Raw genomic sequence first — 57671 nt, 5'->3', positions numbered from 1 at the left:
AACCTGGTGATTGTGCCACCGGAACCGCAGTTAACCGATATGGATAATATTGTGGGCCAGGATCCGCGCAAGCTGGGCATTGGCATGGTGGATCTGAAAATCGTGCCCCAACCCCAGGGGTAATTCACCCTGAGCCATCCTCGCTACGGGGATGGCTCAGGCGTTGCGGTACAGGACTTCTTACGGCGCTGACCAGATGTTCTCAGCACAGCCATTTAATGACATTCTGTGAATGGTTCACCTGGCGGTTTTGAGCATTAAAACTCGCGCGATACTGTCAGGTAACCTTTGAAATTGACTGAACACTCATAATCATCCACCAGCGCGGACCCGATATAAACATTCTTTTTTCCTTGTTTATTGAAGTAAATATACCGGACAATAAGATTCCGCGTATTATTTGAGGAGTAAGCCGTCAGCATACCTTTATAAAGACCCTGTTTTGATTCCTCTGGTTCAGATGCAGCATCCTCCTGCGCCAGTTGTTCTGCAAACAGGCCAGATACCGGGGCATTTTCAATCAGTTCAAGCCGGGAAGCCGCGCGATCCCAGTTTTTCTCATCAAAACCACTGTCCTGCTCTAATGCCTGACGCAATGCAATATCTACCGCAGAACCGGGAATAACGCACGGATGTTTTTCAACAGCACAGACCGGTAAAACAAAGAAAAGCCCTGCCATCGCGATAGATCTTTTCATTCTACGATTAACTCCCTGTCATTACTTTCCCATATTTTTTCACGTACATGTTTGCTGGCGATAATACATCCTTGTGAAGCCGTTCCTGGATTACTAACGCTGTCGCCATGGATTAAAAATGAGCTACGCCCGCACATGCTGTTATTCTTTTCTGGTGTCAGAGGCAGTGTGAAAGCGCCTGTTTTTGCTGAGTTATAAGGTGTTCCAATGGTATATGTACCACGCGGTAAAGGCCCCTTATTTTTGACACATTCTTTAGAAGAATCATTATAATGCCCTACTGCACCAGCATATGTAGCTTTAAACCTGAAAACTTCATTTTGATAAAAACAGCCTCTTTAACTTTATATCTCCATGTCATAACAATTCCTTTTTCAACATAAAATTAATTAAAAAACAAAAAATAGCAACTTCTCTTATTATCACCAAAAATATAAATTCAATTTAAATATTTACCAATCTATTACAATATTAATATTTAATACATCTGTAGACACTGAAAAATCTAACGCCAACAGGATAAAAATATAATAAAATAAAAAGAAAATCCATAACTAAAATTTATTTAAAAGCCAGTTTAAATTAGCACATTAATTATTATCATTGCTCAGCGCCAGAATAATGCGTTCCGCATTTACTCTGGGGTAGCGCCGGTTATCCGGCGCGCATGTTTTCCAGCTTTTCCCGCTGTTCACCATTTTCCGTGAAATTCTCCGGTGCCAGCCAGCGTTCAAAGCCCTGCTTCAGCTGCGGCCACTCACCATCAATCACGGAAAACCAGCAGGTATCCCGGCTGCGGCCTTTGTACACGATTGCCTGTCGGAATGTACCTTCAAACTTAAACCCAAGGCGCAGCGCTGCCCGTCGTGAAGGCTGGTTGCAGCTGTCGCATTTCCACTCATAGCGGCGATAGCCCAGGGTATCGAAGGCGTAACGCATCAGCAGATAGTGCGCTTCGGTCGCCATCACAGTACGTTGTAATGCTGGCGAGAAAGTCACATGCCCGACTTCCATCGCGCCATGTTCGGGCACAATGCGCATCAGCGCCAGCGTACCCACCGGCGCGTTATGCCGTTCATCAATCACCGTAAAGTGGAGCGGATCGCGGCTCTGCATCATCTGCTGAGCCTGGGTCAGATACGCAGCTTCGCTCGGGTAAGGCCCGACGGAGAGATAGGTCCAGTCGCGTTCGTCAGCGGCCTGCGCATAAGCCCGCCAGAGCGCCGCGGCGTGTGCGTCAGCATCAAAGGGTTCCAGCCGACAGGTACGGCCCTGTAAACGTAGGGGTTGAGGAAAAGGGCGTGGCTGCCAGTCATCCATCGCACATCCCACCGGCTGACCAAAACGGTTCGTATTGCCTGTCATAACCATCTCCAGTTGCGCTGCCAGAAGCACAGCATGCCTGAATACGCGGCCAGACGCATCCCTTCCCCGTCCGCGCTGTTAAGCGCAGCAGAATCTTAACGCGTCGCGGGTGGCGCAATGGAACGACGTGCCACCAGCCAGGCGTGAAAACTTTGCAGCGGACCAGCGTCTTCCTGGCGGATTTCCGCAATCAGGCGCCGCGCCGCTTCCCGTCCCATCTCATAGACCGGTTGCGCCACCACCGTCAGCGGCGGCATCACCAGTTCGCTCCAGGGAAAGTCATCGTACATCACAAATGACATCGCCTGCGGAATGCGCACGCCGCGCCGCGTCAGTTCCCGTAACAGGGACATGGCTATCAGGCTGTCGGAGGCAATCAGTGCGCTGGGCGGCTGCGGCAGTTGCAACAGCTCAGAGACAATACGCTGAATGGCCTTGTCGTCGCTGGCGTTCACCTTGATCAGCCCGGGGTCGAAAGCAATACCGGCTTCGGCAAACGCCTGTTCCATGCCGCTGACGCGCTGGGCCACCGGCGTCAGCCCCAGGTCGTCGGGATGACGATACCCACCGACACAGCGCATGCTGGTGATATAGGCGATACGACGATGCCCTGCCTGCAGCAGCTGGTGCGTCACTTCGCGCGCCGGTGCCGTAAAATCGACGCAAATAGCTTCCACATCCAGCCCGGCTACCGCACGGTCGAAAAGTTTAAGCGCGCGTCCGTCGGCAATAATCTGGGCAAGATGCGCATTGTCTGCCGCCAGTGAGCTGCTGGGGGCGACGATAATACCGTCGACACGTTTTTCCAGCATCACCCGCACCGCCTCCTGCTCGGCAGACAGCTTCTCATCGCTGTTACTCAGCAGCAGATGATAGCCCGCCTGACGCGCCACATCGGCCATACCGCGCAGCGCCAGACCGAAATGGGGGTTTTCGATATCGCCAACAATCACGCCGATGGTATTGGAACGCCCGGTATTCATGCTGCGCGCCAGTTCGTTAGGCCGGTAGCCCAGCTGCGCGGCGGCGGCATTTACCCGGTTCTGTACCTCTTCGCTGACGGCGCCGTAGCCGCCCAGGGCGCGTGCCGCCTGGGCTTTCGAGACGCTGGCAGCCCTGGCCACATCTGCAACGGTTGGAGCTTTGGTACGTGGGATCAGGTTCGTCATAATTAATTCGAATCACAAGTTGATAACAGGATGATTGACGCTGCAAAAAGGGTGTGCTTATTATCATTGTAACTGTTTGAGACCGGTCTCACAATGACGATACCGGCAAACAGTCACCTGCGTTGAGACCGGTCTCACATTATCATAAACCGCCGGTTCAACAGTCTCTGATGTTGAAACCTGATAAAACGGATGAGCTATGAAATCGCACAAACACCTGCATCACCTGGCCGCGGCGCTGTTTGCTTCGGTGTCTCTCTGCACTTTTTCTCTGGGCGCGCATGCCGCCAGCGACAACAATCCTTATGGCCTGATTGAGCCCGGCCATTTGCGGGTTGCCAGCCTCGGCGATGCCAAACCCTATACCTTCACCGACCAGAACGGTCATTTCACCGGCTTCGATGTGGAGTTTTTCAAAAATGTCGCCCGGCGCATCGGCATTGATCAGGTTGATTTTATCGGGCAGGACTTCTCCGCCATTCTGCCTGCGGTAGCCAACGGCCAGTATGACGCGGGCGTTGCCGCCATCGGCATCACCCCGGCGCGTCAGAAAACGGTCGATTTTTCCACCGGCTATCTGGCGGGCTACCTTACCGTGCTGACCCGCAGCGACTCCGGCGTGAAGAACGTGGAGACCCTGGCGAAACGTCGCCTCGGCGTGGTACAGGGCACCCTGCAGGAACATTATGCAGTGCAGCATTTTACTCAGACTGACGTGGTGCGCTTCCCGGACAACAACGCCGCCATCTCCGGCCTGAACAACGGCACGCTGGACGCCGTGTTCCTCGATTACGAAGCGGCGAAAAGCTATGCCGAACGCTTCAAACTGGTCAGCGCGGCGGATATCCCCTCTTTTGATGCCCCGGCCGGTGTGGCCATCGCCAAAAACAAGCCTGAGTTCAAAGCGGCGCTGGATAAGGCGATCAAGGCAGCGATGCAGGATGGCACCTGGAAACAGCTGTACGAGAAATGGTTTCCGGGTTCGCCGATGCCGAAGCAATACCTGCCTGATGGCCAGTAACTCCGCGCGAACGCTCCGCGTTCAGACAGCTCAACCGGTGATGAGCGCGTCTCGTCACCCGCTACACATGAGACACGGCTATGGATCTGTTAACTCTTCTCTCGCGCACCTTCTTTGACATCCCCTCGATGCTGCAGGTGCTGCCGCAGCTGCTGGGCACCGGTCTGGTCAACACGGTGATTATCTCAGTGGCGGCAACGATTCTCGGCACGCTGTTTGGCTTGATTCTGGCGCTGATGGGCATTTCGCCGTCACGCTGGCTGCGGGTACCGGCACGCATCTACACCGACCTGTTTCGCGGCCTGCCCTCGATTCTCACCATTTTATTGATTGGGCAGGGCCTGGCGCGCTTCAGCTACCAGCTGTTCGGCCCTACCCCCTACCCACTGGGCATCTTCGCCCTGAGCCTGATCGCCAGCGCCTATATGGGGGAAATTTTTCGCTCCGGCATTCAGAGCGTAGAGAAAGGCCAGATGGAAGCCTGCCGTGCGCTCGGCATGAGCTACAGCCGCGCCATGCGGCTGGTAATTATTCCGCAGGGGATTCGCCGCGTGCTGCCCGCCATCGTCAATCAGTTTATCGCCATCATTAAGGACTCCTCACTGGTTTACCTGCTGGGTCTGATGACGAATCAGCGCGAACTGTTCCGCGTCGGCCAGGATGCCGCCGTGCTGACCGGCAACCTGTCGCCGCTGATGCTGGCCGGCCTCTTCTACCTGGCGATCACCGTGCCGCTGACCCATGCCGTCAACTACATTGACGTGCGCTACCGCACCGGACGCCGCCGCATGACCGCCCCACAAAGTGGCCTGAAGGAAGTGGAAGAGGTAAAGCAGACCTCCCCCACCCTGACCAGCGGTGCCGTCAATCCGCTGATTACCGAACGAGGGCAGTAAACATGAGCCAACAAGCCACTCTGGCGGAACGCGCCGAAACCCAGGCCTATCAGGGTGCCAGTCTGGAACTGCGCAACTTAACGCTGGCCTATGGCCCCATTGAAGTGCTGCGCAACGTCTCGCTGCACATTGCGCCGGGATCGACCACCTGCATTATCGGGCCATCCGGCTCAGGGAAATCTACACTGCTGCGCGGCATTAACCGGCTGCATGAACCGAAATCAGGTGATGTGCTGCTGGCAGGAAAATCAGTGCTGCGTGACAAGCCCGACGCGCTGCGGCTGCGCATCGGCATGGTGTTTCAGCATTTCAATCTGTTTCCCGATCACAGCGCGCTGGAGAATGTCGCGCTGGCCCCGTGGAAGGTAAAAGGCTTACCGAAAGCGCAGGCGATGGCGATTGCGCAACAGCGGCTGAATGAGGTGGGTCTCAGTCAGCGCGCCGATCACCGTCCCCGGGATCTCTCTGGCGGGCAGCAGCAGCGCGTGGCCATCGCCCGGGCGCTGGCGATGGCTCCGGAGGTGATGCTGTTTGACGAAGCGACCTCGGCGCTCGATCCCGAACTGGTAAAAGGGGTGCTGACGCTGATGGCGGACCTTTGTCGCCGGGGTATGACGATGGTGGTGGTGACCCATGAAATGGGCTTTGCCCGTCGGGTCGCCGACCAGGTGGTATTTATGGATGAGGGTGAAATTGTCGAGGTCGGGCCGCCGGATGCCATTTTCGACCGCCCGCAATCGCCGCGTCTGCAACGTTTTCTTTCGGAGGTACTCTGATGGCCCATAGCGTCCTCACTTCAGGACCGATTCGCACCGCGCTGGTCGGTTTTGGTATCGCTGGTCAGGTCTTTCACGCACCGCTGATCGCCCATGACGCGCACTATCAGCTGGCGGTCATAGTGACCGGCAATGCAGCACGTGTGCAGGCCGCACAACAGCGCTATCCGCAGACTCGCATCCTGCCCGACTGGGAGAGTCTGCTGCAGCAGATCGACAGCGGTGACCTGCAAATCGATTTGATCGTACTGGGTACGCCTCCCGATCAGCATGCGCGCCAGGCCCATGACGCCAGCGCCCGTGGGATTCACCTGGTCGTAGATAAGCCCTTCGCCGCGAATGCCGTTCAGGCGGCGCAGATGATGGCCGAAGCGCAGCAGGCCAACACGCTGCTGACGGTGTTTCATAATCGCCGCTGGGATGGCGACTTCCTGACGCTGAAACGTCTGCTGGCTGATGAGGCGCTGGGCAAAGTGCGTACCTTCGAGTCGCGCTTTGAGTGGTGGCGACCAGAGGGATTTGGCAACTGGCGCGATCGCGTCACCCTGGCACAAGGAGGCGGTCTGCTGCTTGATCTCGGCAGCCATTTAATCGATCAGGCGATCCAGCTTTTTGGCCCGGTGCGCGAGGCGTCGGCAGAGCTGGCGCGTTATTCAGCCGCCTCGCTCTCCGACAGCGACGAAGCGAGTTTTGTCTCGCTGCTGCATGAAAATGGCGTGCGCTCCCGTCTGTGGATGAACGGGCTGGCGGCCCGCCCGGCACCGCGTTTCCATCTGCTCGGCAGTCGCGCCGCCTTTACCAGCTGGGGGCTGGATAATCAGGAGCCTGCGCTGGCGGCGGGCATGCTACCCGGCGATACGGATTACGGCGTGACGCCAGCCGCACAGTGGGGAATGCTCGGCCAGGGCGACGAGGTTCAGGCCGTGCCCGCTGAACGCGGCAACTATCCTGCGTTTTATGCCCTGCTGGCTCAGGCGCTGCTGACCGGCAGCGCACCGCCGGTAGATGCCCATGAGGCGCTGACCGTGCTGCGCCTGATTGACGATCTCCATGCGCGCTTTACGGTGCGCAACGCCTGAACGGCGTTCCCTTTCCCCTGAGTGCAAGGAAGAGAATGATGTCTGTAAAACCTGAAAGCAAAACGGTTGTGGTATTGGGCGGCGGCGTGCTGGGTGTTTCCACAGCGTTGCAGCTGGTCAAACAGGGCGCGACGGTGACGCTGGTTACCGAAGCTGAACTCTGTTCCGGTGCGTCCGGGCGATCCCTGTCATGGCTCAACTCCGCGGGCGAACGTTCGCTGGAGTATCATGCGCTGCGTATGGCGGGGATCGATCGCTATCGCACCCTGTTCGCCCAGGATCCAGGCCGCGACTGGCTACGCTTTGATGGCGGTCTGTTCTGGTCCGCCAGTGACAGCGCCGGTACGCGCGCACGTCATGCTTACGAACAAGCGCACGGTTACGACTCGCGGCTGGTTAATCCCCTCAGGGTGGCAACCGTTGATGCGCACGTGAACGCGGATGCCGTGGCAGATGATGCCATCTTCAACCCCGGCGAGGGCTGGGTCAGCCTGCCGCATCTGATTGACTTTCTGGCGCAGCAGTTGCGGGCGCAAGGGGGGAAAATCGTCGAGCATGCGGGGAAAGCCAGTGTTATAACCGAAGGTCAGCGCGCCTGCGGCATTCGCAGCGCAAAAGCAGGCGAGTTCCGCGCCGATGCCGTGCTGGTTGCCTGTGGCCCCTGGACGCCAGAGGTGGTTGCGCCGCTGGGGGTAAACATCCCTAACGGCTCACCAGTTTCCATGCTGGTCACCACACAACCGGGTGCCCACGGCCTGAAAGTGGTAATGAATACCCCGCGTGCTGCCATTCGTCCCAATCCCGGTAACACCCTGGCGGTGGATCACGACTGGTACGAAGAGGAGATCGTGAAACAGGCGGACGGCAGCTACACCATTGCAGAAAGCGTGGTACAGACGCTGATGCAGGAAGCAGGCAAGCTGCTCGCCAGCGAGGAGCCTGTACGGGCACAGGGCTGGAAGCTGGGACCGAAGCCGATTCCGGGTGACGGCAATCCGGTGCTGGGCGAACTGGAAAAAGTACCGGGCTGCTTTGTGGCTTTTACCCACTCTGGTGCCACCCTGGCGTTGATTGTAGGCGAGTTGCTGGCCGGCGAGATCCTGAGCGGCGAGAAACATCCGATGCTGGCAACCTTCCGCGCCGAGCGCTTTGGTTAACACGCGCTTATTTGTAAATTATGCAGCCGACTGCCGGGTCGGCTGCTTCGGCCAGATGATGGCTTTTATTTGAAAAACGTTGAATCTTTTTTTAACCGTTCAAAGCCATTTTTGGTCTGGCGATAAGTAGCACCTTTAACATCGATATAAACTTTTCCTTCCCGGTTTTGACTAATGTCCATTAACCAGTTCTCTTTATCAGTACAATTTTCCTTCACCTTCATATCATCGAAACAAAGCAGCCAGGAAAGATCATGGTTAGGTAAAAGAGTATTTTCTTTGCGCTTTAATTCCTGATATCCTGCACCCATATCCCACAAGGTAATGCTATACTTACCATCATGAGAGGGCCGGAGTATATTATAATTGGTTTTTAATTTCTCTCTATTGCCGAGCCACCGCTTTATTTTTCCTTTATCAGTTACGCGGAAATATTTTACAAGCACATGGCTTTTATATTTGCCAGGGTGAACGTCAATGATTAAAGTGGGCTGTAATAGTAGCCAGTTCTTTAAGCTTTTTTTCATCCAGATCGCCACATCTCATATCACTGGCGCTGTCATCGTTAAAGAGGTGTGTAGTCTTCCATATTATGTACGGCAGGCTCAGGGCTTCAGACACAACTGATGAATTTTCCATAGTGTTCCCTTTAATAAAACATCCTTTAATTAAAAATTCCGGCACCCGATGACAATGCTAATAAAATCGCCATAAGAAACCTTCTCTTATTTACACGCCTTATTTTTTACCAAAAAAACTGAGAAAGGCAAGCAGAATCCCATGGTTTGTTATTACTGCCGAAATGAGAAAACTAAGCCGCCAAATATTTAATTAATGAATTAATAATAACTTTATTACCGATTAAACCTTAATGAATATCTCCGTCTTGTTTACGTGGTGCCAGAGTATTATTAGCTGTCCCAACCGTACGCGGTCTGGTCGCCAGACAGGTGTCAGAAATAACCACTCCCCTATCCAGGCCCATCAGGCGAGACATTATCAGGCAGCGGCGTTGACCGACTTAAACACCACCGCTGCCGGATTTACTCAATAACCACGCCGACGTATCACAGCGCGTGGTACTTTCCTGGCACCGGGAGCATCAGCCATCAGTGCTGGAAAAAGATATCGCCCGATTTTGCCTGCAGGATTTTACCTGTGTCGTTAGTAATCAACAGATAGTTGCCGCTAACATAGGTCCAGTGGCTGTTTTCCTCCGGGGCTGGCAGGTTACGTTTTTTCCACTCGGTGATTTCATAGGGTTTGGTGAGATATTCCGGCGGTACCACATCGCCAATCTGATGTTCTTTGTAATCAATGATGACAGTGGTGAGATCGTGATCCGCAGGCGTTGCAGGCGCGGCCTGCGGCGCTGTGGCAGTCGCTGGCGGGGACTCCGGCGCGGCATCGGCGGGCGGTAAGGTTTCGGGTTGAGAGGCAGGCTGTTCAATCTGCGGCGGCTGCGGCACTCCGTCCGGTTCGCCTTCTGCCTGCGCCTGAGGAACAAGATAAAACGCGCCCATCAGCCAGCCTGCGGATAAGAGTAACTTCTTGCTTTTGCGCATAGTATTTCCTGTTTGTATGTTTTTTTCACAAGCGTCCAGTTTACAGACAATCTTAGCAGGTCGGTTGTTCCACATGTGCGCCGCGATTTTTGACTGTCGGGGTATGTTCCAGATTCAGGCATTTCAGGCCAGAATTCCGGCGTCTGGTCGACGTTCCTGCCGCTCGAAACCAGCTGCCACGGCATTTTGTCGTGGATGGCTGCCAGATCGGGCTCGCATCAGCGCAGAGAATCGCTGACACTATCATCATTGTGCTGCAACCCGATTTGAAACTATCGCTGCAGTTATTACCGGTTATACCGGATAACCTGCCTGTGCCTGAGGAGGCAAAACATGCAACAAGGCCCACTGACTGAAAAAGAGCTGGAATGGCTGGAAGAGACGCTGATTAAGTATGGCAATGATAACTCGGTAGTCGATGTGGCCGAACTGGATGGCATGCTGACCGCCCTGCTTTCCGGCCCCACCCAGGTGGAACCCAGTGAATGGCTGGTTGCGCTCTGGGGCGGGCAGCAACATATTCCCAAATGGGCGTCTGAACGCGAAAGGGATCGCTTTATTAACCTCACTTTCCAGCATATGAACGATATTGCCGACAGGCTGAGCGATTATCCGGATCAGTTTGAACCGGTATTCGGTATACGTGAGCTGGAAGGCCAGGAATTTACCGTGGTAGAAGAGTGGTGCTTCGGCTATATGCGCGGCGTGGCACTGAGCGACTGGTCAGCACTACCTGCCGATGTGCAACCGGCACTGGAGGCCATTGCGCTGCACGGTAAAGAAGAGAATTTTGCGGCGCTGGATCAATTGTCGCCGGAAGCGTTTGAAGAGAGCATTGAAGCAATACGCCCCGCCGCGCTTCAACTGTATGACTACTGGTCAGCGCAGCCGCAAGTGGTGCCGCAGCCTCAGCAGCCGGTTATTGCTGAGCCGAAGACCGGCAGAAATGATCCCTGCCCCTGCGGTAGTGGAAAGAAGTTTAAGCAGTGCTGTTTGCACTGATCGTTATCCCGTAATCAATCAGGGTCATATCATATAATTTCTCATTTGCCGGGCAGTGATGACCGGCAAATGACCAGATAAGGCTCTGCGTTATCGCTTGTTTTCAGATGTCATCAGTCCATGCCTGCCGCATATTAACATTTCAGCTTCAAAAACCGCTTCCTGCATCCCCACATTATCAACCTGCTTGCTATTAATAATGACGATTAGATATTTAAAATAAAGTAATTTACATTGAATTATTTAAATTAAAATAATATACAAGCGCACTTTTTTATAATTTTCTGTTGAAACTAAACCACCTCGCAGTATAATAAATTTCACCACCTAACTTAAAAGAGCACCGGAAGCCGACAGCAATATCTTTTTTAATATTCATATAATTTTATAAGCTAACTCATTGTTTCTTGAAATATTATTAACCGCGCTATAAACAGAGATTTTTCGTACAGGCATCTGTTTATATAAGGTTCATATTTAACAAGGATGAAGCATGTTAGAACCACAGGACGGTCTTTTAACATTCAGAGCAGAAGGAAATAATATTCCTGGCAGCCCCTGGTATTCCCGAAAAATTCACTGGCCCGGCAATATGGCGAAATGTAACAGTCATGGTTCTGGTGTGACCATTGGGCGAGGCTATGATTTAGGGAAACGCACCCGAAACGAGGTCATGCGTACCCTTATCATGGCAGGTATTACACAGTTGCAGGCAGAAAAAATAGCTGAAGGGGTAAAGTTAACCCATTGTCAGGCAGGAGAATTTGTTCGAAAAAACAAAGATAAAATTGGTGAGATAACCGAAATGCAGCAGTTAAAATTATTTCAAATCATTTATCCTGATTACGTTGATCGCACAGCCAGATTTTACAATACTTATAAAAAAGCAGGTGCTATCCCTTGGGGAAAAATGAATACATTCTTAAAAGAAGTTTTAATTGACATGAACTTTCAGGGGATATTTCGTAAAAAATCAGTTCCTGTAGCTGAAAAAAATGACCCCTTGCAATTAATTATGCATATAAAGAACGAACCTTATCTACTCCAGCATGAAGAAAACAGGAAAAGAATCCCTCACTTAATGAAAGGAATGGAAAATGCTTAAAAGATTAGTGTTAATATGTTTAATTATGACATATAACCGTTTCGCCTGGTCACAACAGGATATTGATTTCTCCTTCAATGGCGAACGTTACTCAATCAACATCATTTCCAACTGTGAAATATATTTTGATTGCGAAAATGTCACCGGTCACTTCCTCGATAAAAAAAGCAATAATAAATTCCAGTCAGACCATGGTGAGACAATCAATATCGGGTATGGCAGGAACCTGAGGGGTTTTATTTTTACGCGAGGTGAATTGACGTATACCTTAAGACAGCCTAATGATGGTAATGGTGAAAATTTAGACCGTTGGTCTCTTATTATCACAGAGAAAAACAAACAAGGTGGAGAAAAGGTTATTTTTCAGGAAAGGGGCGATATAGATTTTTTGTAACGTAAAGTTATTTGCAGCGGTTCTGTGATGTAGGTAAACCTCAGCCGCTTATTCGTCAAAACAGAAGACCGGTAATCAACTGAGGCTGAGGTTCTCCTCCATTCATTCCGGAACAAAATCGGAACGATGATTTACGTGCATCGGCTATTTTTCAGGATAAGCGTGACCTGTGAAATAGCGGCCAAGAAGGAATGCTCTATTTATCGAGGGATAAGAAATGATGAGGAATTTTCTGGTACTGCTTCCGTTACTGACATTTAACTGTTTCGCCTGGGCTCAACAGAATATTAATTTTTCTTTCAACAGTGGTCGTTACTTAATCAACATTATTTCCAAATGTGAAATAGACTTTGATTGCGAAAATGTCACAGGTCACTTCCTCGATAAAAAACGCAATAATAAATTCCAGTCAGACCATGGTGAGACAATCAATATCGGGTATGGCAGGAATCTGCGGGGCTTTATTTTTACGCGAGGTGAATTCACTTATACCTTAAGACAGCCTAATGATGGTAATGGTGAAAATTTAGACCACTGGTCTCTTATTATCACAGAGAAAAACAAACAAGGTGGAGAAAAGGTTATTTTTCAGGAAAGGGGCAATATAGATTTTTTGTAGCGTAAAGTTATTTGCAGCGGTTCTGTGATGTATGTAAACCTCAGCCGTTTATTCGCCAAAACAGAAGACCGGTAATCAACTGAGGCTGAGGTTCTCCTCCATTCATTCCGGAACAAAATCGGAACGACGATTTACGTGCATCTGCTTTTTTTCAGGATAAGCGTGGCCTGTGAAATAGCGGCTGGAAAAGAAATTTCTGTTTATCTTTGGGATAAGAAATGACTAAAAACGTGCTGTTACTGCTTTCGTTACTGACATTTAACTGTTTCGCCCAGGCTCAACAGGATATTGATTTCTCCTTCAATGGCGAACGTTACTCAATCAACATCGTTTCCAACTGTGAAATATATTTTGATTGCGAAAATGTCACCGGTCATTTCCTCGATAAAAAACGCAACAATAAATTCCAGTCAGACCATGGTGAGACAATCAATATCGGGTATGGCAGAAATCTGCGGGGCTTTATTTTTACGCAAGGCCAATTGATGTATAGATTAGACCAGCCTGCTGAAGAAGAAGGAGTAGAGTTACACCGCTGGATCCTTACTGTCATTGAGAAAAACAAACAAGGTGGAGAAAAGGTTATTTTTCAGGAAAGGGGCGATATAGATTTTTTGTAGCGTAAAGTTATTTGCAGCGGTTCTGTGATGTATGTAAAACTCAGCCGCTTATTCGTCAAAACAGAAGACCGGTAATCAACTGAGGCTGAGGTTCTCCTCCATTCATTCCGGAACAAAATCGGAATGATGATTTACGTACATCTGCTATTTTTCAGGTTAAGCGTGGCCTGTGAAATAGCGACTGGAAAAGAAATCTCTGTTTATCTGAGGGATAAGAAATGACTAGAAAATTGCTGTTACTGCTTTCGTTACTGACATTTGACAGTTTCGCCTGGTCACAACAGGATGTTAATTTTTCTTTTGATGGCGATCGATACGCAATCAAGATTATCGGGAACTGTATTATTGTATCTGACTGTGAAAATCTCACCGGCCACTTCTTCGATAAAAAGCATAAGCGTAATTTTCAGTCAAGTCATGGCGAAACAATTAATACCGGTTATGGCAGGAATCTGCGTGGCTTTATTTTCACACACGGGAAATTGACTTATACATTAGACCAGCCTGCTGAAGAAGAAGGGGTAGATTTAGAACGCTGGATTCTGACGATCACGGAGATAAATAAAAAATCTGATAAAAAAATTATATTTCAGGAGACAGGCGACATAAAATTCATACAGGATTAAGGCATGCAGCAACGCCGGAAGGCCCCTGCATCGTGCCGCTTATCCGTTAAAACAACATGCCCGGTAATCATCACGGCTAACGCTGAAACTTCTCCTCCGGCTTTTTACCGGAGGAGAATAATGCTTACTTACGTGCGTCTAACAGCTGCTGCGCATTGTCGGCAGTCACTGTGGTCCACGGAATAAAGTAATGTTTCTCCGTGCCACCGTTCCACTTCAGATCTTTCTCGTACTGTTTCCAGATATCAGACTGTGGCTGATAGCTTTCGCCCTTCACGGCACGCAGCGCGACGTCGATAGAGCCCTGCATCTGGCCTTTCGCATCCTGCAGAATAGACACCATTTCGCCCGCCTGCACCGCGTGGATAGCATCAGACACACCATCTACCCCGGCAATGGCGAAATCTTTCACGTTCAGGCCCGCGCCTTTGATTGCTTCAATGGCACCCAGCGCCATTTCGTCGTTCTGGCCGATAACGCCATTGATCTTGCCGCGATGTTTCTGCAGCCAGTTTTCCATCAGCGGCTGCGCTTCCGCGCGTGACCAGTTCGCCGTTTTACGCTCCAGCACCGTTACCTGACCTGGACCACATTCCGCGATCGCTTTATCGTTGCCTTTGCCGCGCTGGATTTCGCCGCTACCGCCTTTCGGCCCTTCGATGATCACCACATTCACTTTGTTGTTTTTACAGTCGAGTTTATCCAGTACCGCTTTGGCTTCCAGATAGCCGCCGAGCTCATCGTTGGATACCACTTCAGAAGTCATCTCTTCCGTGTTTAAACGGGCGTTAGTCACCACTACCGGGATTTTGGCTTCGTTCGCGTTGGTCACGATATCGATATTGGCTTCGAAATCCATCGGGTTAACGATAATGGCATCGGCACGGGTCTGAATAGCGGTTGCCGCCTGATCGTTCTGTACAGAAGCGTCGTAGCGTCCGTCATAGAAAGTCAGTACCGCTTCGCCGCTTTTCACCGCCGGGTGCTCTTTGCCATAACGCTCCATCAGCTGCACAAATTCTGCTTTGTTGCCGTACATCAGTACCGCGATCTTCACCGGCGCGGCCTGAGCCACTGCCATGCCCCCCATCATCATTGCCGAGGCGAGCAACGCAATTTTGGTCATTTTCATTGTTTTCTCCTGGTAGGGTGTTTTTTCAGATTTATTAATCGCGCTGTTGTTTGCGCGAAGGGTCAAGCAATACAGCCACTACAATCAATGCGCCTTTGATGATCTGCTGGTAATAGGACTCCACGCCAAGCAGGTCGAGGCCATTGTTCATTACGCCGATAATCAGTACGCCGAAGAAGGTGCCCGCCATGGTGCCGACGCCGCCAGCCATACTGGTGCCGCCGATCACCACCGCCGCGATGGCGTCCAGTTCATACCCGGCACCCGCGTTGGTCTGCGCCGAACCGGTACGTGCCGTGAGGATCAGACCGGCGATACCTGCCAGCGCAGCACACAGGGTGTACACCAGTACTTTGATGCGCACCACGTTGATGCCGGAGGTACGGGCGCTTTTCGGGTTACCGCCCACCGCATAGACGTAACGGCCAAAGATCGATTTATTCAGCAGCAACCAGGCAAGGGCGAACAGCACGATAAAGATAATTACCGGTACCGGAATTCCCATCACGTAGCCGTTGCCCAGCCAGCGGAAATCACTGTTGAGCTGGGAAACCGGGTTACCGCCAGTGGTCAGCATGGTCAGACCACGCGCCGCCGACAGCATGCCCATGGTGACGATAAAGGGCTGCAGGCGGTAACGGGCCAGCACGGTGCCGTTGATCAGTCCGCAAACAATGCCGATGCCCAGCGCGATAATCATCGGCATCATCACGGCCGAAGCGGTATCGCCAATTGCCAGGCCGCTGTTATTGGTGGCAAAACGCGCCGCGACGATGCCGCTCAGCGCCAGCACCGATCCCACCGACAGATCCACCCCGGCGGTGATGATGACAAAGGTCATGCCGATGGCAAGGATGCCGTTAATAGAGACCTGGCGCAGCACGATCAACATGTTTTCATTGCTGAGAAAATAGTTGCTGCTCCAGGCGCCCTGGGAGACCTGATACTCACCAATCAGCGCCACAATCAGGCACAGGACGAAGAAGGCGATAATGATGCCGTACTTATGCATACGACGTTTATTGCGGGTTAAAAACGAAACCCCAGGTGTTAAAAAGTGCGTACCGTTCATTTTTTTATCTCTCTGTTAAACCGCCAGCTTCATCAGTTCGGCCTGGGTGGCCTCTGCTGCTGCTAACTCCCCGGCCAGTTGACCGTCCCGGAACACCAGAATGCGATCGCTCATTCCGATAATTTCCGACAGTTCGGACGAGACCATGATGATCCCTTTATTTTTCAGGGCGAACTCCGACATAAAGCGATAGATCTCTTTTTTGGCGCCCACGTCGATGCCGCGCGTCGGCTCATCCAGCAGCAGCACCTCTGGATCGAGCAGTGCCCAGCGTCCCAGCACCACTTTCTGCTGATTACCGCCGCTGAGGTTGCCTACGATCTGATCGCCATCCGGCGTTTTGACGTTAAAGCGTTTAATCATCTCGCTGGCGCGCCCCTGCTCCAGCTTCTCATTGATAAAGCCTGCCCGGCTGATACCGCCAAAAGAGGAGATGTTGATGTTCTCGCTCACCGAACGGCACAACACCAGGCCCGTCTCTTTGCGATCTTCCGTGACATAGGCGATACCGCTGTTGATCGCCTCTTTGGGCGAATGGCGCCCCAGCGTCTTATCACCGAGGCGGATGGTGCCGCTGTCCGCGTGCTGAATGCCGAACACCAGATCGAGAAACTCACTGCGGCCCGATCCCACCAGGCCATAGATCCCCAGGATCTCCCCACGCTTAAGCTGCAGGCTGATATCCTTGATCTTGTTGCGCCAGCGCAGGTTCTTCACTTCCATCATCACTTCTTCGCCAGGCTCATTGAACTTGGCAAACTCGCTGTCATACTCGCCGCCGATGATGAACTCAATCAGCTGTTCGCGTGTGATATCGGCGATATTGCCCTCATGAACATAAGCGCCGTCACGGAAGATGGTGTAGCTGTCGGCAATCTGGAAAATCTCTGACAGGCGGTGCGAGACATAGATAATCCCTTTGCCCTTCTGCGCCAGACGCGTGATGGTCTGAAAGATCTTCTGCGCGTCCTCTTCACCAATCGCTGAGGTAGGCTCATCCATAATGATGATGTCGGCGTTGGCGTGTGAGAGCGCTTTGGCGATCTCCACCAGCTGCTGTTCAGCCACGCTCAGATTGCGCATCTTCTCCGTGGCTTTGATGTTGAAATCGAGCTCTTTCAGCAGTTCAGTGGTGCGCTGATTCAGCGTGGCGAAGTCGACAAAGCCAAAGCGTTTCGGCTCGCGTCCCAGCCAGATGTTCTCAGCCACCGTGAGATCCGGGATGGCGCTCAGCTCCTGCTGCACAATCGCCACGCCCGCCTGTAACGCCTCACGCGGATGGTGAAATTCGCAGCGCTGGCCTTTGATAAAAATGTCGCCGCCATCCGGCTGGATAAAGCCCATCAGGATGCTGAGAAAAGTCGACTTCCCTGCGCCGTTGCCGCCGCACAGCGCGTGGATCGATCCCGGACGCAGGCAAAACTCGGCGTTCTTCAGCGCCACGACCGGGCCGAAGGCTTTTCTTACCCCGGTCACTTCCAGTAAATAAGCGGGGTTGGGTGTAGCGGAATCGCGCGTCACAGTTGCACCTCCGGATAAGCCTGTTGCAGACGTTGCAGATAGCGCTGATAAAGTTCTTCATATTGCGCCTGACGTGCAGCATCAGGCTGCGTACGGGTTGACTCTTCCAGCGAAACAAAACGCTGGCACAGGCTAGCCAGCAGCGCACTGGCCTCCTGCTGCGGATCATCCGCCAGTGCCGACGCCCACATCGCCTGAATCGCGCCGCCCAGCGCCGCCGCTTCCTGCACATGCAGACATACCACCGGGCAGCCCATCACATCCGCCACAATCTGACGCCAGTGCGCGCTGCGCGCGCCGCCGCCGGTGAGGCGGATTTCACGCGCTTCGATGCCCTGCTGGCGGAACAGATCCAGGCCGTAGCGCAGGCCGTAGGTGGCGCTCTCCACCACCGCCATGCACAGATTGGCGCGGGTAAAATTATCGCTGTCGAGGTTGTGCAGGCTGGCGCGGGCGTGTGGCAATTGCGGTACGCGTTCGCCATTAAAAAAGGGCAACATTTCTACGCCGCCTGCGCCGGGTGCCGCCTGCGCCAGCAATTCATTAAAGCCGGCAATGTCTTCCTGCAGCAGCGTCTGTACCGAGGTGGTTGCCGAGGTCATGTTCATGGTGCAGATCAGCGGCAGCCAGCCGTTACTGCTGGCGCAAAAGCCCGCGATCATCTCGGAGTCCGCGACGACCGGCGCATCGGACCAGGCAAACAGGGTACCGGAGGTGCCCAGACTCATGGTCACGGTGCCGCTGGCGATATTGCCGGAGCCGATAGCTGCCATCATGTTATCGCCGCCGCCGGTAGAGACGCGGGTCGCGGGCGCTAAGCCCAGCGTTTCCGCCGCTTCCGGGCGCAGGGTGCCGATGCAGCTGCCGGCGCTTTTCAGCGGCGGCAACGCATTCCACAGTCGACCGCTGTCATCAATCAGCTCTACGGTGCGGCGATCCCATTCCCGGCTGCGCACATTGAGCAGGCCGGTGCCGGAGGCGTCGCCATATTCCGCCACCCGTTCGCCGGTGAGCCAGTAATTCAGGTAGTCATGGGGCAGCAGCACAGTGTGCAGCCGCGCCCAGAGTTCCGGATGATGCGTTTTGAACCAGAGGATTTTCGAGGCGGTGTAGCCTGTCGCCACCATCAGGCCGAGCTGATCCAGCGAGCCTTTCACCCCGCCCAGCTGTTGCAGCAATTGATCATTTTCTGCAGCGGTTTCCGTGTCGCACCACAGCTTGACGCTGTGCAGCACGTTGCCCTGTTTATCCAGCGGCACAAAGCCATGCTGCTGGCCAGAGACGCCGAGGGCTTTAATCTGTTGCGCATCCACGCCCGCATCCGCCACCGCCTGGCGGAAAGCGGCGATCAACGCCGCAATCCACCAGTCAGCCTGCTGTTCGCGCCGTCCGCGGGAGTCGCTGATAAGACGGTGCGCCGCGCTGCCTTCACCAAGAATCACGCCCTGATCGCTGTCGACAATCACCACTTTGGTGCCTTGTGTACCGCAGTCAATACCAGCATAGAGCGTCATAGGGTTACTCCATTTCCAGCATGATTTTGATGTCGGAGGCGTTGCCCGCCGCCGCGCGCTCAAACGCCGCCACGCTGTCAGCAAACTTGTAGGTCTGGCTGATCAGCGGCTGGACACGCAGCTTGCCGCTACTCAGCAGGCGCAGGGTACGCGGATACATGTTGGCGTAGCGGAAAATGGTTTTGAAAGTGATCTCTTTCGCCTGGGCGGCCACGATATCCATCGGGGCAGCGTCAATCGGCATTCCCACCAGCACGGCGGTGGCACCAGGTGCTGCGTGCTCGGCCAGCGTGGCGATAGCCGGTTTTGCACCGCTGCACTCAAACACGATATCCGCGCCGTTACCGCTGGTGAGTTGGGCGATTTTGCCTGCCAGGTCGCCGGTTTTGATATTAACCGCATGCAGACCTTCATAGTTGGCGGCCACCGCCAGCTTCTCGTCGAACAGATCGCAGATAATGACATCGGAGCAACCACCCGCCAGCGCTGCCAGTGCGGTAACCACGCCGATCGGACCGGCGCCAATCACCAGCGCAATATCACCTGGTTTGATGCCCGCTTTGGTCGCGGCATGCATGCCGATAGCCAGCGGCTCCACCATCGCCCCTTCGGCGAAGCTGACGTTGTCCGGCAACTTAAAGGTAAAGGCACCCGGATGCACCACGGTTTCACGCAGGCAGCCATGAACCGGCGGGGTTGCCCAGAAACGCACGGCCGGATCGAGGTTATAAATGCCCGCGCGTGACTGCGCAGACTGTGGATCGGGGATGCCCGGCTCCATACAGACGCGATCGCCCACTTTTACATGGGTGACATTTTTCCCTACCGCCAGCACCACGCCGGAGGCTTCATGACCGAGTACCATCGGCGCTTCAACCACGAACGGCCCGATACGGCCATGCTGATAGTAGTGCACGTCGCTGCCGCAAATACCGACAGAGTGAATTTTGATCTGCACATCATTTTCGCCGAGCGCTTCATCAAACTCGCGATCTTCAATGGCGATTTTACCGGCTTCGGCCAACACTAACGCTTTCATGCGCACCTCCGAGGAAATCATTTTAATGGTATCGATATCATTCAGTGGCGGCGATACTGGAGCATTGAAGGGGAAAAATCTGTGATGCTGGTTAAAATTTCTCGATCAATGTAAACGAATCTAAGTGCCTGTATTAACAATTAGCGACGGAGATCACAGATTCCTCGCGAGAAGGATGGGTTTAATGATACCGATACCATTAACAGCACAGAGGCCACGATGAATACACCGAAGGAAGCTGTACAGCGCACCCTGGATTTTCTGCAGCAGGCGCAGATCGTTCTGACAAAAGAAGAGCAGCAGCGTATTGAAATCGCCACCTTTGGCCTGCCGGACTATCCGGTATCGGGCCTGCAGCTTCTGACCTACGTTAACTCCCCACGCTACTGCGCCAAAGAACTGGTGCTGTTCCCGCGTCAGACCTGCCCGGAACATCTGCATCCGCCTTTTAGCGGCACACCGGGCAAACAGGAGACGTTCCGCTGCCGCTGGGGCGAAGTTTACCTGTTTGTGGATGATGACACTCTGACACCCAATGATGCTACTGGTGAGCCGGTGTGTAAGGTGCCGGAAGGCAGCGAAGCCTGGTATACCTGTAACCGTTACATTCTGCTGCGTCCGGGCGAGCAGTACACCATTGCCCCCGATACCCGTCACTGGTTCCAGGCGGGCGATCAGGGGGCGGTGGTTTCAGAATTCTCATCCGAAAGCCGCGATGAGCTGGATATTTTTACCGATCCGCGCGTAAATCGTCTGGCCTGAGTAAACAGCGTTCGCATCCGGACAGCAGATCTGTCATGATTCAGGAATGATACAAAATGATACGTTTTAACCAAGGAGCTGCACTTGTCAGTGGGACGGGGACGGAAGGCAACGCTGGCCAGCGTTGCTGCGCAAGCGAACGTCAGTAAAATCACCGCCTCGCGGGCGTTTTCGCAGCCGGAAAAAGTCCATCCGGAAACCCTGCAACGCATCCGCGAGACGGCAGCGCAGTTAGGCTATGTGGTCAACACCGCCGCCCGTAATTTACGGGCGAAAACCAGCAAGACTATCGGTATCGTCAATCCCGATATGGCGAACCCGTTTTTTGGCGGCCTGACGCGTCTGATGACGCTGGAAGCGCAAAAGCTGGGCTACGATACGCTGGTGTTCGACTCCTATGAATCGCAGGAGACGGAAGACCGCATTATCGACAAACTGATTGGCTATAATGTCGATGCCATTATTCTGTCGGTGATCTCCAACGACCATCACTATTATCCGGATTATCTCAGTCGGCTGGAGACACTCGGCATCCCGGTGGTACTGGTGGACCGTGAACTGGATGCGCAGAACTGCAGCGGTGTCTATATCGATAACCTCGACTGTGGCTTACAGGCCGGACGCTGGCTGCTGGAGCAAAACGCGCAGCGCGTGGTGGTGGTGTCCGGGCCGGAGAACTCCAACGTTGCTCGTGAAAGGGTGACCGGTTTGCAGGCGGCGCTGCAGGGCAGGATCGACTCCTTTGAAGTGCTGCATGCCGACTTCTTTATGGATATTGCCTGGCAGGAAACCAGCCGCTGGCTCACCAGCCATCGCGCGCCCGATTTCTTTGTCGGCTGTAATAACCAGATTTCCCTGGGAATTGTCAAAGCCTGTATTGAACACAAGCTGCAGCTGATGAAACAGGTTTCCCTGTTCAGCATCGATGAAGTGTCGCACGCCGGGATCTACGGCTTTCACTTTCCCTGTGTCTCCCATGATTTGCAGGAGATCGCCTGGCAGGCGCTTAATCTGGCGATCCGTCGCGTCAGCGATCCCGACAGCAAGCCCGGAAAAGTCATCGTACGCGGCAAAATGATCCCCTGAGATCGCATCGCGCAGGAATCGCCTCGTCAGCAGGCGGATATGGAAGCCAGCTTCCATATCCGGGTTAAACCTCAGTCAGCTGATTGATTTTTCAGCCTGAAGCAGGTACGTTGCCGCCTGCGCTCCAGTACAGACGGTCTTCTATTATGCCTCTTATTCAATCTGTTGAACGTGCCTTACAGATCCTCGACCTGTTTAACGATCAGGCGAAGGAGCTGAAGATCACTGACATCAGTAAACAGATGGGCCTGAGCAAAAGCACCCTTCACTCCCTGCTCAAAACCCTGCAGCTGCATGGCTACATCGATCAAAACCCGGAGAACGGCAAATATCGCCTCGGCCTGAAGCTGGTGGAGCGCGGCCATTTTGTGGTGGGATCGATAGATATCCGCCAGACGGCGAAAGGCTGGCTGACCGAGCTGTCGCAGCGTACCGGGCAGACCACCCATCTGGGTATCCTCGACGGACGCGAAGGCGTCTATATCGAAAAAATTGAAGGCAAACTCGCTGCTATCGCCTATTCGCGCATTGGCCGTCGCCTGCCGGTGCACGCCACGGCGATCGGCAAAGTCTTGATCGCCTGGCTGAGCGCCAGCGAGCTGGATGCCCTGCTGGAGGGCTATCACTACACCGCCTTTACCGCCGCGACCCTGACCTCACGCCCGGCGCTGCAGGCTGCACTGACGCAAACCCGCGCGCAGGGCTACGCCCTCGACAGCGAAGAAAACGAACAGGGGGTACGCTGTGTGGCCGTGCCGGTATGGAACCATGAATCGCGGGTCGTGGCGGCGCTGAGTCTGTCGACCTTAACCTCGCGCGTGGATGACGATGCGCTGACGCAATACCGGTTGCAGCTGCAGGAAGCGGGGCTGCAGCTCTCCCGGGCGCTGGGTTATCCGGGGCGCGGATAACCCAGCGTCACGCCGTTACTCCGTGGCCGGTTGATAGCTGAGATAATCAAAGTCGGCGTGGCAGCCGTCGCCACTGATATCTTCGCAATGCAGGCCAACAAAGGCGCCGGTGAAGTAACCTCTGCCCGCGATATAATCATCGGACAGTTTCCACGCCTCAAAGGTGACCGGCACGCTGTGCCACTGTTTGCCGTCAAACGAATAGCTGTAGCGATAGACCAGCTTATCCACCTCGACCCGCAACCAGATGTTCTGCGCCTCGTCCGGCACCGGAATCGGATTTTCATGCAGCGGCCAGGCGGGAACGTTGTGATCCAGCTGCAGCACTTTCAGGGTTCTGCCCCGCCCCTCTTCATAATCTACAAAGCAGTAACTCCAGTTTTTGCTGTTGTAGTAGCAGGTCAGCCCCGCGCTCTGCTGAAAGTGCTGCGGTGCGAACTGCATACAGGTTTCGGCCTGGAAGGTGAAATGCTGCCAGCGACGCGCTACCGTCGACTGGGTAAAGGTCGAGTTCAGCGAATCATTGCCGTACAGGCGCAAAAAGCCGGGACGGGCAGTAAGCGATCCCAGGGTATCGTCAAAGGGAATACGCAGCGTCTGTAGTTCAGCATCGAGCGTGGCGGCGTTAAAGTCGTCACGCCAGTTCGCCTGCGGCGCGCTGTGCGTCTCGCTCATCTGCGGACCCGGCACGCTCAGCTGCGCGTGTTTGCCACCTTCCACCCAGGGCCAGCCGTCGCGCCAGCTGATGCGGGCAATACCGGTTTCCCGCCCCAGCGGGCAGTAGCCGCGTCCACCTTTGGCCAGCAACGGCACCCCCGGCAAACGCAGCGGACGGCTGGTGAGGTAAGCCATATACCATTCACCAGTATGCGTCTCCAGCAGCGAGCCATGACCGCTTTTCTGCAACGGGTTTTCCGGCAAATGCCAGCTGGTCATCAGGGTGACTTCCGGGTGTAGCTCGTAAGGCCCGTCGATGGTTTTCGACCGCAGCACCACCACCGCATGTTCATAGCCGGTGCCTCCCTCCGCCACCATCAGATAGTACCAGCCATCTTTACGGTAGATGTGCGCCCCTTCGGTGTAGCGCAGCGCCGTGCCGGTAAACAGGGTTTTGCGTTCTTTCGACAGCGTTTGCGTCTCCGGGAAATACTCCTGCAGGACGATAGTGCTGTGCGGATCGCTGTGATGACGTGGTCCCCACGGGCGATAGATGTAATATTTACGCCCGTCGCTGTCGTGAAACAGCGAGGGATCAAAGCCGCCGTTGCCCATCGGGATCGGCTCGCTCCACGGGCCTTCCACCGAAGGTGCGGTAACCAGGTAGTTACGACCATTTTTCCACGGTGAATCGACCACTTTCACGTCGGTATAGACCAGCCAGAACAGCCCGTCGGCATAGCTCAGACAGGGCGCCCAGATGCCGCCGGAATCGGGGTTGCCCTTCATATCCAGCTGCGATACGCGGTCCAGCGGCGTACTGACCAGCGACCAGTTTTTCAAATCCCGCGAGTGATAAATGCGCACACCCGGAAACCACTCAAAGGTGGAGGTCGCAATGTAGTAATCCTCGCCCTGACGGCACATGGATGGATCGGGGTTAAAGCCGGTCAGAATCGGGTTCGTAATAGTGTACATATTGCCTCCTTGTTAGTTAGATGGCGCGGTCACGGCAGCAGGAATCGCTTCATCCTGCGGGGTGCGTTCTTTACGTAACTGCTGGCTGATGGCCTCTACACGGGCATCAGTGAGCTTGTAAAGCGAGAGCATGATGAACATGCCGACATAGAGCACCACCGGCACGACGCAGAACAGAATTTTGATGGTGCTGAGCACCTCAACCGGCTGCACGCTGTTGCTGCCGGAGTAATTCACAAAGGCGAGGATCCAGCCCACGATGGCACCGCCAATCGCCAGGCCCATCTTCAGGCTGAAGAGATAGGTGGAGAACACCAGACCGTCGAGACGGCGGCCGCTACGGCTCTCTTCGTAATCGACCACGTCAGAAGCCATCAGCCACTGCAGCGGCGTAGTGGTGTTAAAGATAAACAGGAACAGGATGTTGAGAGCAAAAATCAGCGCGATATGCTCGGCGGGCGTGACGAAAATCAGCAGGCTGATCAGCGAGTAAATGCCGATAATCCACTTAAACGCCTTCACGCGGTCAAAACGGCCTAACAGACGTGATGAGGCCAGCGAGCCGAACATGGTGGCAATGCTGCCGTAAAACAGAAACTGCGTCGCCAGTTCCGGGTGATCCATCACGTACTTGACGAAATAGAGCGTCGCCCCGCCGCGTACCACTGTGGAACAGGTTGCCATCATTTTGAAAGCGCACATAATGCGCCACTGGGTATTGCCGAGCAGCAGGCGGAAATCTTTCGCCACTGAGGAACCTGGCTGCACCTGAAAGGTATAGCGCTCTTTGGTGTTAAAAAAGCAGATGTAGAGCAGCACCACACCGCTCAGCCCGAGCACGCACATCGCGCCAAAGTAGCCCACCTGCTCATTGCCTTTACCGATAATATGCACCAGCGGCAGCGCAATGCCGCTGATCGCCAGCGATCCGGCGGCGGCGAGGAAAAAGCGCCACGACTGCAGGGCATGACGCTCTTTCGGGTTCTCGGTGAGCACGCCAGGCATCGCGCAGTAAGGCACGTTAACAAAGGTGTAGACCAGCGTCAGCAGAATGTAGGTCACGCAGGCATAGATGATTTTGCCCTGCGCGGAAAAATCGGGTGTGTAAAAGGTCAGTACGCAGACAATGCCAAAGGGAATTGCGCCCCACAGCAGGAACGGGCGGAACTGGCCGTGGCGGGTACGGGTGCGGTCCACCAGCAGCCCCATCAGCGGGTCGGTGACGGCGTCCAGCACGCGGGAGATCAGAAACAAGGTGCCCATAATGCCAGCGGATAAGCCAAAAACATCAGTGTAGAAATAGGCCAGCAGAAACATTGTCGCCTGCCAGACAAAACCACAGGCGGTATCGCCCAGTCCGTAGCCGATTTTATCTTTCATGGTTAATTGCATATTTACCCCCAACCCCAGAGATGGAATGGTGCAAACGTCAGGGACCTGAAAAGTGAAAACGTCTGGCGGTACGTCGTCAGGAAAACACCCATGATGCGTATGCTTAATTCACGATTTGTGTTATTCGAGTGTAAGGAGCTGGTGAATTTTACGACAATGGTCATTTTTTCTTTGTGAATTATGTTTTTTAGTTTCTGTGACTGCCGTCGTTATAATTGAGCGCAAACGCGATAATTTAACCAACTGGTTTCCATGACATTTAAATTAACTCTCTGTTGTAATAAATTTTTATTTCGCGCAGGCGAAAGCCGCCCGTGGAATATTTTCCACAGACGGCATTGATCGCCTGATTTATTTACATACCGAGCGCTTTCTTCCCGGCGTTAATCACTTCTATAATTTTATCCGTATCATAAATACACCCTTTCCAGGTACCGCCACTGACCGCCTGTAGCGCCGCCCACAGACGGGTATCATCTGGCAAACAGTCATGGGCATGCAGTTCAGGATGCGGCTCCCTGGCCGCCAGTAATGCAGCCCCCTCCTCCGGCGTCAGCCGCTGCTGCGCCGTACCGATAAAGTTAACGCTGCCGGTTAACGAGAGGCGGTCGATGATGATCTCAATAACATCATCATCACGCAGTTTGCCGATCGGCCCGCCCGCCAGCGCTTCCGGCGCCACATGGCCGAGACAGGCCCCGGTGGAGACGCCGGAGAAACGCGCATCGGTGATCAGCGATACCGTTTTGCCCCAGGAGACATGCTTCAGCGCCGACGTGAGCTGATAGGTCTCCTCCATGCCGGTGCCGGACGGCCCGCCGCCCATCACCACCATAATGTCGCCCTGCTCAATCTCACCGCTTTTGATCGCCCGGATGGCGCGCGCTTCGGAAACAAACACCCGCGCCCGCCCGGTATGACGGTAGACGCCATCAACATCCACCACTGAGGGATCGATGGCGGTGGCTTTGATCACCGAGCCGTCCGGCGCGATATTGCCGGTCGGGAAGGAGACGGTTGAGGTCAGCCCTCTGGCCGTGGCGCGCGCTGGCGGCAGGATCACATCATCAGGATCCACGCCATCCTGCTCACGCAGGCACTGACGGAATTTCTCGCGTCGCTCTGAGGCACGCCACCAGTCGAGGTTCTCACCCAGCGTCTGGCCGGTGACCGTCATGACATCCTCATGCAGCAGCCCCAGATCGCGCAGGTGCAGCATCACTTCCGGCACGCCGCCCGCAAGGAAGGCGCGCACGGTAGGATGATAGTCCGGCCCGTTGGGCAGGACGCTGACCAGGCGCGGCACCTTGCGGTTGATGCGCGTCCAGTGTGCGACGTCAGGAATAGTGCAGCCCGCCGCATGGGCGATGGCCGGAATATGCAGCAGCAGATTGGTGGAGCCACCGAACGCGGCGTGCAGTACCATCGCGTTCTCGATCGCTTTATCCGTAAGAATATCGCGCGTGGTGATCGCACGGTTATCCAGCTCGATAACGGCACGCGCCGACTGACGCGCGATCTCCAGCCACACCGCCTGCCCTGAAGGAGCCAGCGCTGAATGCGGCAGCGCCAGACCGAGTGCTTCGGCCACCACCTGCGCGGTGCCTGCCGTGCCCAGGAACTGACAGCCGCCGCCCGGCGTGGCGCAGGCGCGACAGCCAAGCTCGGCGGCTTCCTGTAGCGAGAGCTCGTGGTTGGCATAGCGCGCGCCAATGGTCTGCACCTTGCCGGCATCTTCACCAAAGGTCGGCGGCAGCGTCGCGCCGCCCGGCACCAGAATGGTCGGCAACTGATGCATTGATGCCAGCGCAATCAGGGTGGCGGGCAGGCCTTTGTCGCAGGTGGCAACGCCAATCACGGCGCGCCGCGTGGGCAGCGAACGGATCAGACGACGAAACACCATGGCCGCATCGTTCCGGTATGGCAGCGAATCAAACATGCCGTGCGTGCCCTGCGAGCGTCCATCGCACGGGTCACTGACATAAGCCGCAAAGGGGATGCCGCCATGACGCGTAATCTCTTTCGCCGCCGCCTGCATCTGCAGACCGATCTCCCAGTGTCCGGTGTGGTAGCCAAGAGCAATTGGCCGCCCGTCGCCCGCGCGTATGCCGCCCTGGGTGCCGATAATCAGCACCTCTTTACCGGTGAGTTTGCTGGCATCCCAGCCCATCCCGGCGTTTTGCGTCATGCCGAACAGGTTGCCGCTGGGTGACTCCATCAGCATTTGCGGCGTCAGCGGCAGCGCTCCCTGCGGTCCGGCGGCATGGGTGATCACCGCATAAAATGCCTCGTCCTGAGGAGGAAAAATTTTTTCAATCGCCATGTTACCCTTCCGGCTCAGCAGAGCTTCAGTTGTTGCAGCAGCGCTTTCAACTGCGCTTTGCGTGCATCATCAAGCGGCCCGGCGGGCGGCAACACATGTGTTGAGAGCGGCCGTCCGCACAGCACAATCGCCTCTTTAATCACATTAACGAAGGGCGTGTCCAGCTGATAGATCTGCGGGATTTGCAGCAGGGTCTGATGATAATGGGCCGCCTGCGCCAGATCGCCATCACGGTACGCCTGCAGCAGCCGTACCGAAAGCTGTGGCGCGAAATTGCTGCTGGCGGAGATCACCCCGTCGCCGCCTAAAAGCAGCGTATTGAACAGGTGATCGTCAAAACCGCACAGCACGGAAAAGTGTGGATGCGCCGCTTTCACCGTGTGGATCATGCTGCGCAGATGGGCCACGGAGTCGATGGTGTCTTTAATCCCGACGATGTTCGGGCACGCTTCCACCAGGGTTTTTACCAGCGCCGGGCTCAGATCCTGCCCGGTCAGCGCCGGGAAGTTATACAGCAGGACAGGCAGGTCTACGCTGCCCGCTACCTGCTGATAGTAACGAATCAGGTTCTGCTCAGAGACTTTCCAGTAGTAGGGGTTAATCACCACCAGGCCATCCGCGCCCGCCTGCGCGGCGTGCTGACTCAGCGCGATAGTTTCCCGCGCATTGGTGCCGCCAGTGCCGATCAGGACCGGCACGCGACCAGCGACATGATCGATAGCAAAAGCGGCGATCGCTTTGCGCTCCTCAACGCTGAGCTGTGAGAACTCCCCACCGCTGCCGAGAAAAAACAGACCATCAACGCCCGCCGTGATCAGGTCGTCAATCAGCGCGGCGGTGCCGTTTTTATCGAGTCCGCCCTCGGCGGTAAAAATGGTGGAAACAGGCGGAATAATCCCTGAAAACTGCACGGTATGCTGCATGAGATCTCCTTGCGGGTGCATTTTGTTCTACATTATAGAACAGCGTTCGTTAATTTAATTGCCATACTATGCCGCAAGGAAAGATAAGGTAAATCAGGTTTCGGGAAGTGGTGTCGGTTTTTTAAGGTAGATCACAGAATGGCCGGATCAGACGCCTGAGCTGTCGCGGCGAATCTTCCTGAAGATTCATCGCTGCGCTGAGCCGAACAGAGGGTCCCGCCTGAGAGCGGGACCCTGACAGGAAGGTTTAGCTATCGAGATCCAGAGAGACGTCGCGTTTCAGGGTATAACGCATCACCAGATAGTACACCACGCCTATTGCCAGCCAGCTCAGCCCCAGGATTTTCGCCTGACTGTCCATCTCATAAATCACAAAGGCGATAATGCAAAAGCCAGTCAGCGGGAAAATCAGGTGCAGCAGCAGATTGCGTGACTTGTTGCGCAGCATGTAGTGGTTGATGACCGAAAGATGCAGCAGCAAAAAGCCCATCAGCGCCCCGAAGTTCACCAGACGGCTCAGGTTATCAATGTTGCCACTGAACCAGAGACCAGAAGCCACGGAAATCGCCGCCACGATAAGCGTACTGACGTAGGGCGTTCTGAAGCGCGGATGCACCTTAGCGAGCAGCTTCGGCAGCTGTTTATCCCGCGCCATTGCAAACAGAATGCGCGAGACCGCCGCCTGCGCCACCAGCGCGTTGGCGATGCCCCAGGAGAGCGCGGTTGACCAGATGGTGACTTGCTTCAGCCAGGCGCCACCCGCCAGGTTTGCCGTATCGTAGAAGGCGGTATCCAGGCTGGTAAAGTTCATGCCCTGCGCAAGATCAGCCGCAATCCAGGTTTGCAGGATAAACAGCGCGCCCACCAGCATCAGTGCGCCCAGTGACGCTTTACCCACGGTATTGACGCCGCCTTTGGTCTCTTCCGACAGCGTTGAGATGCCGTCAAAGCCGAGGAATGAGAGCACCGCAATCGACACCGCGCCCATCACCAGCGGCAGGCTGAAATGGTCAGCGTTGTAGAGCGGATTCAGCGTCAGGTGCCCTGCCCCTTCACCGGAATAGAGCGCGATCAGGCCCAGCACCACAAACACCGACAGCACGATGATTTCCGCCACCAGAATGTATTTATTGGCTTTGGCGGTAAAGGAGATGCCGAGCAGGTTGATGATGCTGTTCACCGCAATAAAGCCAACAATCCATACCCAGGCAGGCACGCCGGGCAGGATGGGCGACAGCGCGGCGGCGCTGACGATATAGAGCAGCGAAGGCACCAGAATGTAGTCGAGCAGAATCAGCCAGCCAGCGAAAAAGCCCACCGTGGGGTGAATGCCGCGCTGAGCATAGGCATACACCGAGCCGGAGACCGGAAAGGCGCGGGACATCGACCAGTAGCTCATGGCAGTGAAGAACATCGCCACCATGCCGATCAGGTATGCCAGCGCCACCATGCCCTGCGCGCCGTCCCAGACGTAACCAAACACACCAAAGGGCGCAATCGGCACCATAAAAATCATGCCGTAAATCAGCAGGTCCTTGAGCGTTAACGCCCGATCCAGCTCCTGCTTATAGCCAAATTGTTCAACCGACATTTTTAACCCTCAATGCGTAAATTCAGCTGTGCAGCGACCGCTTTCGGCAGCGCGTAACGGCAGGTTTTCAGCGGATCGACCACCTGACAGATTTGCAGGTCGCCCGCGATGCTCAGCAGGGTAATAGCCTGATCGAGCGTCAGGTCGGTGTTAGCGACAATAAAATGCGCCATGTTGCGCGTAGCCAGCGCGGCGGCCTCATCCAGCGTGAGCGCGGAGCCGAGGGTATAAATCGCCTCGCTGTTTTCCAGCATCGGCGTGGGCAGCGGGCGTTGTTTCAGGACGCTCAGCGTGACCGTCACTTCACCGGGAATTTCCAGCCCACAGACCGAGACTTCGCCATCGCCCATCGCCGCATGCAGGTCGCCCAGCGCGAACAGCGCGCCCTCGACATTCACCGGCAGATAGAGGGTGGCCCCTGCGGCAATCACTTTGCAGTCCATATTGCCGCCGTGGCTGTCCGGCGTACCGCAGGAGATCGCCTCACCGGCAGGTGCCACGCCAATTACGCCAATCATCGGATTGAGCGGCACGCGCACGCCGCCCGGCAGCAGCGCTTCGTCGTTTTCAATCGCGACGAGGGTGATCTGCGGTTTTTCCAGCTCATCGCCTACCACGCCAAGCTGCGGCGCAGTAACCATCACCGCCTGGTGGCTGGTCAGGGCAATGCGCTTGATCTCTACACGCAGCACGTCACCCGGCTGCGCGCCTTCCACATACACCGGGCCGGTGGCCGGGTTGATGCGCTGCCAGTCCAGCTCATTGAAGACCGCATCGGCGCTGTGGATCTGGTCGGAAAAACAGTCACAGGTCTGGAAAACCACTTCGCTGCCGCTGACCACTGACGCCACGGGGGCGTTGTCGCGCGACATGGCATAGATCACCTCTGTACGGGGTATCACCGTCATACTTGCTCCGAAATCATGTTGTGTTTGTTGCTCCCGTCCGGCTTTCTGATGAGCCGATTAAACGGGAAAATAAAGAACGGGCGGGGGTATTGATATTGACGCAGTAAAACCTGAAGGGGGCACAGCGCGAACCATTACATAAACGCCGTTAATTTTTTAGCAGGTATTGGTGGCAGACACAATCCTCGGACAGTGAATATGGCTGCGTCAAGATATGTAAAGCACTTTTCGTTTCATTACGATAGCCAGCAGAAGCCCGGCTCCCGCTTTGCCTTGTCACGGGTGGAATGACAGTGTATGTAGCGATAATGATAGCCAGCCCTTGTGCAAAAGCCCCTTCACTTTTGTCATTTTTTTGTCATTTTCCTGTCCGTAATTTGTGGGTCCCTGTCCTGTACGCTGGCCGTGGTTCAAACAGAAATTATTAAGGACACATCATGAAATTACGTTATCTCTCTGCAGTGACCGGTCTTGCGCTGGCAGGCATAAGCTCCTTTGCTGCCCATGCAGCAACCACGCCAGCGGCTGAGCCGGTTAAAAACATTGTGCTGGTGCACGGTCTGTATGCAGACGGCTCCAGCTGGAATAAAGTAATCCCGCTGCTGCAGGCCAAAGGGCTGCATGTTACCGCAGTACAGAACCCCACCACGTCCCTTGGGGATGATGTCGCTGCCGTAAAACGTGCGCTGGCGCAGCAAAATGGCCCGGTGATTCTGGTGGCTCACTCGTATGGCGGCATGGTAATCAGTCAGGCAGGTGATGATGCGAAAGTAAAAGGGCTGGTTTATATCGCCGCACGTGCGCCTGATGCCGGTGAGGACTATGTTGCGCTGACGAAAAAATTCCCGCCTGCGCCCGCCTCTAAAGGGCTGAAATGGCAGGCAGACGGCTATGGCGAGCTGAGCGAGTCCGCCTTTATCCATGATTTTGCCGATGCCGGTGACGCAGATCAACGCCATGCTGGGCAGGCTGGAACAGGGCTTCCGGCAGATTAAACAGGTGAGTGCCGATATGGCGCATGATTTGCGCACCCCGATCACCACGCTGCTGGGTCAGACAGAAGTCGCACCTGGCACCCCGCGCGACAATGCGTATTACCAGCGATTGCCGGGCTCCAACTATGAAGAGCTGCAGCGTATATCATGCATGATCGACAATATGTTATTTCTGGCGCAGGCGGAGCAGCCGGATCAGGAAATTCAGCGCGTCCGGGTTGATATTACTGAGGAGATCGCGCGCGTTTGTGACTATTTCGATGATATCGCGCTGGAGCGTAATGTCACGATTAAGGTGAGCGGAGGCGGAACGGGATGGGTGGATGTGCTGTTGTTTCGTCGCGCGTTAGCCAATCTGCTCTCCAATGCGGTGCGCTATGCCGAGCCGGAAAGCCAGATTGAGGTAGTCGCAGAACCGGTAAGGGAGGGAATAGCGGTGCGGGTGAGCAATCGCGGGCCGACGATCTCCCCTGACGATCAGCAAAGGATCTTTGACCGTTTTTACCGGGTCGATCTCTCCCGCAAGGATTCAGCGCACAGCTGCGGGCTGGGGTTATCGATCGTCAGTTCGATTATGCAGCTGCATCATGGTCGCTGTTGGGTAGAGAGCAGTAGTGGAGTGACGACCTTCGGGCTGCTGTTTCCGCCAGAGAAAACTGACGCCTGTTCAGACCAGAGGTAATCGGCTTACCCGGCGGTGGAACGCCGCCGGGCTGTCCTTACAGCGTGACGAAAGGAGGCGGATCGAACGCGGTGATCGGCGGCAGCGCATCACGCCACGGCGTGATCTCCACCCAACAGCTCTGGGCGCTACAGCCCTGCCCCAGCCGCGAACTGCCGCGATCTTCCGTTAATACGTTAGGATTGCCGTGTTTATCCAGGGTTTTTTCCTCGCTGGTATCCAGCGGATCGTACCAGGCACCGGTAGACATCTGTACCACGCCCGGCAGGATATCTTCGCTGAGATGCACACCCGCCAGGATAGCTCCGCGCGCGTTGTATACCTTTACCACGCTGCCTTCACGGATGCCGCGCGGCTGCGCGTCCCGGGGGTGCATCCACAACGGCTCGCGCCCTGCAATTTTACTGGCGAGGCTGACGCTGCCATGATCGTACTGGCTGTGCAGACGGGTACGCGGCTGGCTGGAGAGCAGATGCAGCGGCCAGCGAGCGGCCTCTTCCTGCTGCCATGCTGCCTCCTCCTCGTCCCAGCAGGGATGACCGGGACATTCACGGTAACCGAAGGCGGCGACGGTTTCAGAAAAGAGTTCAATTTTACCCGATGGCGTTGAGAGCGGATAACGCTGCGGATCGGCGCGGAAATCGGCCAGAAACACCTGCGGTTTCTCCGGCGCGCTGTATTCGAGAACGCCCTGCTGCCAGAACTCATCGAAGGAAGGCAGCGTAATACCCTCTTCCTGCGCTCGCGGACGTGACTCTTCATAAATGCGCTGCAGCCACTGCGTGCTATCCAGTCCCTCGCTGAATTCCTCGTTGCAGCCCAGACGTTGCGCCAGATCGCCGAAGATAGCGTAATCATCGCGCGCCTCACCCACCGGCGGGATCTGCGCGCTCATGGCGATCATAAACCCATCATGGCCGCCGCTGCCGATATCGTCCCGCTCCAGCGAGGTGGTCACCGGCAACACGATATCGGAGAATTTGGCCTGCGCGGTCCAGTACTGTTCATGCACCACCACCGTTTCCGGCTGCCGCCAGGCTTTGCACAGCCGGTTAATATCCTGATGATGATGAAACGCGTTGCCGCCCGCCCAGTACACCAGACGAATATCGGGATAGCGCAACTGCTGGCCGTCAAACTCATACGGCTCGCCGGGATGCAGCAGCATATCGGCAAGGCGGGCAACCGGGATCACGCTGCTTACCGCGTTGCGCCCGGCGGGAAAACGCGGACCGGAAAAGGCTTTGCGCACCGCGCCTGCCAGGTTAGTGCAGGCGTAGCCGAACCCCAGGCCGCCGCCGGGGGTGCCGATTTGCCCGAGCAGCGCAGTAAGCGCCACCGTCGCCCAGTAAGCCTGTTCTCCCTGGCGCGCGCGCTGCACCGACCAGGAAATATTCACCATGGTGCGCTGGCTGGCCATCTCGCGCGCCAGCGCGCTGATGTGCGCCGCGCTGATGCCGGTTATTGCCGCCGCCCATTCCGGCGTTTTTGCCACGCCGTCGCGCTCGCCCAGCAGGTAAGCGCGATAGGGGGCAAACCCCACCGTATGGCTGGCAATAAACTCATGATCGTAGAGAGACTCGGTGATTAATACATAACACAGCGCCAGCAGCAGCGCGGTATCGGTGCCCGGACGCACAGAGAGCCACTGCGCGCTCTTCACCGCGCTCAGGTCGTTGCGTACCGGGCTGATGTTGATAAAGCGCGTCCCCTGCGCCTCCATCTTCTCCAGCCAGTATTTCAGCATATGGTCATTGGCCGCGCCGCCGCTGACCTGGGCGTTACGCAGCGGCAGGCCGCCGATGGCCACAAACAGCTGACATTCGCGCGCCAGCTCGGAGAAGTGGGTATGCTGACGATGCAGCGGGCTCAGCGGGCCTAACACATGCGGCAGGATGCGCTCTCCCGCCGCGCTGCTGTAAGTATTGGTGCTGGCCGTATAACCACCGAAGGCTTTCAAAAAACGGTGCAGCTGGCTCTGGGCGTGATGAAAACGTCCGGCGCTGGCCCAGCCGTAGGAACCCCCGAAAATCGCTTCGTTACCGCAGCGCGCTTTTACCGAGTTGAGTTCGCGGGCAAGTAAATCGAGCGCCGTCTCCCAGCTCACCTCCACAAAGGGTTCTTTGCCCCGTCCTGCGCGCGATGCCGGGCCGTTTTTCAGGTAGCCCGCACGCACCGCCGGACGACGAATACGCGTTTTGCTGGTGACGGCATCGGGAAGCGACTGACCAATGCAGGAAGGATGTTTATCCCAGGGCACCGGCGTCACCGCCGCGATCTTGCCGTCACGGGTCGTGACCTGCCAGGTTCCCCAGTGCATCACCGTCAGATTATGTTGTTTCTTCATGTTGTCTGTTTTCTTCTCACCCGCCAGAAGTGGCTATATTACGTGGCGCAGGCGGCAAAAATAAAACCTTTCCTGCCCTATAATCTGCTGCCTCGTCAGGATTCCACCGCAATAAAGTGTTTCTTTTATTCCTGTTCACCCTACATTAATGAGCCAGAACAAAAATAACAAAGCAGCAATCGTTATTTATCTGCAGCGAATTTATTCGTGAAATTGCACGGCAAAAGAATAAAATTTCTTTGCGTTATGAAATATTTTCAGCTTGCATTGATTAAAATTAACTTTTTTCATGTAAATATGCGATATAACATTCGTGGCATAACTTAGAGATATTTTGTATTTGAGGTCACGTAGCGGTTATTGTCATGCTACTGCCTGCAGTCAACACCATCACAGGACCATAATAAGAATGTCGCAGAAAAAGAAATTATTACCCATTGCACTGGGTCTGTTCTCGCTCGCCTCTGTCAGCTCCGCAGCGGCGGAAGCCTTATCTCTTCAGGGGAAAACCATCGGCATCGCCGTTGTCGGCACCCAGCACTTCTGGGACCGCGAAGCGTATAAAGGCGCGACCGAACAGGTAGAAAAACTGGGCGGTACCGTAATTGGCGTCGATGGCGGACGTGATAATCAGGTTCACGCTAATAATCACGACACTTTATTGTCGCGCAAAGTTGATGCGGTAATTAGCATCCTGGGCGACAGCGCCGTAGAACCCAAATTTAAAACGTTGCGTGATGCGGGCATCCCGGTATTTACCGTCGATCACGTATCCACCTACTCAGTGAATAATACCACTTCCGATAACTATACCCTGGGCTCAACCATCGGGCGTTACATGGCCGATGAATTAGGCGGTAAAGGTAACGTGGCGGTATTTAACGCTTTCTCCAGCGCGCTGCGTATTTGCGGCATTCGTTACGATCAGTGGAAATATGTCCTGAAAGATTATCCGGATATTCATATCATCCAGCCGGAACTGGCGGAACAGTTTGCTAACTCACCGGAAGATGCACGCAAGAAAACACTGGAACTCCTGAGCCAGTATCCAAAAGGCAAGCTTGATGCCATCCACGTCGCCTGCTGGGATCAGCCCGCTATCGGCATCGTACAGGCGCTGGAAGAGACCGGACGCGATAAAGATGTGAAGGTTACGGCTATCGATGCAGGCCCGGAAACGCTGGAGATCATGGCCGAGCCGGGCAGCCCGTTTGTGGCCAACGTCGCCCAGCAACCGCGCCTGATCGGTCAGACCTCTGCTGATAACGTCGCCCGCTACTTCGCTAAAGAGAAACTCCCGCTGCAAACCTTTATTCCGGTTGTGCCGGTAAAAGGCGCGCAGGAGGCGGAAGCGGTCTACAAACAGCTGGGATATGGCGAACTGCAGTGATAACTCAATCCTCCGGCGGGGCGCACCCCGCCGCTGGTCTGATGATGGACCAGATCAGCAAAAGCTTTGCCAACGTGACTGCATTAAATGCGGTCACGCTGCTTCTGAAGCCCGGTGAAATTCACGGTCTGATCGGTGAGAACGGCGCGGGAAAATCCACGCTGATTAAAATTCTCGCTGGCGTCTATCAGGCTGACAGCGGCAGCGCCACCCTTGACGGTACACCGCTGCCGCTCGGCAACCCCGCCGCTATTGAAGCGCGGGGCATCCGGGTTATTCATCAGGAGCTGAACCTGATCCCCCATTTTACCGTCGCGGAATCGGTGTTTTTAGGTCAGGAGTACCGCACCCGCTGGGGCGCGCTGGACAGACGACGCATGAACGCGGCAACCGTGGCGTTTTTCCGCGACAGCTGGCAGCTGACGATCGATCCACGTCGCCTGATCCGCGATCTCAGCCTGGCGGAGCGCAAGCTGGTGCAGATCGCCCGCGCGCTGATTGACGGCGCGGCAAAGCTGGTGGTTTTTGACGAGCCTACCGCGCCGCTGGAAGCGCAGGAGGCGAGCCTGGTCTCCTCAGCTATTCTGCGCCTGCGCGAGCAAGGGATCGCGATTCTCTATATTTCCCATTACCTTAATGAAATTGCGGCGCTCTGCGATCGCGGCACCGTGTTACGTAATGGCGAAGTGGTGGGTTATCCGGACCGGGCGCTGCTACAGAATACCGACGCGCTGATCAAAATGATGGTTGGCCGGGATATCGAACAGCTTTATACCCCGCGCCAGAGCAGCGCGCAGGCGGTTGATGCCGCCACGCCGCTGCTCTCTGTGCGTCACCTCAGCGACGGTCAGCAGCTGCACGATATTACCTTTGATATTCAGCCCGGCGAAATCGTCGGCGTTGCCGGGCTGCTGGGGGCCGGACGCGATGTGCTGGTCGATCTCCTCTACGGCCTGCGCCGCGCCAGCAGCGGCACTGTCCACATTGACGGCGAGGCAAAAACGCTGCGTACGCCTTATCAGGCCATCCGCGCCGGTATGGCGCTGGTGCCGCGCGATCGACGCCATCAGGGACTGATCCTCCCCTTTTCTGCCGCAGACAATATTAACCTTGCCTCGCTGCCGGACAGCGCCACCCTCGGCTGGGAACATCGCGGGCAGGCGCTGGAAAAAGCGCGTAACTGGATCGAACAACTCTCTATCCGTCCTGGCCGCCCGGAGCTGCCGGTGCGCTTTATGAGCGGCGGCAACCAGCAGAAAGCGATTCTCGCCCGCTGGCTCGGCACCGATGCGCGCCTCTTTATTCTTGATGAACCTACCCTGGGCGTCGATATCGGCGCGCGCAGCGATATCTACCAGCGGACACGCGAACTGGCCGACCGCGGACGCGGCGTGCTGGTCTCCTCCAGTGACGCGCCGGAACTGCTGGGATTATGTGACCGCATTCTGGTGATGTGGCGCGGCGAGCTGGTGGCGAATCTCCCGACCCGGGGGCTGACGCTGGATGCACTGCTGGTGACGATTAACGGTGGACAGGAACAACAGGTATGAGTGCAGATATCTCGCGCCGCGCCCTGCCGGGCATGACGACGCTGATGGAAAAATTTCCCCTGATTCTCTTTTTTGCGCTGCTGGTCTGGCTGAGCCTCCAGTCGCCCTACTTTTTAAGCTGGCAGAATATCAGCATGATGCTGGTACAGAGCGTGCCGCTGGCGATCCTCTGCTTCGGGCTGGTGTGCGTGATCGCCGTTGGCGGCGATGATGTGGTCTCCGGCGGTATCGACCTGTCGCTGCCCGCCATCGCGGTACTTGGCGTCGCGCTGTTAAGCCTCGGCATGGCGGAATGGCAGACACCCTGGCTGCTGCTCTTGCTGCTGCTGGTGGCCGCCTGCCTGATTTGCGGCGCGGTTAACGCCCTGCTGGTGCTGATCGCCGGTCTGCCACCGTTGCTGGCGACGCTCTCCACCTCGGTGGCCTTTACCGGCCTTACCGATCTGCTCACTGGTCAGCGGCGTATCGCCGTCAGCGATCCGCTGATGGTGGCGTTCCGCGACGACAAGCTGTTCGGTATCCCCTGGCCGCTGCTCTATCTGCTGGCAGTGTTCCTGCTGTTTCAGTTTCTGCTGCACCATTCGCGTTTTGGTCAGCATCTGCAGGCGGTGGGCGGCAACCGCGATATGGCGCAGATGAGCGGACTGAATGTGCGCCGTCTGACCGTTATCGTCTGGCTGCTGGCAGGCATCGCCGCGGGTCTGGCGGTTTTACCGCTGCTCAGCCAGGGCTCCGGCAGCTCCAGCGGCACCGCAACGCCGCTGCTGCTGGAAACGGTACTCGCGACCTTTATCGGTGCCGCCTTCTCGCGCCGCCGCGTGGTGACGATCTGGGGTGCGCTGCTTGGCGCGGTGCTGGTAAACGCGCTCTCCAATGGCCTTGGCCTGCTGGGCGTCAATATTTTCTGGATGGGTGCGATCAAAGGCACTCTGATCCTGGTGGTGCTGGCAGCTTCGGCGGTCAGACATAAAGGAGGCCACTGATGAGCCAGTTGACGTTCAAAACTCCGTCGCCGCGCGCCGCCAGCGGCAGCCCGCTCGCCTGGCTGTCACGGGCAGGCTTCGGCATCATCACGCTGCTGGCCATCGTCCTGTTTGGCTGGGCCAATCCGGTTTTTCTCACCTTCGACAACTGGGCGAACCTGCTGCAGGGCAGCGCGATTCTGCTGATTGTGGCGCTGGCGATGACCTTAATTGTCAGCGCCGGGGCGATTGATCTTTCCGTCGGCGTGGCGCTGGATTTCGGTGCCGCCTTTGCGCTGGTGGCGCTGAAAACCTGGCATCTGCCGTGGCAGGCGGCGGTGGGTTGCGCCCTGCTGGGCGGGGTGATTATCGGTCTGCTGAACGCATTCCTGATCCTCGTCTGCCAGATCCGCCCTTTTCTTGCCACCCTCGGCACCTGGTTTATTGCCAGCAGCGCCGAGCGCATCTATACCGATGGCGGCGGCTCTATCTCCTACCGCCGTATGGCTGCGGAATATCACAACCTGGCGGTGGGCGATATCGTCGGGATCCCTGCGCCGGTGGTGATTGCGCTGGCGCTGGGGCTGGCGGCCTGGCTGATCACCGAGCGCACCCTGTTCGGCAAATATGTGCGCGCTATTGGTCAGAACAGTGAAGCGGCGCGCATCGCCGGTATCCGCGATCGTCTGACCATGCTGTGGGTGCTGGTGGCGGCGTCCACACTGTGCGCTGTCGGCGGCGTGATCCTTTCCGCCAACCTGCGCCAGTTTACGCCACTCGCCGGACAGGCTTATCTGATGGACGCCATTGCTGCGGTCTTTATCGGCACCGCCTTTAACCGCCAGGGACGCGTCAGCGTCGCCGGAACCTTCGGCGGCGTGCTGTTCCTCGCCATTATTGATAACGGCCTGAATCTGATGGGGCTGCACTACCTGGTGAAAGACGCGCTGGTCGGCGTCATCCTGGTGGTAGCACTGGCCCTCTCCTTCTGGCAGGCGCGTCTGCGTCAGACGCATCGTTAAACGGAGCCTTTATGAGCACTTTCGACGCCGTATTTGTCGGCCTGACTATTCTGGATATTGCCGGACGCCCGGTGCTGGATATCCCGCCGCGTGGCGGGGTCGCTTTTATCGATCAAATCCGCCTTAACCCCGCCGGAACCGCCGCCGGGGCCAATATCAACGCCGCCAAACTGGGGATCCGCACTGCCGCGGTCGCCTGCCTGGGCGAAGATGAAAAAGCTGATTTTATTCTCGCCAGCTATGCCCGACTGGGGATCGACTGCTCGCTGATTCAGCGTACCCGGGAGAAAGAAACCTCGGCGACTATCCTGCCGATCCGCCCCAACGGCGAACGTCCGGCGCTGCACTGCCGCGGCGCGTCCGACGCTCTGTTTGTCAGCGAGGAGGCGTTTGAGCGCATTCTCGACTGCCGTTTCCTGCATCACGGCGGCACCGGATTGCTGGCGGCGATGGATAACGGGCAAAGCGCCCGGCTGCTGGCAGCGGCAAAAGCGCGCGGCGTGACCACCAGCTTCGACTTAATCGCCCCGCATGCACAGACGCTGGATCTGCTGCGCCCGCTGCTGCCATCGGTGGATTACTTTATGCCTTCGCTGGAAGAAGCGGCCTTCCTTTCCGGGCAGACGACACCGGCTGACATCGCCCGCTTCTTCTTCGACCTTGGCGTTGGCACCTGTATTCTGAAAGATGGCGAAAACGGCTCCTGGCTGCTGAGCCGCGATGGCGCTGTTGAGCATATTGCCCCCTGGCGGGTGACAGCGGTGGATACCACCGGCTGCGGCGACAGCTACTGCGGCGGCTTTATTGCCGCACTGGCCCGCGGGCTGGCGGTCAAAGAGGCATGTGAAGTGGCTTCGGCAGTGGCCGCGCTGGTAGCCACCGGGATGGGCTCAGACGCGGGCGTGGTCGACTGGGATCACACTCAGGCGTTTATGGCAGCCCAGCGCGCCGCACGCTAAGATTACCGCCGCCGCGCTCTGCGGCGGCGTTCTCATCTCAACGCCACTGATAGAGCAACGGTTCACCCGCAACATAGCGCTGCAGATCGGCGGCGATCATCGCCGTATGCTTTGCGATACTCTCGCGCGTCGCGCCAGCGATATGCGGCGTGACAATCACATTATCAAACTCGGTCACGAACGGATGGTCGCGCCACAGCGGCTCGCGGTGATAAACATCCAGTGCCGCGCCGCCCAGCGGCCCGTGACGCAGCGCATTGATCAGCGCATCTTCCTCAACAACCGCAGCGCGCGAGGTGTTAATCAGCAGCGCGCCTGGCTTCATGCTGTTCAGCAAGGTCGCGTTGACCAGCCCATCGCTGTGCGGACCGCTGCTCAGATGCAGACTGACAATATCGGCCTCGCGGAACAGCGCCTCGAGCGTGGTTTTCTGTAAGCCCGGCTCGTTGATATCTTCGGCGGCAACAAAGGGATCCACCACCAGCACCGCCATGCCGAATGCCCGGGCGATACGCGCCACGCGGCGACCGATATTGCCGTACCCGACCAGGCCCAGGGTTTTATTACGCAGCTCGCTGCCTTTAAACACTTCATAAGGGCTTTCCGGGCTGACATCCCAGACCACATCGCGGCGCAGTCCGCTCTGCGTCGCCTGCGACGCATTCTCTGCACTGGTGAACTCGCCGCGTTTCAACGCCGCATGAGATTGCGGAATATGGCGCGCAAGGCTCAGCATCAGACCCAGCGTCAACTCTGCGGCGGCATCTGCATTACGGCCAGGGGTATACAGCACACGAATATCACGCGCCTGCGCCGCTTTGATATCAATGTTAACCGGGTTTGCGCGCGTGCAGGCGATCACCTTCAGCCGGGGACAGGCGGCGATGACCGCTTCCGTGATATCGTCATAGCTGGTGACCAGCACATCGGCATCGTGCGCCAGCGTGATCAGCTGATCGGCACTCAGTTTGGGTTTGCCCAGCGCCCAGCCCTCTACCAGCAATTCGCCCAGCTGATGAAACGCCGTCAGGTCACCGGTGTGTTCCGCGGTAAAAACAATTTTCATGTGTGCTATTCCTGAGAAATACGTTGAAGTGCGTCCTGTCTGGCCTGCCAGACGGGGAGCATCTGCTCGCGCAGCAGGCGATAAACCGGGTAGAGCGTGGCATAACGGGCCTGCGCTACGGCATCAGGCTGATAACGGGTCTGTTCCAGCTGCGGGTAGCCGCTCAGGGCACCCACGCTGCGCGCCGCCAGCATTGCCGCGCCGCGCGCACTGAGTTCATTAAAGGCGCTGGCGACCACGGTTCTGCCTGTGCAGTCGGCGATAATCTGCAGCCAGGTGGCTGAGGCTGCGCCACCGCCGGTGAGGTAAAGCTCGCCGCCCTGCGGATAGCCCTGCAGAGAATCGACGATGGCGTAGGCGAGCCCTTCAAACACGGCGCGTTGCAGTTCTGCGCGCGTGGTGTGCTGGCTGATACCGAAATAGCCGGCGCGCGCCTCCGGGCTAAAGAACGGCGCGCGTTCGCCATTCAGATAGGGCTGCCAGAACACCCCGCCACTGCCCGGTTCGACGCTGGCGATACGCTGTTCCAGCGCCTGGAGATCGGGGTCCAGCGAGATCTGCTGCTGCAGCCAGTCGATATTCGGTGTGCCGGCCTGCATCGGAAAAAGGTTAATAAAGCTGCCCGCTTCGGTATGGGTGACGTAGCGGGTGCCTTCGTTCACCGTCTGACGACCGCGGCAGACGATACCGGTACAGCAGGTGGTGCCCAGGATGGTGTAGATATCGCCATCGTTAACCGCGCCGCAGCCCAGCGCCGCACTACATACATCCAGAGCACCGGCAGCCACCGGCGTGCCGACAGGCAGCCCCGTCAGGGCCGCAATCTCTTCGCGCAGCGCGCCCGCCTGCGCATCCGGTGCCAGCAACGGCGGAAACAGGTGCTGCAGTCCGGCCAGGCCCATTTCGTTCAGTACCACTGCGGAGAAGTCACCGCTCTGCTGGTTCAGCAGCGAGGTGCTGGCGTCGGTGAGATCCAGCGCCGCGACGCCGGTGAGGCGAAAGCGAATCCAGTCTTTGGCGAAAAACAGATAGCGCGCCGCTGCCAGGCGCTCCGGCTGATAGCGTTGCAGCCAGTAGAGTTGCATGCTGGTATTGCAGGGTTGCAGATGAGTGCCGGTATCGTCAAAGAAACGGCGATCGAAACCGGGGCGGCCCAGTAACTCGCTCATTAATTCGTGGCTGCGGGTATCGCTCCACAGCATACCCGGCCCGACCGGCTCGCCATCAGCATCGCTCAGCCATACCCCTTCCCCCTGCCCGGCCAGACCGATAGCGCGTAAACGGCCCTGCTGCAGCGCCGGATGGCGGGCGATCTGTTGCAGAATCGCCACCACTGACAGCCACAGCTGCGCCATATCCTGCTCAGCATAGCCACTGGCCGTCAGCTGCGGGGCGGTATTCTCCGCCGCGCTGGCGTGCGCCTGAAAATGTTCATCAAACAGCACCGCTTTCACACGCGAGGTGCCGATATCGATACCGAGATAAAAGTCCATACCAGGCTCGTTGACGGAGAAATTTAGTCGCGCTCGTAGCGACGACGCAGCAGTTCGCACTCAAACAGGAATTCCAGCCCTTCCAGCTGACGGCGGGCTTCGTTGATATCTTTGCCCCAGCAGGTCAGACCGTGGCCGCGCAGCAGGAAGCCATAGCGCAGCGGACGCGTGCGGGCATAATCTTCGATGCGTGCCGCCAGTGCATCAATATCCTGATCGTTATCAAAAATCGCCACCGGTACGGTATCGAGATGGCTGTGCTGACCCGTCAGCGTTTTCTGCATTTCGTAGCCCTGCAGCGCCAGGGTGTCGCTTTTTTCAATACGCGAGAGCACGGTGGCATTGACGGTATGGACGTGCAGCACAAAGTTAGCTTCCGGAAACAAGCGATACACCAGGGTATGCAGCCCGGTTTCTGCCGAGGGTTTACGCCCGGAAGGCGCTTTATTGGTGGCGATGTCAACCTGGAGGAAATCTTCACTCGTCAGGATGCCTTTATCACGCCCCGACTCGCTGAGCCAGCACCAGGTCTCATCCTGACGTCCCGACATATTACCGCCGGTAGCCGGCGCCCAGCCTTTCGCACCGATCCAGTGACAGGTGGTAACCAGTTGCGCGAGTCTTTCTTGCCACATAGCAATTCCTTTATTTAACGATGGTATTCAGAAACCTTTCGACCAGAGGTCATGACTGCAGGCCTTTTGCGTATTACGCCGTGTCAGACGGCAGCTGACCCGCAGCGTCGTTATTTAGCCATCTAAATGGCTATTTACCCGATACTAACACTGCCGGTCCGCCTGGACAATATTGCCGGAACCGCTTGCCGCAGGCGTGCAGGTGTCAGAAAAAGAGGGAAAATCAGGGAGTTTGACAACGATACCACTGAACGTTTTTCAGCTTTCAAGATTACCCGCTGCCGGAGGGGGAAAAGATGGGCGATCGTCCTGCGAAAAAAGAAGCGGTGACAAGGGAAGAAAATCGCTGCGGAGAGGCGTTAAGAGGGTCGGGAGAAGATGAGTCGTGCCTTACTGCTGCGCCGGATGGCAAGAATCTGGTTTCCTGCCCGTTAGCTTGCAAAAGAATTAATTCAAAAACTCACTAAATCTGTCGCTTCGCGATTTACATCACTTTTCATTTGTTATGTGATCACGTTACAGGTTTCAGCAACCCACTGCCTTGCCAACCGTAACAGGATCTCATCAATGGAATTTTACCAGTCCGATCCCTCGCTGGAGAACTACTGGCGGGGCGTCATCCTTTTTGGAAAGAATGTCGCTTCTTACAAATTTGCGCTGGCGCATGCCTTGTATGAGATTGATAAGAGGGGCAGCGATTTAATCACCCTCGAAGAACTCGCTGCTCCGTTCAGCTATCATCTGTGCCAGCATCTGCTGCACGCGCCTAAGCAGATCACTTCGCGCGGTAGCCAGTTTCTTGAAACCTGTGTGAAGTTTAATCATGGTGAAATTTCTCAGGCTCAGCTGATTGAAACCACGGTACGGCTTGGTTTCAACAACGTGATCGATGCCTTTCATAATGTGAACGGCGGTGAGATCGAAAAACGCTTTTTCATTGATGAGCGTAAATCCCATAAAGGGATACGGCTGACGGATAATTTCTATTTGCTGGGCGAGCGCCAGCAATATCAAAATCTGGCCTGTGAAACCAATGCACGCTGGAATCTGGTCGAGCAAGCCTGGGCGATGGGTATTTCCCGGAATCTTGTGGCTGTTGAGTTTGACGAAGAGAATCAGCTGCTTTTCAGCAAGGTCAATGCAAAGCGGGTCAATATTACCAGTTGCCGCGACAGCCTGAATGGCTACCAGAAAGGACGCTGTTTTTACTGTTTTAAACCTGTCAGCCTGCTACCGGGTAGCGCCGACCTGGCAGACGTTGACCACTTTATTCCGTGGGCTGCGCGCGATGAGGTTGCCAATATTAATGGCGTATGGAATCTGGTGCTGGCCTGTAAATGTTGCAATCGTGGCGTTGCAGGTAAGTCCGCGCACCTGCCGGCAATCAAATTCCTGCAACGCTTGTACGCCCGCAACGAGTATTTTATACAGAGCAAACTCCCGTTACATGAAACCATTGTGAAACAAACCGGGAACCAGCCCGCAGCGCGGAAAAATTTTCTTATCAGTAACTGGGAGACCGCCAAAGCGAGACTTTTTCATATCTGGGAACCCAGGGCCGAAGGCGAGGCAACATTCTGATGACTCTCCAGTACTATCAAAACCATTCGCAGGATTTCTTTGCTGACACGGTAAATGTCGATATGTCTGGGCTTTATGAGATGTTCACCCGCTATCTTAACCCGGGTAACCGGGTACTGGATGCAGGTTGTGGCTCAGGACGCGATGCGAAAGCGTTTCAGGCGATGGGTTATCAGGTTGATGCATTTGATGCCTCTGCTGAAATGGTCATGCTGGCGCGGCAGCACACCGGCCTGCCGGTTCAGCAGCTGACTTTTAATAATGTCTCCTGGCAGCAGAAATATGAGGGTATCTGGTGCTGTGCTTCGCTGCTTCACGTTCCTGCTCGTGAATTACCCGGCGTGATGCAAAAGCTGGTTGCTGCGCTCAAACCTGGCGGCGTCTGGTATATCTCCTTTAAATATGGCGACGGCGAACGTGAGCAAAAGGGACGGCACTTTACGGATATGAATGAAACCAGCCTGAAAACATTACTGAAAGCTGCGCCTGAAATCGAGATAATTTCCCTGTGGACAACTCAGGATAAACGTCCGCAGAGAGATGAAATGTGGCTTAATGCAGTTTTAAAAAAGCGGTGAAGCATTCTGGTGAAGAGGACAGCGAGTCGTTTGGTTATCGGCCCTGCTTTACTGCCCCCATCGGGTATGACTGCAGCAAAGTTAACTCGCTTCGACGCTCGCCGCCAGAATCGCGCTGTCTGGCGGCGGCACGCTTCATAAATTAACCGTTAATTTTCCACTTCTGCCTGAACACAGTTTTGTCCTGGTTATCCAGCCACTGGTTTACTTTCTCCAGTAGCGCCGGATTATCCCTGTTCATCATATACACTTTGTAACTGGCAGTGCCGGGGAATGGCGTCTCGTTGGCCACGCAGAACACGCCAGGCTCTTTGTTCTGATAATAATCCCCTTCGATCAGATCAGTGACCATCATATCGGCGGTTTTCTGCCGCAGAGCCTGCAGGTTATCAACGTTGTTCTGCACGCGAATGATCTGCGCATGCCTGATATGTTCATCTACGAAGCTTTGGTTGGTGCCACCCGGGTTCACAATCACCTTCACATTTGGCTGGTCGATTTTCTCGAGGCTGCCAAGCGCGGGTGCGGCGGTGCAGTTGGCAAGGGCGATTTTACCGTTCGCCACCACCGGATGGCTCAGCGAGAAGTCTTTCTTACGCGTCGGGGTCTCCGTCACACCGCCCATGGCGATATCAAACTTATCGGCTTTCAAATCAGCGGATAGCGTCGGCCAGCTGGTGATGATAAACGTCACCTTCAGACCCAGCGTCTTACCGAGATCCCGGGCCATATCCACGTCATAGCCGATAAGCTCGCCGGCGTCGTTATGAAACGCCAGCGGCGCATAGTCGCCCGGTACGCCCACTTTTAACTCACCGCTTTGTTGAATCGATTGCATATCGCGCGCCTGAACGCCGCAGGTCATCACGGCTGCCATCAGGAAAACACCCAACTTTAACTTCATCTCAGATTCCTTATGATTTCATTATCGTGCCACCGGTCACGCATCGCCGTAGCGATACTGCCGCTACATAACAAAGGTTTCCCCTCATCTCCGGCAGCGAAAGCGGCGTAAATTCACCTTATGTTTGAACATTAAGCAGTAATTCACAGAAGTGCACAACGTTGTTTACCGGAAACATTGCCATATCCAGCACCGAATATTGCTACCAGTGCATTAGCGGAGTAGCCGCGCCATCGCCAATAGTGACCCCCTGCGTCAGCGTCACGCATTGCCCCATTGAGATACCTTTGCCGATAACGATCGGCCACGTTTGGTTTCTGTCGGAAGCGGGTCAGGCAAGTTATGTCACCAGGAGGATCATTTTTTGGATTAGCTGTGGGTGTGCAAGATTGAATGTTCGTGGACGTGACAAAAAACAATATTAATTCAAAGGGTTGACCTGACGAGGAGCAGTTATACTCACATCGCTTAGTTAATATAGAGCGAACAGGGTTGAGTTAGGTTGAGTCCCAAAGCGAGTAAGGCCTTGTGTTGCGCGGATCTCAGACACAAAAAAAGCCGCTCTTGAGCGACTTGATTGCATCATTTGGTGCGAAGGCCGGACTCGAATTTCACACCTAATAGACTGATATCAATGTAGTTTATAAATAATCACAAATAGTTATACCTGCGCTTGTACCCACAAGTTAGAATCCGTACAAAAAACAGACATCACTAGTGGGTGTAATGCCATATCAGTAGAACACCGATATGGCTATCAAAGCAAAATTCAGGCAGGCAGGAAAGTTTTCTTCAGAGGCACCAAAAGTTTGGTCTCAATATCGACTTGTTCATAGTTTGAATCGCCACGAATAATCCAGACACTTTCGAGCCGTTGATAATACTGTTTTTCATATTCCGCCGGTGGCATCTGATCACTCGAACCATGCCGAGGCTTATTGTTATAAAACATTTCGATATAATCAAAAATATCACTGCGGGCTTCATCCCGCGTTCCGTAGATGTTTTTCTTTATCCGTTTACGCTTCAGTAGCTGGAAAAAACTTTCTGCGACTGCATTGCCGTGACAGTTACCACGACGGCTCATACTGCCCTCCAGCCCGTGTGATTTCAGGAACGACTGCCACTCATGGCTTGTGTACTGACTACCTTGTTCAGAATGAACCAGCACCTGTTTTTGAGGATTACATCGCCACACGGCCATCAGAAGCGCATTCAGGACAATATCTTTTGTCATCGAGGGCTGCATTGACCAGCCGATAACTTTGCGCGAGAACAGATCAACAACAACGGCCAGATACAGCCAGCCTTCATGGGTCCTGATGTAGGTTATGTCCGTTACCCAACGTTCATCCGGTGCGTCCGGATTGAACTGCCGCTGGAGCCTGTTGGGTGTCACGATACTGGCTTCCCCTTTACGCGCTCGTGGGCTCCGGTGCCCGACCTGAGCCTTTATCCCGGCACGCTTCATCAGCCGCCAGACCCGGTTAATCCCACACTGTAGTCCGCTATCTCGCCGGTCGGGATGGATCTTGCGATAGCCATAAACGCAACCGGACTCCAGCCAGAACTGTTTGATTTGTCCTGTTAGCCTTAGATCCGACTGATGCCGAATTGAATGTGGCTGCTGAAGCCAGGCGTAAAACCCACCCGGATGCACATCCAGCACCTGGCAAAGCAGGCGGACAGGCCAGCAACGATTGTTGTCACGGATAAAGACGTACCTCAGTCGGACAGCTTTGCGAAGTACGCCGCGGCTTTTTTTAATATGTCCCGTTCGTAGTAACCCGCTTCAACTCCTTCTGGAGTCGGCGGATCCCGGCCTGAGCATCTGATTGTTCTTTATTGGTGGAGGAGTCCGGCCCGTACTTCTTTATCCAGGCATAAAGACTGTGGGTAGTGATACCGAGACGTGTTGCGACGCTGGAAACAGAATGGCCACGCTCAACAACCTGTTTTACCGCTTCAATTTTAAACTCTTCGGGATAACGTTTACCGCTCATGGGCACCTCTCTTTTAAGTCATCTTAAATGACTCTGAGGTGTCTGTTAAACCTGTGGCGATTCATGCAGAGCTTTAGCCTGTGCCATCTGTGACTTCACCAGTTATCTGAGCGAATTGTGCAGAACCAGAACCGGCTACTGTTCTTCTGCCTTATTCGCATATTCTGGCCTGACATGAGCGTTGATTCCCGGCGAACAGCCGAGCGGCGTTCCAAGCGAAAACATGATCGTTCAGAACGGGATAAGCAACTTTACAGCTATTCTTGATTTCATGATTTTCACGGAAAATTTCAGAGTCTGGCACGACGGTTATCATTTCAAGAAAAGCACGACAAATGTACTCGGGCAGCTAATAGAGAACGTGTAACATAGATACAAATTGAACAGACATTATTGCCAGTCGTTCTGGGGTTGTGGAGTACCGCAAGGCCTGAGACGTGATAAATACCAAAAACAGGGAACACGATGAAATTCACTGAAGATACCCGAGTAAAAATCCCCGTTATCTTACACTTGATTCGGTTGGGCTATTGCTACTTGTCTCTGAAGGAACAGCGTTGGGACAAAGAAACCAATATATTCCCTGACCTCTTCACCTCTGCGGTTGGCAGAATAAATCCCGGAATAGCCCCAGACGACATTGGTCGCCAGCTCAAAGATCTCTCGCTTCTCCTTGACTACGACGACCTGGGTCGCGCCTTCTTCGAGAAACTCAGCGACCGTTCCGGCATCAAACTGATAGACTTAGACAACTTCAACAACAACAGCTTCCATGTCGTCACCGAACTGACCTGCGAAAACGGCGATGAAGAGTTCCGCCCGGACATCACGTTACTGATCAATGGTATGCCACTGATCTTTATCGAAGTGAAAAAGCCCAACAACCGCGAAGGTATCGTCGCAGAACGCAACCGCATCAACGAACGCTTTAAGAACCCCAAATTCAAGCGCTTCGCCAATATCACCCAGTTCATGATCTTCTCCAACAACATGGAGTATGACGACAGCGACCCGGAGCCGATTCAGGGGGCTTTCTACGCCAGCAGCTCTTACAGCAACCCAGTATTCAACTACTTTCGCGAAGAAGAACTCTTCAACCTGACCGCGTTACTGAAACCGCTGTCAGAAGAAACCGAAATCGCCGTCCTGAAAGACAACAACCTGGAAGTAATCCGCACCAACCCGGAATTTCAGACCAATAAAGATCACAACCGCCCGACCAACCGCCTCTGCACCGCGCTGTTAAGCCGCGATCGGCTGGCATTTATCCTGCGCTATGCACTGGTATACGTCGCCGAGTCGGGCGGCATTCAGAAACACATCATGCGCTACCCGCAGCTTTTCGCCACCAAAGCGATCGAGCGCAAACTGAATGCTAGCGTGAAAAAAGGGATTATCTGGCACACCCAGGGCAGCGGAAAAACCGCGCTGGCTTATTACAACGTGCGCTTCCTGACGGATTACTTCCAGAATCAGCAGGTGATCCCCAAGTTCTACTTTATTGTTGATCGTCTGGATTTGCTCCAGCAGGCGCAGCGCGAATTTACCGCCCGTGGCTTAATCGTTCACCTCATCGATTCACGCGAAGCTTTCACGCGTGACATCAAAGCGACACAGGCGCTGCATAACCATCACGGCAAAGCGGAAATCACCGTCGTCAACATCCAGAAATTCCGCGATGACCCGGACGTTGTCACCACCAAAGACTACGACATCAACATCCAGCGTGTGTACTTCCTCGATGAAGTCCACCGCAGCTACAACCCCAAAGGGAGCTTCCTGGCAAACTTAAGCCAGTCGGATACTAACGCCATCAAAATTGGCCTGACCGGTACGCCTCTGTTGGGAACGGACTACAACTCCCGCGACCTCTTTGGCGGCTACATCCACAAATACTACTACAATGCCTCCATTGCCGATGGCTACACGCTGCGCCTGATTCGCGAAGAAATCGCCACCAACTACCGGATGATCCTGCAACAGGCGCTAAAAGATGTGGAAGTCAGAATGGGTGATGTGGATCGCAAATACATCTATGCTCATCCCAGCTTCGTCAAACCTATGCTGAACTACATCGTCACCGACTTTGCCAAAAGCCGGGGCGCGCTGAATGATGATACCATCGGCGGCATGGTGATTTGCGACAGCTCTGAACAGGCCAAACAGATGTTTGAGTTATTCAACACTGACTACGCCGAATCGCACACCGTCGCCGATGAAGTAACCGAACAAATGCCTGTATTACAGGCCGCAGAACCTGCCGCCGTTTACCAGACCCATGCCAGAGAAACGCGGAAAATCAAACGCGCCGCCCTGATCCTGCACGACGTCGGCAGCAAGCAGGAACGCAAAGAGTGGGTGGAGCAATTCAAGGCGGGGGAGATTGACCTGCTGTTCGTCTACAACATGTTACTCACCGGCTTTGACGCCAAACGGCTGAAAAAACTCTATCTTGGCCGCGTGATCAGAAAGCACAACCTGCTCCAGGCACTCACCCGCGTCAACCGAACCTACAACAACTTCCGCTACGGCTACGTGGTGGACTTTGCCGATATCCGCCAGGAATTTGACGCCACCAACAAAGCCTACTTTGAAGAGCTACAGGCCGAACTGGGCGACGAAATGGAGCACTACTCTCGTCTGTTCAAATCGGCGGAAGAGATCCGCGAAGAAATAGAACACATAAAAGATGTCCTGTTCAGCTTCGATACGGAAAACGCGGAAATCTTCACTGACCAGATAAACCAGATTCAGGACCGGGAAACCGCGCTGGCGCTGAAAAACGCGCTGGCCGACGCCCGCAGCCTTTACAATCTGATCCGACATCAGGGCAACACTGAATTTCTTCAGGCGCTGGACTTCAATAAACTCAATATCCTCTACCGCGAAGCCTGCCACCGCCTCGACTTACTCAACCTGAAAGCGGATCTGGAGCAGGGCGTAGATCTCTCCGGCCTGCTGAACCGGGCGCTTGAAGAGGTGATTTTTGAATTCCATAAAGTGGGCGAAGAAGAGCTGGTACTGGCCGATGAACTTAAAGAGACGCTGCGGCGTACCCGCGAGGCGCTGGCCGCCAACTTCGACCAGCAGGACCCGCAGTTTGTCAGCCTGAAAGACGAACTGGAGCGCCTGTTCAAGAAAAAGAAACTCAGCGAAGTCTCGCAGGAAGAAATGGTTGCGAATATTGGCACACTCAATAAAATTCATGACCGCATCAAAGAGCTGAACCGCCAGAACAACCTGCTACGCCAGAAATACAGGGGCGATGTGAAATACGCGCGTACCCACAAACGCCTGCGCGAATGCGGCGGCCTTAGCGAGCCGGAGCGTAAAATCTTCGAAGCGCTGCTAGGTGTTAAGCTGGATGCGGATGAAAAAGTGCTGAATAACAGCCAGATACTAAATAATGAAAGCTATTTTGAACGCCAGATCGTGTCATGCGTGCTGGAACACTTTGAAAACCAGCAGAAGATCACCCTCAGTGCGAAAGCGGCTGGCGACATCAACTGCCTGATTGTGGCGGAATACCTGAACGAATTTAATACCGGAGCACGTACGTGGTAGAACTGGAATTTAGAGACAAAACCAAAACCCTGATCGACAGCCTGAAAAGCATTTGTGCGAACTATGGTCTGGGCAACGACGGTAACGAATTCAAAATCATCACTCAGGCATTCCTGTACAAATTCCTGAACGACAAATTCGCCTTTGAAGCTAAAAAGGTGGATAAAAGCATCGCCAGCGCTGAAAAATGGGAAGTCGCGCTCAATCAGATGAGCGAAGAACAGCGGGACAAGCTGCAACTGAAGATGAGCGCTGACACCGCACGTCTGAAGCCGCATCACTTCATTCAGTATTTATACAACCGTCAAAACGAGGCGAATTTCGCCACCACCTTTGACGACACCCTGATGGACATCGCCGCCACCAACAACGATGTCTTCGCGGTCAAAACCGATGGCGGCGCGAAAGTGGTGCTGTTTGAACGCCTCAGCCAGTACATCGCCGACGAATCAAAGCGCGACGACTTCTGCCGCGCCATCATCAACAAGCTTGCTGATTTCAGCTTCGAGCGCATTTTCACGCAGAAATTCGACTTCTATGCCACTATCTTTGAATACCTGATCAAAGACTACAACAGCAACTCAGGTGGCAAATACGCTGAATACTACACGCCTCACGCCGTGGCGCGTATCATGGCGGAAATTCTGGTGCCGAAAGCGCAGCAGGGCGTCGTACGTGACGTAAGCTGTTACGACCCGTCAGCCGGTTCCGGTACGCTGCTGATGAATGTGGCGCACGCCATCGGGGAAGATCGTTGCAGCATCTTTGCTCAGGACATCTCGCAGAAATCCTCCAGCCTGCTGCGTCTGAACCTGATCCTCAACAATCTGGTGCATTCGATTCCCAACGTTATCCAGGGCAACACCATTCTGCATCCGTTCCATAAAGACGACAGCGCACTAAAACGCTTTGACTACATCGTCTCCAACCCGCCGTTCAAGATGGATTTTAGCGACTTTCGCGACGATCTGGACAGCAAGGAAAACCAGCAACGCTTCTTTGCCGGGATACCGAAAATCAAAGCCAAAGCCAGGGACAAAATGGAGATTTACCAGCTGTTCCTGCAACACATTATTTTCTCACTGAAGCCGGGCGGCAAGGCGGCGGTCGTAGTGCCGACCGGGTTTATAACCGCGCAGTCGGGCATTGATAAAGGCATTCGCGAACATCTGGTGAAAAACAAGATGCTGGCGGGCGTGGTTTCCATGCCGTCGAATATCTTCGCCACCACCGGCACCAACGTGTCGATCCTGTTTATTGACGCCAGCAACAAAGAGAAAGTGGTGCTGATTGACGCCTCGAGCTTAGGTGAAAAAGTCAGAGACGGCAAAAACCAGAAAACGGTGCTGACAGAAGAAGAAGAACAGCGCATCTGCGAAGTATTCAACAATAAGTGGAGCGAAGAAGATTTCTCGGTAGTGGTCAGCTATGACGACATCGCCGCGAAAAATTACTCGTTCAGCGCCGGGCAGTATTTTGATGTGAAAATCGAATACACCGATATGACTCCGGAGCAGTTTGCCGCGAAGATGAAAGGGTTTACGGATAATCTAGAGAGTTTGTTTAGCAAGTCGCGAGAGCTGGAAGCAGAGATTATGAAGCAAATGGCGGGGCTAAAGTATGAGTAATCAGATCAATTCAACGCTCGGCGATTTGGTTAAAGCGGGTGGTGGAATCATACATACAGGTCCTTTTGGTAGCCAACTCCATGCTGAGGACTATGTTGCTCAAGGTATTCCCTGCATTATGCCTGCGAATATGAGGGACAATAGAGTAGATCTTTCCAATATTTCATTTATTTCAGATGAAGATGCTCAACGGTTATCAAAATATCTCGTTAAAGAAGGTGACATTGTTTACAGCAGGAGAGGTAATGTCACACTCAAAGCGCTGATCCGAAGAAATGAAGTTGGGTATTTTTGTGGCACAGGCTGCTTGTTATTAAGACCTGGTAATCTGCTTGATTCTGACTACCTAACTTATTATCTGAGCACACCAAAAATTCAGTCATGGATTATTAGCCAAGCTATTGGGGCGACGATGCCCAACCTCAATACGGGAATTTTGGCGAGGATTCCTTTTTCAGGTCCTGAAAAGGCTATTCAGGAGAAAATTTCATCAGTGCTTAAGGCCATAGATGACAAATTAGAACTCAACAACCGTATTAATACTGAATTGGAAGCGATGGCGAAGACGCTGTACGACTACTGGTTTGTACATTTTGATTTTCCTGATGCCAACGGAAAACCGTATAAAACCTCCGGCGGAAAGATGGTGTATAACGCCACTCTGAAACGGGAAATTCCGGCAGGGTGGGCGGTTAATACGCTGTCTCAAATAGCGAATATCACAATGGGGCAGTCTCCAGCCGGGGAGTCTTATAACGAAGATGGCGTCGGAACGCTTTTTTTCCAGGGTTCAACAGACTTTGGCTGGCTTTTCCCAACCCCACGTCAGTACACAACATCACCCGCGAGAATGGCGAAAAAAGGTGATATTTTACTCAGTGTTCGTGCACCGGTTGGTGATATGAATATTGCCAATGCCGATTGTTGTATTGGGCGAGGGCTTGCGGCATTAAACAGCAAAAGCCGCTCAGATGGATTTTTATTCTACGTGATGAAGTATTTCAAACAGGTATTTGATCGTCGAAATGCGGAAGGAACAACATTTGGCTCCATGACGAAAGATGATTTACATTCACTGCAAGTCGTTTGCCCAGAACCCGGATTACTGAAACGATATGACGATATTGTTTCAGAATACAATAAAATGATTTTTACGCGTAGCCTTGAAAATCAGGATTTAATCAAACTCCGCGACTGGCTCCTCCCTCTGCTTATGAACGGACAGGTCACGGTTAAATAACTCTCCAACGTGTTTTGCGAGGCGCAGCCCAGATCCATACTGCGCCTCGCTCACCGCAACCAAAACCTTGCCATTCATTTCTGGTCGGGTATCATTCACTTTTACTGGTATTAATTATTACTACATTCAAATGATCCCTGACCGTTATCAAAGATCTTACTATTCACTATGATTAGACAGCCAATCCGGTTCAGTAAATCGCCGGATATACATCATTAAAAATATCGTTACGATTTAGGATATGTTTATCATTCAAAGGGCAGTGTTTTATTTAAACTGAATATTGATAAAGTGATTCGTTCTGACTTATCTCAATGGATCGTTGATTTCGGCATAGTCAAAGGGAGAGATAACTTTCTGCATATTGGCATCCAGATAATCAGTCCGCCACTGCAACATTAACCTCCTCTCCCCCAGATGCTCAGCCTTATGGATGTAAGCCGCCCGTACAGAACTACGCTCCTGGTGACTCATCTGCCGCTCTACCGCATCCCTCGACCATAATCCTGATTCGATCAGAGAACTGCAAGCCATCGTCCTGAAACCATGCCCACAGACTTCCGTTTTCGTGTCATAGCCCATCACTCGCAAAGCCTTGTTCACTGTGTTCTCACTCATGGGTTTACGCGGATCGTGATCGCCTACAAAAATCAGCTCTCGATTCCCGCTCATGCTTTTGATCTTTTCCAGAATGACCAGCGCCTGGCGCGACAAGGGTACGAGATGAGGTGTTCGCATCTTCGAACCACGCTGAGAATGCTTAACGCCTTCCAGCGGTTCATGCTCACCTGGAATCGTCCATATGGCCGTTTCAAAATCCACTTCTGACCAGCGTGCAAAACGTAGTTCACTTGAGCGGATAAACACTAACAAAGTGAGCTCGACAGCTAATCGAGTTAAAGGCCTGCCGGAGTAATGATCAATGTGGTGAAGTAATTCAGGTATGCGGTTCAGTTCAAGAGCAACACGATGCTGTCTTTTCGCCGTAGCAACCGCACCGGCAATCTCTTGCGCGGGGTTGTAGTCGATTAAGCTGGTCTGAACGGCAAAGCGCCTAATCGCGGTAGTTCGTTGCTGTAAACGAGCGGCGACTTCGAGCTCCTGCTCTACCTTAGCGGCTTTCTTGTTCTCACTGGGATCGACGCCATTAGCTAACAGCTTACGAGCTTCG

The 57671-nt window shown here is 54.7% G+C and carries 50 protein-coding genes and 2 pseudogenes (2 of these 52 cut by a window edge); 27 read left to right on the top strand and 25 right to left on the bottom strand.

Going from position 1 to position 57671, the window contains the following annotated elements; translation table 11 throughout:
* Positions 1 to 123, top strand: the 3' portion of a protein-coding gene (gene opgB / locus E0E17_RS09855; RefSeq protein ID WP_130833881.1) for a phosphatidylglycerol--membrane-oligosaccharide glycerophosphotransferase. It extends 2175 nt beyond the left edge of the window; only the last 123 of its 2298 coding nucleotides appear in the window; the start codon falls outside the window, past its left edge; it ends in the stop codon at positions 121 to 123.
* Between the two features lie 134 nt (positions 124 to 257).
* On the opposite strand, the gene E0E17_RS09850 is transcribed toward opgB, so the two are convergent.
* The 4 genes and pseudogenes from E0E17_RS09850 to E0E17_RS09835 all read right to left on the bottom strand — a co-directional run bounded on the left by E0E17_RS09850 (position 258) and on the right by E0E17_RS09835 (position 3232).
* Entirely contained in the window at positions 258 to 698 is a 441-nt protein-coding gene (locus E0E17_RS09850) for a hypothetical protein (RefSeq protein WP_130833879.1), read from the bottom strand.
* A pseudogene (locus E0E17_RS09845) lies at positions 695 to 934 on the bottom strand (tlde1 domain-containing protein); the annotation flags it as partial. The pseudogene E0E17_RS09845 and the gene E0E17_RS09850, both read right to left, overlap by 4 nt.
* A 418-nt stretch (positions 935 to 1352) precedes the next feature.
* Positions 1353 to 2063 carry a GNAT family N-acetyltransferase gene (locus tag E0E17_RS09840; protein WP_130833877.1) on the bottom strand — a complete coding sequence of 237 codons (711 nt, stop codon included), beginning with the start codon at positions 2061 to 2063 and terminating at the stop codon, positions 1353 to 1355.
* 95 nt (positions 2064 to 2158) lie between these two features.
* Positions 2159 to 3232: a LacI family DNA-binding transcriptional regulator gene (locus E0E17_RS09835; RefSeq protein WP_130833873.1), complete on the bottom strand. Its 1074-nt coding sequence runs from the start codon at positions 3230 to 3232 to the stop codon at positions 2159 to 2161.
* A gap of 199 nt (positions 3233 to 3431) precedes the next feature.
* Here E0E17_RS09835 and E0E17_RS09830 point away from each other — a divergent pair, with 199 nt between their 5' ends.
* The 5 genes from E0E17_RS09830 to E0E17_RS09810 all read left to right on the top strand — a co-directional run bounded on the left by E0E17_RS09830 (position 3432) and on the right by E0E17_RS09810 (position 8161).
* A complete protein-coding gene (locus tag E0E17_RS09830; protein ID WP_130833871.1) occupies positions 3432 to 4253 on the top strand; it encodes an ABC transporter substrate-binding protein in 822 nt (273 codons plus the stop codon).
* An 80-nt stretch (positions 4254 to 4333) separates the two neighbouring features.
* Positions 4334 to 5149, top strand: coding sequence for an amino acid ABC transporter permease (locus E0E17_RS09825; protein ID WP_130833869.1), 816 nt, complete (start codon positions 4334 to 4336; stop codon positions 5147 to 5149).
* Between the two features lie 2 nt (positions 5150 to 5151).
* Complete coding sequence (locus E0E17_RS09820; RefSeq protein WP_130833867.1) at positions 5152 to 5925, top strand: amino acid ABC transporter ATP-binding protein; 774 nt, start codon at positions 5152 to 5154, stop codon at positions 5923 to 5925.
* Positions 5925 to 7004, top strand: coding sequence for a Gfo/Idh/MocA family protein (locus tag E0E17_RS09815; RefSeq protein WP_130833865.1), 1080 nt, complete (start codon positions 5925 to 5927; stop codon positions 7002 to 7004). Before E0E17_RS09820 ends, E0E17_RS09815 begins: the two co-directional genes overlap by 1 nt.
* 38 nt (positions 7005 to 7042) lie before the next feature.
* Positions 7043 to 8161: an NAD(P)/FAD-dependent oxidoreductase gene (locus E0E17_RS09810; RefSeq protein WP_130835508.1), complete on the top strand. Its 1119-nt coding sequence runs from the start codon at positions 7043 to 7045 to the stop codon at positions 8159 to 8161.
* Positions 8162 to 8226: 65 nt separating this feature from the next.
* Here the strand turns inward: E0E17_RS09810 and E0E17_RS09805 are convergent, their stop codons facing one another.
* The 3 genes from E0E17_RS09805 to E0E17_RS09795 form a co-directional block, all read right to left on the bottom strand.
* The gene (locus E0E17_RS09805) at positions 8227 to 8688 is read right to left on the bottom strand and encodes a DUF943 family protein (RefSeq protein ID WP_130833863.1); all 462 of its coding nucleotides are present in this window, start codon (positions 8686 to 8688) and stop codon (positions 8227 to 8229) included.
* On the bottom strand, positions 8636 to 8800 hold the full coding sequence (locus E0E17_RS20615) for a DUF3289 family protein (protein WP_130833861.1): 165 nt from the start codon (positions 8798 to 8800) through the stop codon (positions 8636 to 8638). Before E0E17_RS20615 ends, E0E17_RS09805 begins: the two co-directional genes overlap by 53 nt.
* Positions 8801 to 9270: 470 nt before the next feature.
* A complete protein-coding gene (locus E0E17_RS09795) occupies positions 9271 to 9726 on the bottom strand; it encodes an RcnB family protein (RefSeq protein ID WP_130833859.1) in 456 nt (151 codons plus the stop codon).
* A gap of 333 nt (positions 9727 to 10059) precedes the next feature.
* Here E0E17_RS09795 and E0E17_RS09790 point away from each other — a divergent pair, with 333 nt between their 5' ends.
* The 6 genes from E0E17_RS09790 (at position 10060) to E0E17_RS09765 (ending at position 14092) form a co-directional block, all read left to right on the top strand.
* On the top strand, positions 10060 to 10728 hold the full coding sequence (locus E0E17_RS09790; RefSeq protein WP_130833857.1) for a YecA/YgfB family protein: 669 nt from the start codon (positions 10060 to 10062) through the stop codon (positions 10726 to 10728).
* A 493-nt stretch (positions 10729 to 11221) separates the two neighbouring features.
* Positions 11222 to 11833, top strand: a complete 612-nt coding sequence (locus tag E0E17_RS09785; RefSeq protein ID WP_130833855.1) for a DUF8812 domain-containing protein — start codon at positions 11222 to 11224, stop codon at positions 11831 to 11833.
* Positions 11826 to 12227: a hypothetical protein gene (locus E0E17_RS09780; protein ID WP_130833853.1), complete on the top strand. Its 402-nt coding sequence runs from the start codon at positions 11826 to 11828 to the stop codon at positions 12225 to 12227. The genes E0E17_RS09785 and E0E17_RS09780 overlap by 8 nt, the downstream gene beginning before the upstream one ends.
* Before the next feature lie 217 nt (positions 12228 to 12444).
* Positions 12445 to 12846: a hypothetical protein gene (locus E0E17_RS09775; RefSeq protein WP_130833851.1), complete on the top strand. Its 402-nt coding sequence runs from the start codon at positions 12445 to 12447 to the stop codon at positions 12844 to 12846.
* A gap of 218 nt (positions 12847 to 13064) precedes the next feature.
* Positions 13065 to 13466, top strand: coding sequence for a hypothetical protein (locus tag E0E17_RS09770; RefSeq protein WP_130833849.1), 402 nt, complete (start codon positions 13065 to 13067; stop codon positions 13464 to 13466).
* Between the two features lie 218 nt (positions 13467 to 13684).
* The gene (locus E0E17_RS09765) at positions 13685 to 14092 is read left to right on the top strand and encodes a hypothetical protein (RefSeq protein ID WP_130833847.1); all 408 of its coding nucleotides are present in this window, start codon (positions 13685 to 13687) and stop codon (positions 14090 to 14092) included.
* 124 nt (positions 14093 to 14216) lie between these two features.
* Here E0E17_RS09765 and E0E17_RS09760 read toward each other — a convergent pair whose 3' ends face one another.
* The 5 genes from E0E17_RS09760 to E0E17_RS09740 form a co-directional block, all read right to left on the bottom strand.
* Positions 14217 to 15224: a substrate-binding domain-containing protein gene (locus E0E17_RS09760; RefSeq protein WP_130833845.1), complete on the bottom strand. Its 1008-nt coding sequence runs from the start codon at positions 15222 to 15224 to the stop codon at positions 14217 to 14219.
* A gap of 34 nt (positions 15225 to 15258) precedes the next feature.
* Positions 15259 to 16236, bottom strand: coding sequence for an ABC transporter permease (locus tag E0E17_RS09755; RefSeq protein WP_439654631.1), 978 nt, complete (start codon positions 16234 to 16236; stop codon positions 15259 to 15261).
* Positions 16237 to 16311: 75 nt separating this feature from the next.
* Positions 16312 to 17817 (bottom strand): sugar ABC transporter ATP-binding protein, encoded by a 1506-nt coding sequence (locus E0E17_RS09750; RefSeq protein WP_130833841.1) that lies wholly within the window; start codon positions 17815 to 17817, stop codon positions 16312 to 16314.
* On the bottom strand, positions 17814 to 19331 hold the full coding sequence (gene xylB / locus E0E17_RS09745) for a xylulokinase (protein WP_130833839.1): 1518 nt from the start codon (positions 19329 to 19331) through the stop codon (positions 17814 to 17816). The genes E0E17_RS09750 and xylB overlap by 4 nt, the downstream gene beginning before the upstream one ends.
* Positions 19332 to 19335: 4 nt before the next feature.
* The gene (locus tag E0E17_RS09740; RefSeq protein ID WP_130833837.1) at positions 19336 to 20370 is read right to left on the bottom strand and encodes an NAD(P)-dependent alcohol dehydrogenase; all 1035 of its coding nucleotides are present in this window, start codon (positions 20368 to 20370) and stop codon (positions 19336 to 19338) included.
* 219 nt (positions 20371 to 20589) lie between these two features.
* Here E0E17_RS09740 and E0E17_RS09735 point away from each other — a divergent pair, with 219 nt between their 5' ends.
* The 3 genes from E0E17_RS09735 (at position 20590) to E0E17_RS09725 (ending at position 23129) form a co-directional block, all read left to right on the top strand.
* Entirely contained in the window at positions 20590 to 21132 is a 543-nt protein-coding gene (locus tag E0E17_RS09735) for a D-lyxose/D-mannose family sugar isomerase (RefSeq protein WP_130833835.1), read from the top strand.
* Positions 21133 to 21216: 84 nt separating this feature from the next.
* A complete protein-coding gene (locus E0E17_RS09730; protein WP_130833833.1) occupies positions 21217 to 22218 on the top strand; it encodes a LacI family DNA-binding transcriptional regulator in 1002 nt (333 codons plus the stop codon).
* 146 nt (positions 22219 to 22364) lie between these two features.
* Positions 22365 to 23129, top strand: a complete 765-nt coding sequence (locus E0E17_RS09725; protein WP_130833831.1) for an IclR family transcriptional regulator — start codon at positions 22365 to 22367, stop codon at positions 23127 to 23129.
* Between the two features lie 15 nt (positions 23130 to 23144).
* Here E0E17_RS09725 and E0E17_RS09720 read toward each other — a convergent pair whose 3' ends face one another.
* From E0E17_RS09720 to E0E17_RS09695, 6 genes are all read right to left on the bottom strand, one after another.
* The gene (locus E0E17_RS09720) at positions 23145 to 24764 is read right to left on the bottom strand and encodes a glycoside hydrolase family 43 protein (RefSeq protein WP_130833828.1); all 1620 of its coding nucleotides are present in this window, start codon (positions 24762 to 24764) and stop codon (positions 23145 to 23147) included.
* A 12-nt stretch (positions 24765 to 24776) separates the two neighbouring features.
* Complete coding sequence (locus E0E17_RS09715) at positions 24777 to 26156, bottom strand: glycoside-pentoside-hexuronide (GPH):cation symporter (protein ID WP_130833826.1); 1380 nt, start codon at positions 26154 to 26156, stop codon at positions 24777 to 24779.
* A gap of 355 nt (positions 26157 to 26511) precedes the next feature.
* Positions 26512 to 28479 (bottom strand): YjhG/YagF family D-xylonate dehydratase, encoded by a 1968-nt coding sequence (locus E0E17_RS09710; RefSeq protein WP_130833824.1) that lies wholly within the window; start codon positions 28477 to 28479, stop codon positions 26512 to 26514.
* Between the two features lie 14 nt (positions 28480 to 28493).
* The gene (locus tag E0E17_RS09705) at positions 28494 to 29402 is read right to left on the bottom strand and encodes a dihydrodipicolinate synthase family protein (RefSeq protein WP_130833822.1); all 909 of its coding nucleotides are present in this window, start codon (positions 29400 to 29402) and stop codon (positions 28494 to 28496) included.
* 247 nt (positions 29403 to 29649) lie between these two features.
* The gene (locus tag E0E17_RS09700) at positions 29650 to 30993 is read right to left on the bottom strand and encodes an APC family permease (protein ID WP_130833820.1); all 1344 of its coding nucleotides are present in this window, start codon (positions 30991 to 30993) and stop codon (positions 29650 to 29652) included.
* Positions 30994 to 30995: 2 nt separating this feature from the next.
* Complete coding sequence (locus E0E17_RS09695; protein WP_130833818.1) at positions 30996 to 31901, bottom strand: acetamidase/formamidase family protein; 906 nt, start codon at positions 31899 to 31901, stop codon at positions 30996 to 30998.
* Positions 31902 to 32338: 437 nt separating this feature from the next.
* Here E0E17_RS09695 and E0E17_RS20310 point away from each other — a divergent pair, with 437 nt between their 5' ends.
* Both E0E17_RS20310 and E0E17_RS20305 read left to right on the top strand, forming a co-directional pair.
* Positions 32339 to 32896 carry an esterase/lipase family protein gene (locus E0E17_RS20310; RefSeq protein ID WP_237680771.1) on the top strand — a complete coding sequence of 186 codons (558 nt, stop codon included), beginning with the start codon at positions 32339 to 32341 and terminating at the stop codon, positions 32894 to 32896.
* A complete protein-coding gene (locus tag E0E17_RS20305; RefSeq protein WP_237680770.1) occupies positions 32835 to 33578 on the top strand; it encodes a heavy metal sensor histidine kinase in 744 nt (247 codons plus the stop codon). Before E0E17_RS20310 ends, E0E17_RS20305 begins: the two co-directional genes overlap by 62 nt.
* Positions 33579 to 33615: 37 nt before the next feature.
* On the opposite strand, the gene E0E17_RS09685 is transcribed toward E0E17_RS20305, so the two are convergent.
* Entirely contained in the window at positions 33616 to 35925 is a 2310-nt protein-coding gene (locus E0E17_RS09685) for a molybdopterin-dependent oxidoreductase (RefSeq protein WP_130833816.1), read from the bottom strand.
* A 409-nt stretch (positions 35926 to 36334) separates the two neighbouring features.
* Here E0E17_RS09685 and E0E17_RS09680 point away from each other — a divergent pair, with 409 nt between their 5' ends.
* The 5 genes from E0E17_RS09680 to E0E17_RS09660 are packed head-to-tail and all read left to right on the top strand — an operon-like array spanning position 36335 to position 41808.
* Positions 36335 to 37315, top strand: a complete 981-nt coding sequence (locus E0E17_RS09680) for a sugar ABC transporter substrate-binding protein (RefSeq protein WP_130833814.1) — start codon at positions 36335 to 36337, stop codon at positions 37313 to 37315.
* A 44-nt stretch (positions 37316 to 37359) separates the two neighbouring features.
* Positions 37360 to 38865 (top strand): sugar ABC transporter ATP-binding protein, encoded by a 1506-nt coding sequence (locus tag E0E17_RS09675; protein WP_165446258.1) that lies wholly within the window; start codon positions 37360 to 37362, stop codon positions 38863 to 38865.
* Complete coding sequence (locus E0E17_RS09670) at positions 38862 to 39848, top strand: ABC transporter permease (protein ID WP_130833808.1); 987 nt, start codon at positions 38862 to 38864, stop codon at positions 39846 to 39848. The genes E0E17_RS09675 and E0E17_RS09670 overlap by 4 nt, the downstream gene beginning before the upstream one ends.
* Positions 39848 to 40849 carry an ABC transporter permease gene (locus E0E17_RS09665; RefSeq protein ID WP_130833806.1) on the top strand — a complete coding sequence of 334 codons (1002 nt, stop codon included), beginning with the start codon at positions 39848 to 39850 and terminating at the stop codon, positions 40847 to 40849. Before E0E17_RS09670 ends, E0E17_RS09665 begins: the two co-directional genes overlap by 1 nt.
* 11 nt (positions 40850 to 40860) lie before the next feature.
* Entirely contained in the window at positions 40861 to 41808 is a 948-nt protein-coding gene (locus tag E0E17_RS09660) for a carbohydrate kinase family protein (protein WP_130833804.1), read from the top strand.
* A gap of 37 nt (positions 41809 to 41845) precedes the next feature.
* Here the strand turns inward: E0E17_RS09660 and E0E17_RS09655 are convergent, their stop codons facing one another.
* From E0E17_RS09655 to E0E17_RS09645, 3 genes are read right to left on the bottom strand one after another with little or no spacing between them, the layout of a single operon-like run.
* On the bottom strand, positions 41846 to 42874 hold the full coding sequence (locus tag E0E17_RS09655) for a 2-hydroxyacid dehydrogenase (RefSeq protein WP_130833803.1): 1029 nt from the start codon (positions 42872 to 42874) through the stop codon (positions 41846 to 41848).
* Positions 42875 to 42879: 5 nt separating this feature from the next.
* Complete coding sequence (locus E0E17_RS09650; protein ID WP_130833801.1) at positions 42880 to 44367, bottom strand: FGGY-family carbohydrate kinase; 1488 nt, start codon at positions 44365 to 44367, stop codon at positions 42880 to 42882.
* A gap of 23 nt (positions 44368 to 44390) precedes the next feature.
* A complete protein-coding gene (locus E0E17_RS09645) occupies positions 44391 to 45002 on the bottom strand; it encodes a methylthioribulose 1-phosphate dehydratase (protein WP_130833799.1) in 612 nt (203 codons plus the stop codon).
* Between the two features lie 567 nt (positions 45003 to 45569).
* Here E0E17_RS09645 and E0E17_RS09640 point away from each other — a divergent pair.
* Entirely contained in the window at positions 45570 to 46583 is a 1014-nt protein-coding gene (locus E0E17_RS09640; protein ID WP_130833797.1) for an HNH endonuclease, read from the top strand.
* Entirely contained in the window at positions 46583 to 47161 is a 579-nt protein-coding gene (locus E0E17_RS09635; RefSeq protein ID WP_130833795.1) for a class I SAM-dependent methyltransferase, read from the top strand. Before E0E17_RS09640 ends, E0E17_RS09635 begins: the two co-directional genes overlap by 1 nt.
* A 142-nt stretch (positions 47162 to 47303) precedes the next feature.
* On the opposite strand, the gene E0E17_RS09630 is transcribed toward E0E17_RS09635, so the two are convergent.
* Both E0E17_RS09630 and E0E17_RS09625 read right to left on the bottom strand, forming a co-directional pair.
* Entirely contained in the window at positions 47304 to 48065 is a 762-nt protein-coding gene (locus E0E17_RS09630; RefSeq protein WP_130833793.1) for a transporter substrate-binding domain-containing protein, read from the bottom strand.
* Positions 48066 to 48924: 859 nt separating this feature from the next.
* Positions 48925 to 50068: pseudogene (locus tag E0E17_RS09625) on the bottom strand (IS3 family transposase); the annotation flags it as partial.
* A gap of 465 nt (positions 50069 to 50533) precedes the next feature.
* Between E0E17_RS09625 and E0E17_RS09620 the strand changes: the two are divergent.
* Genes E0E17_RS09620 through E0E17_RS09610 form a run of 3 tightly spaced genes read left to right on the top strand, consistent with a single transcriptional unit; the run spans position 50534 to position 56500 of the window.
* Complete coding sequence (locus E0E17_RS09620) at positions 50534 to 53632, top strand: type I restriction endonuclease subunit R (protein ID WP_130833791.1); 3099 nt, start codon at positions 50534 to 50536, stop codon at positions 53630 to 53632.
* Positions 53626 to 55260: an HsdM family class I SAM-dependent methyltransferase gene (locus E0E17_RS09615; protein WP_130833789.1), complete on the top strand. Its 1635-nt coding sequence runs from the start codon at positions 53626 to 53628 to the stop codon at positions 55258 to 55260. Before E0E17_RS09620 ends, E0E17_RS09615 begins: the two co-directional genes overlap by 7 nt.
* Positions 55253 to 56500: a restriction endonuclease subunit S gene (locus E0E17_RS09610; protein WP_130833786.1), complete on the top strand. Its 1248-nt coding sequence runs from the start codon at positions 55253 to 55255 to the stop codon at positions 56498 to 56500. The genes E0E17_RS09615 and E0E17_RS09610 overlap by 8 nt, the downstream gene beginning before the upstream one ends.
* A 306-nt stretch (positions 56501 to 56806) precedes the next feature.
* On the opposite strand, the gene E0E17_RS09605 is transcribed toward E0E17_RS09610, so the two are convergent.
* Positions 56807 to 57671, bottom strand: partial view of a tyrosine-type recombinase/integrase gene (locus tag E0E17_RS09605; RefSeq protein WP_130833784.1) — the 3' portion only. It continues 206 nt past the right edge of the window; the window shows 865 of its 1071 coding nt (coding positions 207-1071); its start codon lies beyond the right edge, outside the window; its stop codon occupies positions 56807 to 56809.

This window comes from [Erwinia] mediterraneensis (assembly GCF_900604315.1).
Classification (GTDB): Bacteria; Pseudomonadota; Gammaproteobacteria; order Enterobacterales; family Enterobacteriaceae; genus Pantoea; species Pantoea mediterraneensis_A.
This window is presented reverse-complemented; position numbering and strand designations above follow the sequence as displayed.

Coding starts and splice junctions, on each gene's coding strand:
- E0E17_RS09655 (WP_130833803.1), bottom strand. CDS start 42,874: ATGAAAATTGTTTTTACCGCGGAACACACCGGTGACCTGACGGCGTTT.
- E0E17_RS09790 (WP_130833857.1), top strand. CDS start 10,060: ATGCAACAAGGCCCACTGACTGAAAAAGAGCTGGAATGGCTGGAAGAG.
- E0E17_RS09720 (WP_130833828.1), bottom strand. CDS start 24,764: ATGTACACTATTACGAACCCGATTCTGACCGGCTTTAACCCCGATCCA.
- E0E17_RS09780 (WP_130833853.1), top strand. CDS start 11,826: ATGCTTAAAAGATTAGTGTTAATATGTTTAATTATGACATATAACCGT.
- E0E17_RS09670 (WP_130833808.1), top strand. CDS start 38,862: ATGAGTGCAGATATCTCGCGCCGCGCCCTGCCGGGCATGACGACGCTG.
- E0E17_RS09805 (WP_130833863.1), bottom strand. CDS start 8,688: ATGAAAAAAAGCTTAAAGAACTGGCTACTATTACAGCCCACTTTAATC.
- E0E17_RS20615 (WP_130833861.1), bottom strand. CDS start 8,800: ATGGAAAATTCATCAGTTGTGTCTGAAGCCCTGAGCCTGCCGTACATA.
- E0E17_RS09610 (WP_130833786.1), top strand. CDS start 55,253: ATGAGTAATCAGATCAATTCAACGCTCGGCGATTTGGTTAAAGCGGGT.
- E0E17_RS09620 (WP_130833791.1), top strand. CDS start 50,534: ATGAAATTCACTGAAGATACCCGAGTAAAAATCCCCGTTATCTTACAC.
- E0E17_RS09815 (WP_130833865.1), top strand. CDS start 5,925: ATGGCCCATAGCGTCCTCACTTCAGGACCGATTCGCACCGCGCTGGTC.
- E0E17_RS09695 (WP_130833818.1), bottom strand. CDS start 31,901: ATGACGGTGATACCCCGTACAGAGGTGATCTATGCCATGTCGCGCGAC.
- E0E17_RS09705 (WP_130833822.1), bottom strand. CDS start 29,402: ATGCAGCATACCGTGCAGTTTTCAGGGATTATTCCGCCTGTTTCCACC.
- E0E17_RS09630 (WP_130833793.1), bottom strand. CDS start 48,065: ATGAAGTTAAAGTTGGGTGTTTTCCTGATGGCAGCCGTGATGACCTGC.
- E0E17_RS09810 (WP_130835508.1), top strand. CDS start 7,043: ATGTCTGTAAAACCTGAAAGCAAAACGGTTGTGGTATTGGGCGGCGGC.
- E0E17_RS09685 (WP_130833816.1), bottom strand. CDS start 35,925: ATGAAGAAACAACATAATCTGACGGTGATGCACTGGGGAACCTGGCAG.
- E0E17_RS09680 (WP_130833814.1), top strand. CDS start 36,335: ATGTCGCAGAAAAAGAAATTATTACCCATTGCACTGGGTCTGTTCTCG.
- E0E17_RS09665 (WP_130833806.1), top strand. CDS start 39,848: ATGAGCCAGTTGACGTTCAAAACTCCGTCGCCGCGCGCCGCCAGCGGC.
- E0E17_RS09675 (WP_165446258.1), top strand. CDS start 37,360: ATGGACCAGATCAGCAAAAGCTTTGCCAACGTGACTGCATTAAATGCG.
- E0E17_RS09840 (WP_130833877.1), bottom strand. CDS start 2,063: ATGACAGGCAATACGAACCGTTTTGGTCAGCCGGTGGGATGTGCGATG.
- E0E17_RS09710 (WP_130833824.1), bottom strand. CDS start 28,479: ATGGCGATTGAAAAAATTTTTCCTCCTCAGGACGAGGCATTTTATGCG.
- E0E17_RS20305 (WP_237680770.1), top strand. CDS start 32,835: ATGCCGGTGACGCAGATCAACGCCATGCTGGGCAGGCTGGAACAGGGC.
- E0E17_RS09770 (WP_130833849.1), top strand. CDS start 13,065: ATGACTAAAAACGTGCTGTTACTGCTTTCGTTACTGACATTTAACTGT.
- E0E17_RS20310 (WP_237680771.1), top strand. CDS start 32,339: ATGAAATTACGTTATCTCTCTGCAGTGACCGGTCTTGCGCTGGCAGGC.
- E0E17_RS09635 (WP_130833795.1), top strand. CDS start 46,583: ATGACTCTCCAGTACTATCAAAACCATTCGCAGGATTTCTTTGCTGAC.
- E0E17_RS09765 (WP_130833847.1), top strand. CDS start 13,685: ATGACTAGAAAATTGCTGTTACTGCTTTCGTTACTGACATTTGACAGT.
- E0E17_RS09825 (WP_130833869.1), top strand. CDS start 4,334: ATGGATCTGTTAACTCTTCTCTCGCGCACCTTCTTTGACATCCCCTCG.
- E0E17_RS09760 (WP_130833845.1), bottom strand. CDS start 15,224: ATGAAAATGACCAAAATTGCGTTGCTCGCCTCGGCAATGATGATGGGG.
- E0E17_RS09645 (WP_130833799.1), bottom strand. CDS start 45,002: ATGTGGCAAGAAAGACTCGCGCAACTGGTTACCACCTGTCACTGGATC.
- E0E17_RS09830 (WP_130833871.1), top strand. CDS start 3,432: ATGAAATCGCACAAACACCTGCATCACCTGGCCGCGGCGCTGTTTGCT.
- E0E17_RS09640 (WP_130833797.1), top strand. CDS start 45,570: ATGGAATTTTACCAGTCCGATCCCTCGCTGGAGAACTACTGGCGGGGC.
- E0E17_RS09775 (WP_130833851.1), top strand. CDS start 12,445: ATGATGAGGAATTTTCTGGTACTGCTTCCGTTACTGACATTTAACTGT.
- E0E17_RS09725 (WP_130833831.1), top strand. CDS start 22,365: ATGCCTCTTATTCAATCTGTTGAACGTGCCTTACAGATCCTCGACCTG.
- E0E17_RS09820 (WP_130833867.1), top strand. CDS start 5,152: ATGAGCCAACAAGCCACTCTGGCGGAACGCGCCGAAACCCAGGCCTAT.
- E0E17_RS09660 (WP_130833804.1), top strand. CDS start 40,861: ATGAGCACTTTCGACGCCGTATTTGTCGGCCTGACTATTCTGGATATT.
- E0E17_RS09735 (WP_130833835.1), top strand. CDS start 20,590: ATGAATACACCGAAGGAAGCTGTACAGCGCACCCTGGATTTTCTGCAG.
- E0E17_RS09650 (WP_130833801.1), bottom strand. CDS start 44,367: ATGGACTTTTATCTCGGTATCGATATCGGCACCTCGCGTGTGAAAGCG.
- E0E17_RS09700 (WP_130833820.1), bottom strand. CDS start 30,993: ATGTCGGTTGAACAATTTGGCTATAAGCAGGAGCTGGATCGGGCGTTA.
- E0E17_RS09850 (WP_130833879.1), bottom strand. CDS start 698: ATGAAAAGATCTATCGCGATGGCAGGGCTTTTCTTTGTTTTACCGGTC.
- E0E17_RS09795 (WP_130833859.1), bottom strand. CDS start 9,726: ATGCGCAAAAGCAAGAAGTTACTCTTATCCGCAGGCTGGCTGATGGGC.
- E0E17_RS09755 (WP_439654631.1), bottom strand. CDS start 16,236: ATGCATAAGTACGGCATCATTATCGCCTTCTTCGTCCTGTGCCTGATT.
- E0E17_RS09835 (WP_130833873.1), bottom strand. CDS start 3,232: ATGACGAACCTGATCCCACGTACCAAAGCTCCAACCGTTGCAGATGTG.
- xylB (WP_130833839.1), bottom strand. CDS start 19,331: ATGACGCTCTATGCTGGTATTGACTGCGGTACACAAGGCACCAAAGTG.
- E0E17_RS09740 (WP_130833837.1), bottom strand. CDS start 20,370: ATGAAAGCGTTAGTGTTGGCCGAAGCCGGTAAAATCGCCATTGAAGAT.
- E0E17_RS09785 (WP_130833855.1), top strand. CDS start 11,222: ATGTTAGAACCACAGGACGGTCTTTTAACATTCAGAGCAGAAGGAAAT.
- E0E17_RS09715 (WP_130833826.1), bottom strand. CDS start 26,156: ATGCAATTAACCATGAAAGATAAAATCGGCTACGGACTGGGCGATACC.